Origin of the sequence: Tranquillimonas rosea (assembly GCF_900111315.1) — a bacterium.
Lineage (GTDB): Bacteria > Pseudomonadota > Alphaproteobacteria > Rhodobacterales > Rhodobacteraceae > Tranquillimonas > Tranquillimonas rosea.
Genome location: NZ_FOGU01000016.1, coordinates 1 through 53519, shown reverse-complemented (window position 1 = coordinate 53519; position 53519 = coordinate 1). Strand labels below are relative to the sequence as shown.

The window sequence follows — 53519 nt, the reverse complement described above, 5'->3', positions numbered from 1 at the left end:
CGTGCGCTATCAGGCCGTTCCGGACTTTCTCGACTTCCATTACGGGTCATACCACTGGCCGTCCTTCAACCTTGCGGATGTTGCGATCTTCTGTGGCGCGGCCCTGCTATTCCGGGACAGCTTTCGGTCGGCGAAGATCAAACCCGGACAGAACCACCGCAAAGAGAGCGCTACGGGGAAGTAATCAATGTCCAGCATTCCATCCTCAAAAGGCTTCGACAGCACCCTCTCTCTGTTGAGCAATCCGTATGGGTTCATCGCGGAAACCTGCCACGCGCTCCACACAGACCTGTTCGAAACCCGCATCCTCTTTCAAAAGACGATCTGCATGACAGGCGCCGCAGCAGCGGAGGTCTTCTATTCTGAGGATGGGCTCGTGCGCGCAGGCTCGATGCCGAAGCGTATCCAGAAAACCCTGCTCGGCGAAAAGGGCATCCAGGGGCTCGATGGCGAGGCCCACCGTCATCGGAAGCAGATGTTCATGTCACTCATGGCGTCGGAGCGGATCGAAGCTCTCGAAAACACGACGCGGGACCTGTTGGACCGCTACGCACGGGACTGGGAAGCGGCGGACGAGGTCGTTCTCTACGACCAAGCGCGCGAAATCCTCACCAGAATCGCCTGCGACTGGTCGGGCGTGCCGCTTCCCGAAGCAGAGGTGGAGACGCGGACGGCGCAGATGACGGCGCTTTTCCAGGACGCCGGGGCCGTCGGCTGGAAGCATTGGGGCGCGCGTCTGGCGCGGCATCGCGCAGAGCGTTGGGCGGCCGGGATTATCGAACGGGTGCGCGACGGAAGCCTTCAGACAAGACAGGAAAGCGCAGCCCATGTCGTCGCGACCTGGCGCGACCTGAACGGGGAGCTGCTGACTTCCAAAGTGGCCGCCGTGGAGCTTCTGAACGTCGTACGCCCGATCGTCGCGGTCTCGGCGTTCATCGCCCAGGCTGCGCATGCCCTGCATCGGCATCCGGAGTGGCGGCAAAAGCTGAAGGACGACGAGGGACAGTTCGAACCTTTCGTGCAAGAGGTCCGGCGGTTCTATCCGTTCTTTCCCGCGGTCGCAGCACGGGTGAAGAGGGATTTCGAGTGGCGCGGATATCGCTTCCCCGAAGGGTACAGGGTTCTGCTCGACCTCTACGGCACGAATACCGACGCTCGTTCGTGGGACGCGCCGCAAGAGTTCCGGCCCGAGCGGTTTCAGGATCGGGAAGACAACCCCTACGACTTCATTCCGCAGGGCGGTGGTGATCACCACAAGAACCACCGTTGTCCTGGCGAGTGGATCGCGATCAGCCAGATGAAGGCGTTTTGCAGTTTCTTGGTGAACGCCATCAACTTCGAAGTGCCGGATCAGGTTCTGGATCTGGAAACCGGCGAACTGCCACCCATGCCTAAATCCCGGTTCATCATGCGCAACGTCAGGCGTCGGCAGTAGCTTCGGCCTCGTCCGGATCGACCGACCGCGCATCTTTGGTGGCCTCGAACGCCTCCCACGCAACGTAGGGCACGATCAGAAGCGCCGCGACCGGATCAACCCACCACCAGCCCATCCATTGCGTCAGACCGATCCCCGCCAACACCACGATTGTCTGATACTGGCAGATCATGGTGTCCTTGGCATCGTATTTCAGGGCGGGTGCATCGAGCCGCTTGCCGTAGCGATACTTGCCCCAAGCGAGGAACGGGTTGACCACGAGCGAAGCACACAGGATTGCGATACCCCACCAATTGAAGCCCGGTGCCTCCTGCGAGATGAACGCGGATACCGCCTCGTAGAGGATCGCCGCGACGACGATCCAGAAAGCACAGGCGACCACGTAGAGCGCGACCTTCTTGCGATGCAGGACCGTGCGCTTGTCGCCACCGTCCTTTTCACCCTTCAAGCGCCAGATCAGCGTCGCAGCCGAAGTAGCCTCGACCGTGCTGTCGAGACCCCAGCTCACCAGCGCCGCGCTTCCGGTCAGAAGTCCTACGGTGACGGATACGACGACCTCGATCACGTTGTAGACGAGGCTGGCGATCTCGACGCGGATGCCGCGCTTGAGATTGGTCTGCCGGTTATCTTGGTTTTTTGCCATCTTGGACTCTCGACGCCGTAAATGTTCCGAATGTTGGATTGTGTTCATCCGATCCGCCCAAGGACCGGGAAGGTGTCCAGCAGCCAGTAGGCCAAGGCGCTCAAACGACCGGTCATCATCGCCAAGCCCATCAGGATCATGATGCCGCCCGCAGCCTGATGCAGGCGCCGACCCCAACGACCGATGCCGCGCAGCCTGCCGGCAATACTGTCGGTGAACCCCGCGACGACCAGAAACGGAATCCCAAGGCCGGCCGAGTAGACGGCAAGCAGTGCGACGCCCTCGCCAATCGTCGCGCTCGTCGCGCTGGCGGTCAGGATGGCGCCGAGGATCGGCCCGATGCACGGTGTCCAGCCGAAACCGAAGGCGAGCCCGAGCACGTAGGAGGCGACCGGTTGCCCGCCCGGCAGGTCGAGATGGAAGCGCAGGTCGCGCTCCATGGCCGATAGGCGCGCTGCCCCGATCATGAACAGGCCGAACAAAATCACGATAGCGCCGCCCACGATGTTGAGTTCGTAGCGCCACCGCAGCAAGGTTTGGCCGAGCGCGGTCGCTGAGGCGCCGAGCAGGATGAAGATAGTAGAGAAGCCGAGGACGAAGCAGAGGCTGAGCCAGACGGCCCGCCCCTTCGAAGGCGCTGCGCTGCCGGAGACCGTACGTCCAGCAACGTAGGATACGTAGCCGGGCACGAGCGGCAGCACGCAGGGCGACAGAAAGGAAACAGCACCGGCCAGCAATGCCGCCATTAGTCCCAGAGCCGAAAGGTCAATCATATCCATATTTCCGCGCTGATCGAGACCGCCGCCACGTGTGCGCGCGGAGTGGAACGGCTGGCGCCGCAGGTGCGGTCGTCGTGCTTTTCCATGTCCTATTGTTTCCGTTCGTTAATAAGAGCGCTTATCTGCGCGACGGCTTCGGGGCTGTTCCATTCGGCCGGGCCTGCGAGGCGCCCGTGCTCGCGCCCCATGCGGTCGATCAGAATCGTTGTTGGCAGACCCACCACGGCCAAGGCCAGCATCGCGCGCGTATCCTCCGCGATATAGAGATCGAGGTTGCGAATGCCGGTCTCTCGGTAGAAGCGGCGCACGGGTTCGAGACCGGCCCGATCGATCGACAGCGGCAGAACATGAAAATTCGGTCCGCCGAGGCGCGCTTGCAGCGCGTCGAGCGTCGGCATCTCCTCGCGACAGGGCGGGCACCAGGTCGCCCAAATGTTCACAAGCAAGACACGTCCCTCAAAATCCGCCAGCGTCCGATCCCGCCCATCTCCGTCCACGAAAGGCGGCGACAGGAGATCACGAGGAGTCCCGTGAACAGGAATCGGTGGTCGGGCGGAGGCAGGGCTTGCCGCAAGCGCCAGGACTCCGGCAAGGACGTCACGCCGCCTCACGGGTCGCTCTCCGCCTGCAACCGGCGCACGACCGGCAAAATGTCCTCCTCAAGCGAGGCCTGATCAAAGGGGCCGACATGCTTGTATGCAATCTGCCCCTCGGCATCGATTACGTATGTTTCCGGCACCCCATAGACGCCCCAGTCTATCGCAACGCGGCCTGATTGGTCCGCGCCGATGCGGGTGAAGGGATCGCCGAGCTCGTCGAGGAATGCCAGCGCCGCTTCGGGATCGTCCTTGTAGTTGATCCCGTAGATCGGGACGATGCCCGCTTCGGCCAGCTCGACGAGAAGCGGGTTCTCCGCGCGGCAGGGGACGCACCACGACGCCCAGACATTAACGAGAGAAACCTGGCCCTCCAAGTCGACCGACGACAGCCCGTCCTGCCTCCCTTCGATGGGCGGCAGCGCGAACTCCGGGATCGGCTTTCCGATCAGCGTCGACGGCAACCGGTCGTCGTTGTTCCAGAGGCCCCAGTAGAAAGCCACACCCAGCAGGCCGAACACCGCCAGCGGCAAGAGCGCAAGCAGCCGCCCCCTCCGGTGCCGCTCTTCCTGGTTATCCTTCGAACTCATAGCCTGCCGCCAATACTTGGAAGGAATAAGATATCAGCGGGCGCTGATATATAGCAAGCTGTCGCAGATCACAACGCCGCAACTTCTCTCCGAGCGATGGGGGAGAGCGTTGCCGCGGCTTCGCAGAAGTGAGCCATTCTTGCTGTTTGGCGTCGTAGGAGATCAGCGAAAAGTCGGTATCTGACGAGGCCGTTGTATTCAGATTTCTGAACGGCCGCTTCGTCCGCACTGCCGACGCTCGCGCCAGCCACAGAGAATGGCCGCTTCGGCGTAGGCCGCCCGGTCAGAGGCAACGCTTCTGACGAAAAGGGCAAGACTATGTGATGTCTTCCACGCACAAGCGACCGTCACCCTAATGGGCCGAGACTGACCGGGACGGGCGCCGGCGAACCTGGGCCGCAGGGAGAACGGGACGGGCTGGCTCGGGGAGGACCAACGGGACGACTAGGGCGCGGTCCCGGCCGGGTGTGGCGGTGATCGAGTATCAGGGGCGCGGGCACCATGGTAAACCGGCACGAAAAAAGGCCCCCTGCCGGAGCAAGGGGGCCGAAGTGCCTCTTCACCACGAAGAGACCGGAAGGATGCATCAAGAGAGGGCTCGAAACAATGGCGAGCCTTTCGGAAACGATACCTCGTGCATAACAATATTACACCTTTAGTTATGGGGGCTATCTGCCCCCAAAGCGCTACAGCGCTTTCCCCCGAGGATATTTTCGGACAGATGATAGGGTTGATCGGGCGCAAAGTTGCAGTATTGTTGCGGGTGCGGAACAGGCGGGGACGCCGATGGCCGCGAAAGGTGATAGCACCGGGCCGGGACCGCAAGGTTCCGGCCTTTTGCGTTCGTGGTTCAGCGGTAAGGTCATGCGTCTGCCTGCTCCATGTGCCGCTGCGAAAGGCCAATGAGGCCGCCGACAAGGTTAAGCGATCCCTCTCGATGCTTCGCGATCATGCCGCGTAGATAGCCGCCGGGCGATTTGACGTGCGGTCGGGGGCCGCTCGTCTTGGCGTCGATGATGAGGACCGCGAGGGTGGCCGCGCCGCCTTGCAGTTCGCTTCTTGCTTTGGCCCAGGCGCTCGGACTGATCCCAAGCTCAGGCACCCGCATTTCGGCCGCGATCTCGAAAGCGCGGAGGTCGAAGGGATAGCCTGCCCCTACTCGGCCGTCGATGTAGAGCTGCATTTCTTCAGAGCATAGCCGGTAGAGCTGCTGCGGGGTGAGCTTGGCGAGATATTCGGTGTTGCGCTCGGTCGCTCCCCGCCGATCCTCTCTTTCATTGCATGATGCGCCGCCGGCAGGCGGTGCATCTACTGAATCTGAGTGCGCGGGCTTGCCCGCGCTCCGTATGATCGCGTGAGCGTTACAAGTTACAGGATTAGGATCTTGGCTTGTATCTTGTATATAGGACCGCTCGTTTTCGGCCGGTCGACCGCTCGATTCTGGCACGTTTGATAGAAGATCGTAGGCGCTTGTGCACAGCTTGTCCGCCTCTTTGACATGGGCTTCGAGGTCAGCCAACGAAAGCCGATGAAGCGCGTCTGCGTCTGGCCAACCCTGATAGGCTTCGATGATCGCCTGAACTTCTGCCGTGACACCTAGAGCGTCGATCAGGTCGGACAGCGCTGCCTTGATGTGGCGCTTGTGGACGCTGCGCAGGCCCCGGAGGGTAGTGTGGGTGCGGCGATCGACTTCGAGCTGGTCGCGCATGGCTAGGAAGTCGTGAATGCGGGCAATGGCTCGTGTGAAGTAGACGCCGCATCCGGCGAAGCCGGAGCGGGCACCGTTTGCCATAGTGCGGCGTTCGATGAGTCCTGCGGCCTCAAGCTCCCGCTCATGGGCGCGAATGCGGGACGGATTCACCATACGCTTGTGCGCGATCTCGCATTGACTGGCGTAGCAACACGGCTCTTGAGAGCCGCCCTTGAAGGCGCTCGGCTTGGTCATCGCGATCATGGTGCGGAACGTGCTGAGTGCTGCGTTCCCAACCCCAAGGAGCGGGGCGATGGCATCGACCAGGGCGACGAAACCGTCGCGCTCCATGCCGGTCGGAAGGATCGGTTGTCGAGGCTCTGATGGAGCCACGGAATATAGGTGTGCTGCCTGCATTTGTTCGGTTCTCGCTGCTGTTGGAGCGAGGCGGCGACAGACAAAACGGGGTGGTTCGCACAAGTGCGTTTTTCGCTTGCCTGCGATGTAGGGGAGCTGATAGAACCGAACCTGACAGATAGGTTAGCTGGGTTTGCCGACCCTGGCTCTATAGCCCCCCCGTGATGGTTGCCGCCGTCGCGGGGGCTTTACTTTGTGCGGGTGTTACTGCTCCTTTGTCTGCGACTCTCTGGCCGCACTATTGTGTGATAAGGCATACAGGGTTTCGGTGGGTGTCGCAATTCTAGGGTTGCACGCCCGGCGTGGGTACAAAGCCTAGTAATTCACCTGCTCGAAGCCGTAGTTGCCTTGGTAATCGCGCCAGTCCACGAAGACCGCGCGGACGGAAACGGTCGGGCAGTTGTCCCCCCACAGCTCGTCACCAACGAAGGCGTCAGGAAGATCGCTTGGATCGCCGCCGCCCCATGAGAATGATCCCTGCTGGCCATAAGTGCCCACGCGGACACTCTCGAACCTGCGGCAATACTCGTCTTCGCCTCCGGTTTCACGCTGGCTTAGGCGCTCGACGCTGTAGACACGGATCGAGCGCACGTAGTCGAAAGTCGGCCCACTGATGTCGATGTCAGCGCGCCCGCTGCCGTCCGTGTAGTCTTGAACGAAGTGCAGAGGATCGGCGGGCTTGAAATCATCGCCGCCCAAGTTGCGCAGAACCGCCGGGACCGCTTCCGGAGTGGTGGCGTCGGTTGGGAGAGGCTGCGGATCGGTGCCCGCGTCCGTCACGGGGTTATCCAGCCACGGGCTTTGTGCGGGGGTGCTCTGCAACTGGACGCCGCCTCCCATTGGACAGCGCCAGATTTGGAGGGGCGGCTCGACCGGCCACGGCGTGATCCGCCGGATGAACTCGGCCTTGGCAGCGGCGCATGGCGCGGACGCCGGCCAGCCGTGGGATAGGCAAAGCAGGAGCGCGCAGTCGATAGGGTAAGACTGAGCCTGAGCGGGCGGCGCCGAGACGGCCGCAACGCCCGTGACGGCTGCAAGGGCTGTGGTCCTGAGTGTGGGCAGCATGGATCGTGCCTCCTCTGAGCGGTCAGGAAATACCTGCCACAATATTGTTAGTTTGTCATCCTTAGATGAGCAAGCGGGGCGGATTCGATGAGTCGGATGGCGCGGCGGGTGGCCCATTCAGACAAATGACTATATGGTCCACGCCCGAGGCCAGTATGTGAAGGGCCTGACGAGGGCTCGGCGCGGAGGGGTTCAAATGGGCCACAAGATTGCCATTTATGCGCGGGTCTCGACGCCGGAGCAAAATGGCGAACGCCAGTTGCGCGAACTGCGCGCTTTCGCGGAGCGCGCAGGATACGAGATCGTGGCGGAAGAGTGCGAGACTGCCAGCGGACGGAGGGACCGTCGGCCCGGTCGAGCGCGGCTCCTGGCGATGGCAAAGCGGCGCGAGCTGGATGCAATCGCGGTGGTGGAATTGTCCCGATGGGGGCGTTCGACCTCGGACCTTCTCTCAACACTGAGCGAGCTGGAAGCGAAGAAAGTTTCGCTTCTGACGTTGAACGGCCTTGAGTTGGACGTGTCGTCTCCGATGGGAAAGATGATCTCCACCTTCCTCGCGGGCGTGGCGGAGTTTGAGACGGCACTACTCTCTGAGCGTGTCAAATCGGGGCTGGAAGCCGCGCGGGCCAAAGGAAAAACCTTGGGGCGGCAGGAAGGCGATGCGCCGGTCGTGCGGCGGCACGGTCGGAAAATCCGGGCGTTGGCGGCCGAGGGCCGCAGTCAAAGATGGATTGCCAAGGAGCTACAGATCAGCCGAACCACGGTTGCCAAGGCGATCCACGAAGGCTCCGGCGACAGCTAGTCCCTGACAATCTCGATGAACCGCTGATACTGCTCTGTGACCTCTTGGGCCTCGCGGAAGGCGCGCGCGCGCTCCTGATCCAGACAGCCGATGTAATCCGAGACTTCGGACAGATAGTTCTCGAAGTCCTGGCGCAGCAGGTCGGCATACTCGCGCACCTCGCTCTCCGCTGATGGCAAATATGGTTTTTCTGGTGATAAACAGCTCTGAGAATGAGCTGGGAAGGCCAGAAAAATCAACAAAATTACTGTCGCGTTAAGGGGGTGAAAGTGACCGCACATCATAGGTGAACCCCTTGTGTTGCAATGGTAAATTGGTTGGCATCCGGATTCCCCAGGACCGGGTAGACCCGACGCTGCCTGCAATCTGCACGGTTGCAGACAAAATAACAATATTGTATCGGTGGCGGCGCCTTGTCTGGTGCGCGTCTCCGATGCTCGTGAGCTAGGAGGCCAGGCCGGACGCATGTTCAAAGCAGCGCCTAATGTGGTCGTCGAAGAGACATTCAGAAACTTACTCGAGCGCGGGTATCGAGCGGAGATCGTCTGCTCGGAAAGCGCCTTCAAGCAGCACGCAACCTGGTATGGTCGCTGGTATCTCCGGGCTGTCTCGGACGACAACGGCGAAGAACATTTGCTCGTCACGGCACGAGGAAAAGGCAAAGGGGAAAAGGACCTCGCCCCTCGGTATTTCCGAACGGCTCCGGGTCTCATCTCCTTCCTGCACGATCAGGGGTGCAAGTTCATCGAGATTCCGCTGGAAGCGGGCACTCGGGCGTCTCAACGCCTCCTACGAAAACAAGACGAAGCGTCAGAGTAGCGTTCTCTTTGGTGCGGCTCTCGTAGCCGCCGCGCTCACCACGCCGCCTGCGGACGCGCAGGGAATGGTCATGGTGATGCGGTCGGACGGAAGCCTCGAAGCGCAATCTCCACAGAACGGTTTTTCTCGCACCTACGGCGATGCGCGCCGGTCGGACGGGGATAGCATTTTCCTGTTCGACGAAAACGAGGAAGATGAAGAGGACGGCGAAGCCGAAGCCGCGGTGCAAGTTCCGCGCGCGGTCGTTCCGCCCGCTGCGGTCCTCCAAGCGATTGATACGACGGCAATGCGCTACGGGTCGCACCCGGCGCTACGGCGCGTCGGCATGTCCGTCTCGGATTGGCGCCGCTTTTTCCGCGCAAACATCGAAATCGAGAGTGCCTACGATCCGAACGCTCGAAGCCATGTGGGCGCGATCGGGCTCGGGCAACTCATGCCTGCTACAGCCTCTACCCTCGGAGTGGACCCGCACGATTGGCAGGAAAATCTGGACGGGTCGGCTCGGTATCTTCTGACCCAGCTCGCCCGGTTCCAGGATCCACGGCTCGCCCTCGCTGCCTACAACGCAGGGCCAGCGGCCGTGGTCGAGAACGGGGGAATACCCCCGTATCGCGAGACCCAAAATCACGTCCTGAAGGTCATGGGGGTCTTCGCAAGGCTGCAAGGAGATCTAGGATGAAGTCGAATATCACTCACGTGGCTATGGCGGTCGTATTGACCTTTGCCATAGCCGAACCGGCGCTCGCTCAAGAGCTGGACCTGTCGCCGGTACAAGACCTTCTGCAAGGCATCGTGGACGCCATCACCGGCCCGCTCGGCATGGTGATCGGGACGCTCGCTTTGATCGGGGTTTTCCTGACTTGGCTGTTCGGGATTCTCGACTTCCGGCAGGCGCTTTGGACCGTGATCGCCATCGCCGGCGTCGCCGCGGCGCCGACCATTGTTTCGACCATCTGGAATAACTGAGGTCGAAAAGCGATGACAGAACAGTCCCGTGTTTATCTAGGTCTGACGCAACCACCCAAGCTGCTCGGCTTGCCGATCATGTATGCGATGATCTGGATGTTCGGGTCTGTTCTGATCTTCCTTTGGGTGCAAAGCGTCATCGTCGCGCTGCTGGCCCTCGCCGCCTACCCGGTTCTCTGGAAGGCGGCGGATTGGGACCCGCATTTCATCGACGTGATTGCAACCACTCTCCAAGAAACTCCGCCCACGCGAAACCGTCGCCAGCACGGGGGAGATAGCTATGTCCCTTGAAGACAACGACCTCCTGCCGACGTGGTTTGCCCGCGAACGCAAGATGGCCTCGCTGCTGCCTTACGTGTCGCTGGTCGATGACAAGACGATCCGCACGCGCGGAAACGAGCTGATGCAGTGCATCCGGCTCGACGGCCTGAACAGCACTACCACCGAAGACGAATTGCTCGACAAGACGCGGGCGCTCTTCGCGCATATCGTGGCGCAGTCAGGATCGGATTACAGCTTCTACGTCCATAAGGTTTCGCGGCCTGTCGAACACGGCCTGCCGCCGGTCAACGGGGGTGATTTTGCCGAGGCGGTCGATAACCGTTGGCGAGCGCACCTGGACGGTGGAAAGCTGCGCGACAAGACCCTCACGCTGACGGTGATGCGTCGCCCAACGCTCGGGGCGAACGTGCCGTTGCGCCGCGCGAAGTCGATGGCAACGCTCCGGAGCGAGACGGAAAAGGCCCTGCGGCGACTCTACGAGGTCACGAACTTTCTGCGCTCGACTTTTGGGAACCTCAACGCGCGGCTCCTGTCGGCTGAGGAAGGTGAGCTGCTGGGCTTCCTCGGCGCGCTGAATGTGGGGCGGGAAAGCCCGATCTATCGCGGCTCGTCTTATGGTTATGTGGCGCAAGACGTGGCGAACACGCGCGTCACGTTCAAAGGCCCGAACTTCTACCTGTCCGAAGGCACCATAGGACGGCGCGTAGGGACCACCTTTGCGCTCAAGAGCTATCACAGCACGTCGCAGTGCACGATGTTCGATGATCTGAACCTGCCGGTCGATATGGTCGTCACGCAGTCTTTCAGCACCATCAACTCAAACGTCATGGCGGGGCGCATTAAGCGCCAGATGCGGCTTCGTCGCGCGTCGGACAATGGCGCAATGTCGCTCCTGGAGGAAATGCCGACCGCGCTCGATGATCTCGAAACCGGGCGGCTGAGCTTCGGGCTACACCACATGACGGTGACGGTATTCGCGGAGACCGAAGAAAAGCTCGATAGCATCGGCGCCGAGGTGCGCAACATCGCGACGACAGAAGGCGTCACGATGGTGAATGAGAGCTTTGCAGCTAAGACGCATTACTTCGCGCAGCACCCCGGAAATGGAGCCAAGCGAAGCCGTAAGGCGGCGGTCACGAACCACAACTTCGCGGACTATGCCGCCTTCCATCGCCCTCAGATGGGTAAGACCGGCGAGCGCGTCCCTTGGGGCGTTCCCGTCACTATGTTCCCGACCGTGGATAGGGGCGGCTTCCACTTCAACTTCCATGAGGAAGGGTCGCCCGAGAAAGAACCGACCGGGGGGCATACCCTGATCCTCGGACGCCCTGGCTCGGGCAAATCCGTTCTCGCCGCCTTTCTGATGACGCAGGCGAAGCGCGCGGGCGCGCGGCTGTTCGTCTTCGATTACCGGCGCGGGATGGAAATGGCGGTGCGCGCCAACGGCGGTCGCTACACGTCCATCAACGCGGGCGAGAAGACCGGCCTAAATCCGCTCCGCACAGAGATCGACGCGCGCGGGCAGGCATGGCTTTCCGACTGGCTCTCCGCTTTGGTTCATCGCTCCGACAAGCCGCTGACGCCCACGCAAGTGAACCGCATCCAAGAGGTAGTGCGGCAGAACGCGGAAGCGCGCGAGGATCTTCGCAACTGGACGGACTTGGCCTCTCTGTTCAGCTCGACCGACGACGAAGGCGATCTGCATGAGCGCCTTGTCGAGTGGACCGAAGGCGGACGCTACGGCTGGATTTTCGGGAACAACCAAGAGGACACGTTCTCGCTCGAAGGTGAGACGGTTGGTTTCGATCTGACCGGAATTTTGGACAGCGAAAGCGAGAAAGAGCGCATGGCGGTCCTCTCGTATCTGTTCCGCCGGGTGGAGCGGAAAATCGAGGATCGACGCCGCACGATCATCGTCATTGATGAAGCGTGGAAGGCGCTCGATAACCCCTACTTCGCGGAGCGACTGAGCAACTGGCTCGTCACGGCCCGGAAGCAGAACGCGGTCGTCGTGATGATGACGCAGTATGCCAGCCAGCTCAAAAGGACGAACGTTGGTCAGACCATCGTTGAGGCGGTCCCGACGCAAATCCTTCTCCCCAACATACGGGCACGCCGCAGCGACTATGACCTGCTCGGCCTGCACGACAAGGAACTCGACATGCTGCTCAACTCGGGCAGCAACTCGCGCCTCGGGCTTGTGCGCGACGATCAGGGCTCGGTCCTGGTCGATGCCGACCTGAGCCCGCTGGGCAACCTTCTGACCATCCTGGGCGGGATGGAAAAGGGCGAGGAACTGGTCGGGGAAGACTACCGCGACCGCCCGGATTTCTGGAGGATCGGATGAAGCTCTTGACCGCTGCCCTGCTGATGGCCGTGACCCTTGCCGCGTGCGGCTATCAGCCCTCGACCGCTGAGTGCTTTAACTTCGCCCCGACTGACGGGCCTTGCACCTTCACGCCGGTGAACTCGGAGCACTGGAAGGTTGTCTCCGATGGCGACTAAGCTTCCGGCGCTCATGCTCTGCACAGCATTGACCGCCCTGCCCGGCGTGGCAGGGGCGCAGGGCGTCCCTGTCTTCGATGCACAGAAGAATGCGCAGATACAGGGGATCATCGAGCGCACGGAACTCGATCTGCTGCTCCAACAGGACGTTCTCGATACCGCTGAGCGGCTGGTCGAAATCAAACAGGAACAGCTCGACGCTCTGGCCGACATTCATTCGACGGCGACTATGGGCGACACGGACGTGTCGGGCATGGTCGCGAGCCTCGAAGATGGTAGCTCGGATGAGACGGCTTCGGATGAGCTTTACTCGCCCGTCGATACCAACCCCGGCGCGGAACAGATGTTCGGGGCCGTTGAAGGCGAGGCGGGGAACAGTGAACCGGGTACGGGCGGCGGCGAAGTCGAAGAAAGGTTCGGAGACGCCAGCGGCTCGGTCGAAGGACTGATTATCCGCGTGGCAAAGGAGACGCACGGCAACGCCGGTGTCGGCACGGCCGGGCTGTCCGTGGTCCAATGGCGGGCGCTTCTCCAAGCTCTGATCTGGCAGGAAAGCCGTTTCACCATCGGGGCCAAGTCGCCGGTTGGAGCGTTCGGTCTGACGCAGATCATGCCGGGCACTGCCAGCGATCTCGGCATCAACCCGGAATACTACGAGAGTCCCTATCTCCAAGTCGAAGGCGGCGCGCGCTACCTCGCCTCGATGCTGAATATGTTCGACGGGAACATCATTCATGCGCTCGCAGCCTACAACGCCGGCCCTGGAAACGTGCAGAACTATGGGGGCGTCCCGCCGTTCGAGGAAACCCAGCACTACGTGCAGGTGATCCCCGAACGCTACAACCACTACCTCGAAATCATCGGGGGCGTGGATGCTCTTGGCACCATCGACCCGGTGACGCTCGCCAACTCAACCATGAGCATGACGGCCTACGGCTCCGGGGTCTACGGCGACTACTCCCTGACTTCCGTGCAAGCCGCCGCAGCGCGCGTCAGCGCGATCATAGAGCGGATCGGGGAGACCGAAGACGTTCAGGAAGCCTATGCCCTGAACTCCTATGCGCGCGCTGAGCTGGCGCGGCTCGTCGCGATCCGCACTCGACTCAAGGCGGCGCAGACCCGCGCCCTTTCCGCAGAGCAAGTCGCGATGGCGGCACGAGCGGCCCAGGAGCGGGCCTTCATGGACTTTCAAATGGAGGATTTCGAGTGATGGCTATCTCGAAAACGATAGGACGGTGGGTCCGCGCGGCGGCCCTGACGGGTGCAGTCGCCGTCTCTGGTGGTGGTGGTGCCATGCTGTCGAGCGCGGTTGCGTTCATGGCCGCGCCCCCGGCGTACGCGCAAGGCGTGCCGGTGGTCGATACACAGAACATCGCGCAGGAAATTCGGCAAATTCAGCAGATGCTGGAAGACTACGGCATCCAGTCGGATCAACTCGACCGCCTGCTTGAGCAAGTCGAACTTCTCCAAAGTCAAATCGACCAGCTCGAAGAGACCTATGACGCCTTGAGCGGCCCGACGAACGTGGCTGCGATGGTGATGGAGAACGGCGACCTTAACGGCCTTCTTGATCAGGAATTTGAGGACGTGATCGACTTGGCCCAAGGCGTCGCCAACGGCGACTTCTCTGACCTCCTGGGCGGTTCGGCGCCGCAGATGCAGACGCAGATGGAGCGCGTCTTGGCCGAAGCTGGCTTCGGTGAAGATACGCTGTCGGAAATGGCGTCCAGCGGCAACCGAGGCGCGGAGAACGTCGCCACGCGCGCCTCCACAGGGGCGGTCATGTCGGCGGCCGCGCAGAACAGCCACCGCGAGGCGGCGCAGTCGCTTGAGCGGGTAGATGAGCTGGTCGGGATGATCCCCGACATGGAGACGCTCAAGTCGAGCGTCGATCACAACACGCGCGTCACGGCGGAGCTGGCGATCGCCATGACGCGCATGTGGGAACTCGAAGCAATTCAGACGGTAGGGTCCGGTCAAAGCGGTGTTGTCGATGCGGCCACCATCGCTGAGGAACAGCGGTTCATGGACTTCACCCTGCCGGACCTCGAATGAGCGAGGCAGGCGTGGCTAAACAAGACGAGATCATTGAAGAAGAGCTTGTTTACGGCGCTCGTCGCCGTGAACGGCTCTGGCAGAAGGTTGCGCTCGTGAGCGCGGTCTTCGGCATCGCGGGGTGCCTGGCGGCTGCGGCTGTCTCGGTTCTCGATGTGGAGCCGCCGCCGGTTGTGGTCCCGGTGGATAGTGAGACAGGCATGGCGGTTCCGAACGCGGCGGTTGAAGCCGTCTCGCTGACGGAGCGCCCGGCGATCATTCAGGCCGAAGTCTACCGCTATGTGAACGCGCGGGAGACCTACAACCAGCTCGACAACGATGTGCGAATTGAGCGTGTCCTGGCCATGTCCGATGGGAATGCGGAATCCTCCCTGCGGCAGCTCTGGACCAGCGGCCACGCCGATTATCCGCCCAACAACTACGGCGAGGATGCGCGGCTCGATGTGCAAATCGACTCGATCAACCTCATTACGAACAACCGGGCACAAGTGCGGTTTCGGAAGCGGCTGACGTCCAATGAAGGGACGCAGACAGGGAGCTTCACGGCAACGCTGCTCTATGAGTTTCGGCCCGCACAAATGCGGCAGATAGACGATGTGTGGCGCAATCCCTTCGGCTTCACGGTGACTGAATACGCGGTCGTGTCCGATAGGCAGGAGTGACGCCATGAAAAGACGAGGCATCTGGACACTGGCTCTCGGAGTCGCCCTCGCGGCCACGGCCGCGCAGGCGGAATATTCCCCGCGACCTGGGCACTACGACAGCCGCGTTCGCACAGCCACCTATCGCGACGGCGAGGTCTACCGGATCAACGTCTCGATGACCCACGTAACGAGCATCGAGTTCGGACAGGGCGAGACGATCCGCTCGATCATCGCCGGCGATACGGAAGGCTTCATGCTGGACGGGGTGCCCGGAGGCCGCGCCTTTGCGATCAAGCCCGGGGCGCAAGGTATCTCGACCAACATCACGGTCTACACCAATCGCCGCAGCTACTATTTCAGCGTCACCGAGACCTCGAACCCGACGCACTACGTGGTGCGGTTCGACTATCCGCAGGACCGGCGCGCTGAGCCGCGCGATGCCGTCGCGCGGAGTGCGCCGAACACCAATTACGGCGTGAGCGGTCAGTCAGAAATCACACCGACCGCGATCTGGGACGATGGGACGTTCACCTACTTCCGTTTCGCCAGAAATGCGCCTGTGCCTTCGATCTTCAAATGGTCGAACGGCAATGAGCGGTCGGTGAACAGCATGGCGACCGAAGATGACGTGATCCGCGTCTCCGGCGTCAACAACAGGTGGGTGCTGCGCCTTGGCGACCAAGAAATCTGCGTGGAAGCCCTGCCGACGCAAGGGGGCCAGCAATGAGCGATGAGAACACCAACGGCGAGGGAAACCCGAGCCTCGAAGAGCGTCTGCAAGCCCTTGAAAGCAGTGAGAGCGGCGGGGGCTCCGGGACACGCCGCCAGCGCCCGAACGTGTCGCCTTTGGTGGCTATCGGCGGCGTGGCGGCGATCAGCCTAATGGGCGGCTTGGTGTATCTCTCTATGCAGCCCGAAGAAGAAGAGCGGATGCAGACGGGCGCTCCGGCTGAGTTTCAGCCCGAAGGTGACGGGTTCGGGACGATCACACCGACGCGCGTTCCTGAACCTGAGCCGGAACCTGAACCGGAGCCTGAGCCACAACCGGCAGCGGCCCCGAACTCCGAGCTGCTGGATCGGATCGACAGGCTCCAAGCGGAGATTGAAAATCTTCGCGACGCTCCGGCCGAAGAGCAGGACACGTCGGAGCAAGACGCTCGAATTGATGACCTGCTTACGCAGGTCGAAGACTTGCAAGAGGCGAACGAAGAGGCTCAGAGCGAGTTTCAGCGCCAGCTCCAACAACGTGACCGGGAGCTGCGTCAGCTTCAAGCAGACCTCGATCTCGCGCGGTTGCAGCCCAACCCGACGCCCGCCACGACTCCGGCCGAGACCGGGCCGAGCGAAGAGGAACAGCGCCGCCTTGCGGAACTGGAACGGCGGCGGCAGGAGGCGCGGGAGTTTCAAGCCGCGCGCAACGAGAGCGGCATCATCGCATTTGGCGGCGGTGGGTCCGACAACGGCGCTGGCGATGAGGCTGAACAGCTACTCGATGCGGGGACCGATTTCGTCCGCAACGGCGGCGCGACGGCCGAGGTCACTCAGGCGGAAGTGATAGCAAATCCGTCGAACACGGTGCCGCAAGGAACGCTGATACAGGCGTCGCTCGAAACGGCCGTCGATAGCTCGACACCCGGCCAGGTGCGCGCGCTCACGTCGGAGAACGTCTATTCCTATGACGGGTCGCGCGTCCTGATCCCACGTGGCTCGCGGCTTATTGGGCGTTACCAGTCGGGCGTCGAGATTGCGCAGAAGCGCATCACCATCGCTTGGGACCGGATCATTCTGCCGACACAGCAGACCGTCGAAATCAGCGCCTTCGGTGGCGATGAGCTGGGGCGCTCAGGTGTGGGCGGGTTCGTGGACTCCCGGTTCGACGAACGGTTCGGTTCAGCGGCTCTTATCTCGTTGATCTCGGCTGGGGCCAGCTATGGCGCCGGTCAGCTTGAAAGCGAGGATGCCGCCGACGCGGCGGATCAGGTTGGTGGCGATCTGGAAAGCGCCTCGAACAGTGCCCTCGATGACTACCTGTCCCTCGGCCCGGTGATCCACGTCGACCAAGGCGAGACGGTCACGGTCATGGTGGACCGGGACCTGGAGATTTTCTGATGGGTTCCGGGTATCTCGAAAGCTCGCTCGACCGCATCCCCGAAGCCTCGCGAAATGACGTGATCGAGATATGCGTGAACCCTGACGGGCGTGTGTGGGGTGAGTTTCAGGGGGACCACTTCATGCACCCCCTCGAAACGGTGCTAACCGAGACGCAGGCGAAAGACCTCGCGAACCAAGTGGCATCCGCCACGCAAACGACGATGAGCAAGTCCAAGCCGGTCGTTTCGGTGAGCATCGAATATCGGAAGCGACCGATCCGCGCGCAGGTCATGGTCTCGCCGGTGGTCGGGCGCGGCGCGTCGATCTCTCTGCGGTTCTTCACGAACGTTCCGCTCGATAAGATTGAGCTGAACTTCCTCTACGGCGAGGAACGCAGCCTCGAACAAGTCCGGCAGGAGCGCACACGCGAGCTGCGCTCCATTGTGGCAAGCGGCGATATCACCGCCTGCCTGCGCTTCTGCGTGGATCACAAGCTCAACATGATTGTTGCCGGGGGCACGTCCACGGGCAAGACGGTCGCGGTGCGAAAGATCCTTTCCTACGTGCCGCCGGAAGAGCGGATCGTCACCATCGAAGAAGCGGCGGAGCTGCTACCAGCGCAGCCGAATGCAGTCACACTGATCTCGAACCGCGAGGTGGAGCATCAGACGGCGGACGCTCTACTGACTTCAACACTGCGGATGCGGCCTGACAGGATCGTGCTGGGCGAAGTGCGCGGACAGGAAGCCATGACCTTCCTCGAAGCGATCAATACCGGACATGGCGGCTCGATGACGACGCTGCACGCTGAGACGCCGCAACTGGCGATGCAAAGACTCGCCATTGCTGCCCTGAAAACAAACGTCCCGATGACCTACGCCGATATGGTGCGTTACATTGAAAACTCAATCGACGTGGTAATCCAGACAGGCCGTCTCGAAGGCGACCGGGGCATCACCGAATTTTTCCTGCCGGGCGCGGAAGAAAAGGAGGGCCAAAGCCATGATGAAGTTCGAGCATGAGGTCGATACTATCGACACGCGGAAGAAGGCGAAGGAAATGCCAGCCATTCTCGCGCAGCGAAGTGAAGAGGGCTGGGAGCTGGTGTCGGTCGTAACGTCCGGCCCGACTGATCTGCACCTCTTCTTTAAGCGGCCGATGGCGGCTGGCCCAAAGGCGGTGGCATGATGGGAAGCCGATGCACCGCCCTCGCCTTGACCGTCCTCTTGGCCGGGCCTGTGACCGCTCAAGACTCGTTCATGCTGCCCGACCTGGACGAAGAGCAGGAAAATCCGGACTGCCCGAACGCGCCAGCGCGCCCGGAGTGGGTTACGAACCCCTCCAATGAGGGGCTGACCCGTTCGGAGTTGGCGACGGAACTGTATCAGCAGCAAGGCTATCGCAACGTGGTCGAAGCCGGAGAGTGCACCTGCGAGCTGCGTTTCCCGTCATGGGACAGGGTGACGGAAGCGATGGAAACCGAATTTGCCGGAATCTCGCGCTTCGAGTTTCTGGAAGTCATCCCCGATATTCGGAAGGCGACGAAGACCTACAGGAACGAAGGGCGGCCGATCTGTAGAGACGCCGGGCTCTGGTAGAGCAGGAGAACGAAAATGGGCGTCGTAACGTTCTTTGTCGAGACGACTGACGGATTTCTCAATGATGCGGCCGAGACGCAATTTGGAATGGTTGCGGCGACGGTCGGCACGATTGGGACCGTGGCCTGCACATTGGTCGTGATCCTCGTCTTCCTGAACCTACTCTTCGGGTTTCGGGACATGGACGGTCGGATGGCGTTTTGGCTCGTGGTCAAGATGGTGCTGATCTCGATCTTTGCGCAGAGCTGGACGCAGTTCGATCAATTCTCGTCTGCCCTTCTCAACGGCATCGACTCCATCGCGGGATCGCTCGTCGCCTCGGTCGGTGGCGGCGGTGAAATCGGCCCGTCGGGCACTTTTGCGGAGGAGTTCGACGGCCTGATTGAGAACATGACAGAATATCTGGACGCGATTGCAGACAGCATGAATTGGATGCAGGGCGCGATTACGAACGGCATCGGCCTCGTTCTTCTCAGCTTACTCGGCGGGATCGCCGCCTTCATCGTGGTCTTCTCGCGCGTCGTCCTGACGCTCATGCTGGCCCTTGCGCCGATCATGATCTTCCTGACCCTCTTCGACGCGACGAAAGACTACTTTCTCCGCTGGGTCAGTTCGACGGCCTCTTTTGCACTCTACCCGGTGGTCATCGCAGGCATCTTCGCGACAATCATCGGTGTGGGCGGTTCGCTCATGGCAACCCTTGGCGATCCGGGCTCGGCCGAGAACATCGGGGCGCTGATCCCCTTCTTCATGCTGGTTCTCATGTCGAAAGCCTTCATCCTGGCAACGCCATTCCTCGTGCGCTCGATCTCCGGCAACGTGGTCATGCCGGCGATGCAAGCGGTCAGCCCGGAAGGCATTCGCTCGTTCACGGCGGGGGCCGCGAACACAAGCGGCTCGCAAGCTCGCGCGCAGCGCGGGATGCGAAGTGGAACGGAGCTGGCCGGGTCGGCATCGCGGTCGGCCGCCTTGGGCGCTGGCGCACGGGTCCAGAGGATGATGCAGCGCAACAAAAGACTGTCCGAGACATAGAAAAAAGGCCCGCCGAAGCCCAACCCTTTGCATTTCGTGTGCAACTCGTGGCCAAGCATCTTGTGGGCCTGACGCTATGTCCGACAAAGTTTCCCGAAGAAATCTTCGGGGGGCCTCCGCGCCGGAGGTCGGCTTGGCGGACGGAACTGCCTTTCGCTGCAAATGCTCAGTCCCCTCTACTTATACTGCGCTGAGCGGGAGGTGGACTTCTTCGTCGAAGGAATGCCGTGCCACAGCCCGCCATCTCGAAAACTTTCTTGCATTGGCAGCGCCGCCGTTCCTCTGCGGATGGACTGGATTGGGTGCGGCCTCTCAACCAATGCGGCCAAGGGACGGAAAGGTCGCCAGCAGCCAATAGGCAAAGCGCGAAAGCTGACCGGTCATGATCGCAAGCCCCATCAGAACCATTACCCCGCCTGCGCCCCTGTAGAGCCACCGTCCTGCTTGTCCGATCCGTTTGACGCGCGCTGCTATGGCGTCCGTGAACAGGGCCGCCAGAAGGAAGGGCACGCCGAGCCCGATCGAATAGATCGCCAGCAGCCAGACGCCGTTCGAGAGGCTGCCCGCACTCGCGCTTACTGTTAGGATCGCCCCGAGGATCGGACCGATGCAGGGCGTCCAGCCGAAGGCGAAAGCAAGACCAAGGACATAGGCTCCTATCGGGCGCCCGCCGGGCACATCGAGATGGAACCGGGTGTCGCGCGCGAGACCACCGATGCGGAGAACCCCGAGCATGACCAGGCCGAACAGGACGATGATTGCCCCGCCGACAAAATTGAGTTCCGTCCTCCATGTCAGGAGCAGCGATCCAAGCGCACTGGCCCCGGCGCCCAGGGCCACAAAGACCGTCGAGAAGCCGAGGACGAAACAGGCGCTCAGGCCAAGGGCGCGGCTTCGGGCCAGCATACCGACATGTTGCGCGGTCCTGAGGCCGGGTTGACCGGCGATAAAGGAGACGTAGCCCGGCACCAGCGGCAGGACGCAGGGCGACAGGAACGAGATGGCGCCAGCAAGAAAGGCTGCGAAGACGCCGATCCCCGAAATTTCCAACATCTATGCCTCCTTGCGAAATGGCTTGGCGGCCCACCAGAAGCCGAGGAGCGGGATGATCAGCCATTGCAGTACAGGCGAAAGACCGGTGCCCACCAACGGCAGGGTCGGCATGCGCGCGGTGTAGTCCCAGGCCTCGCGCACCTCCACGTTCAGCCACTCGCTGAAGATCGTGTAGCCTATGCCCGCCAGCACGGTGACGATGGCGACCCATCGCGCCGCAAGACGATCCGCCGGCCATTCCCGTCCGAACAACAGAAGCGCTCCGACCAGGGTGCTGAGAGCGATCAGGATATCCCCCCCGGTGCAGTGCAGCCCCGCGAACAGGATCTCGCCCGCCGTTCCCTCATGCCAGATCGTGTAGAGCGGCATGTGACCGAACTCCCATGCCAGATGGGCCGGGATCACGACCGCGAAATACCGCCGCAGTGCGTCGAGAGACAGCATCGGTCGCTCTGCGCCGGAGCTGCGTGTCTGGCTCATCGGAAGACGTTCGTCAGCGTATGCCACCAGCCTTCCTCCTCGTGCCTGTGCTGCGCGTTGTTGATCAGCCCGCTCAGGTAGAGCACGAGATTGGCGTTCTGGAACTCCATGCCGTGGAACTTGGCCGCGAGGCGCCCGCCGCGGTCGATCACGAAGGTCACCGGCGCGTGCATCATCGCGTCGCTCTCGGCCGACATGGTGAACTCGACGCCGTAATCGCTGGCCAGAGCCCGGGTCGTATCCTCGGGCTGGTCCGGACGTGTGGTCAGAAAGGTCCAGTTTGCCGTGTCGAGGTCGTGCCAGCCGGCGTAGTCGCGCAGAATGTTCGGGGTATCGTTCGCCGGGTCTGTGGTGATCGAGACGAACTCGACCATGTCTCCCATCGGCGAGGCGTTGATCGACTCCTGGATCGTCGCGATCTTGTCGGCATGGAGCGGGCAGACGTCCGGGCAACTCGCATAGATGAAATGCAGCACCACGACCTTGTCCTGGAGCTCGGACAGGCCGACCGGTCGTCCCTCGGCATCCTGAAGCTTGAAGCCGGGCGCCTGTTCGCCCTCGATCGGCTGGAAGTATTTCTCCATTTCCAGCATGCGCTCGTCGAGATTTTCGCCGGGATGATTGGCGAGGGCGGGCCATGCAGCCATCGCCAGGGCACCGGCAAGGACAAGGCGGCGGCTCGTCTGTTTCAGCATGGTTTCTTCCACTTCTTGTGGGCGCACAGGCACCGTCATTTGATGTGGTCCTCGATGAAGGCGATCATCTCGGGGGTGTCCCATTCCGCCGGGCCCATCAGGCGCCCCACTTCCTTGCCATCGGCGTTGATGAGCAGGGTGGCAGGCAGCCCGAAGGTCTTGAGGGCTGTCGCGGTCAACCCGGTCGAGTCCACGTAGATGTCGAGATTCTCGACGGCGATCTCGTCGAAGAACCGTCGCACTACGGGGATGCCCGCCCGGTCGATCGACACGGCGACGACCTCGAACTCCGGTCCGCCGAGCGCGCCTTCGAGCGCGTCGAGCGTCGGCATCTCCTCGACGCAGGGCGGGCACCAGGTGGCCCAGACATTGAGCAGGACCGTGCGGCCCCGGAAGTCTTCGAGATAGAGCCGGTTGCCCTCGTCCGTGACGAAGCGGAAGTTCGGCACCTCCTGCGGGGTCTCATGGAGGGTGAAGCCCTGCGGCCCGCCGGCCAGCGCCGCTGTTGCAGAGAAGAGGGCGGCGGCAGCCGCCAGAAGCAGATGTTTCATTCTATTGATTCCTCTGCCGCTGTTGCAGTTCCCGGGCCAGCGGCAGCATCGTGTTGTCGATGTCGGATTGCGTGAGGGGCCCCACGTGCCGGTAGGCGATGGTCCCGTTGGCCGCGATGACGTAAGTTTCGGGGATGCCGTAGACGCCCCATTCGATCCCGACGCGTCCATCAAGATCCGCCCCGATACGGGTATAGGGATCGCCGAGGTCGCCAAGCCAGGCGGCCGCTTGGTCAGGCGGGTCCTTGTAGTTGATGCCATAGATCGGCACCTCGCCCCTTTTGCTCATGGCCATGAAGATCGGGTGTTCCTGCCGGCAGGGCACGCACCAGGAGGCGAAGACATTGACCAGAGAGACGTGACCCGCGAGGTCGGACGTCGAGAGCCCCGTCTCGCGCCCCTGGACCGGCGGCAGATCGAACTCCGGCACTGACTTGTTAAGGAGGGCCGAGGGCAGCTCCTCGGAGCTGTTGAAGAGGCCCCAGGCGAAGACCGCGAACAGCAGGGTCGCCAGGAGCGGCACGACCACCAGCAAGGAGAGACGCGGTTTCCGTGAGATTTTCGGAACATTGGTCATCGGCGCATCTTCTCGCCGGCTTCGGCGCTCTGACGTCGTGCGGCTCCGCGTGTGCGGAGCCGCACGCAGCAGGTGGTCAGCAGAACGAGCAGCGCCAGAACCATTAAGAGACAGCCGGCCCAGAGCAGCCCAAGTCGCAGAAGCGAGTCCCACTGCCGGACACCGTCGGACAGCTCGGTCAACATGGCCAAGATCTCATCAGCTACGGAGATACTTGATCAGGGCCACGATCCCGAGCACCAGCACAGCCAGGACCAGGGCCCAGATCACGCCCATTCCGAGCATCATGCCCGGGCCCATCATTCCGCCGTTCATCATCATGCAATTCATCCTTGTTCAAGTTTCCTTAAAGAGCCGGCAGCTCCAGCATGACTGCCGGAGCTGCCCGCATGGTCATTTCACGGCGTAGACGGACGGCGCTTCGCCGTCCGCGATGCCGTAGATCGTGAACGGCTCCTGTTTCTGGCCGCCCATGCCGGGGGCGCCGAGCGGCATGCCCGGCAGGGTAACGCCTGTGAGTTCCGGCTTCTCTTCAAGGAGTCTGTCGACCACCTCGATCGGAACGTGGCCACTGACGACATAGTCGCCGAGGAAGGCGGTGTGGCAGCCCATGAGGTCTTCCGGGATGCCGGCCTCGGTGCTGATCTTCGACAGCTCGTGGGTCGGCTTCACCTCGACCTCGAAACCGTTGTCGCGGAGGTAGTCGGCGTAATTCTCGCAGCAGCCGCATTGCGGGTTCTTGTAGAGAACCACCTCTTCGCCAGCGGCGACGGGGGTCGCGCCGAGGCTGAGGGCAAAGGTGGCGGCGGCGGCAAGGGCAGCGAGGCCGCCCAGTCCAACTAGGGCCTTTTTCATCTTCTTCGTCCTTTCCTGGACAGGAATGTTTCAGTGATATTCGCTGTGCCGGGCCGTGCTGTCGCCCACGCGGACGACAGCCATCATTCCGGCGGCCTGGTGTTCGAGGATGTGGCAATGGAACATCCAGTCGCCGGCGTTATCGGCCACGAACGCGATCTCGACCCTTTCTTCCGGCGCGACGAGCACAGTGTCCTGCCATTCCCGATACCGGGTCGGTACGCCGTTTCGGGCAATGACCCGGAAGGAATGCCCGTGCAGATGGATCGGGTGATGCCAGGCGGTTCGGTTGTCCATTACGAAGATGTGGCTCGTGCCGATCGGCATCGAGATGAGCGGGTCCATCACATGGCCATCGGCCGCCTTGCCGTTGATGAACCACATCGCCCCGTTGCGCATCTGCTGCATCATGGAGCCCGCCTCGTCGCCCATCATCATCTGCCCCATCATGCCGCCATTGAAGACCACTTCGTGGCGCGTGGCGGCGGCGAGGTCCGGCTCGCGGAGCGGGTTCGCCGGTAGCTCGAGCGACCAGTCCGGAACGGTCTTCCGGAGAGGTGTTCCGTCGTAGCGGATGTCGACGAGATCATACTCGAGGCCCTGGTAGGCGATGTCGCGCAACGTCGTGTGACTTCCGGTGCGGCCGGCCATGTCGACCACCAGATCGATGCGCATGGCCGGGCCAATGACGACGATGCCCTCCCCCGGGGCGTGCGGCGTGACCGGCTGTCCGTCGAGCGCGACGATGACCGGCTCCAGATCGCCGAAGTCCAGCGCGAAGATCCGCGCGTTGGCCGCGTTGATGAGCCGCAAGCGGACGCGCTCGCCGCGACGCACCTCGACAGGGTCCGGAAGGGTGCCATTGATCGTCACCGTGTTGCCGACGCGCCCGTTGTGCGCCGCATCATGGCGGTTTCCGAAATCGTCGGAGATTTCGCCCGCCTCGGTCATACGCCAGTCGTCGAGCATCCAGGTCAGGTCCCGATCGACCCGGATCGGATCGTGCTCTTCGATGATGAGGGGCCCGTAGAGGCCGCGTCCTACCTGCTCGGAGGAACGCTGGTGGGGATGATACCAGAACGTGCCGGCGTCGACGGCGTCGAACTCGTAGAGGAACTCGCCGCCAACCGGGATCGGCGCCTGGGTCAGATGCGGGACACCGTCCATGGCGTTCGGCGTGCGGATGCCGTGCCAATGCATGGTCGTTCCCTCAGCGAGGCCGTTTTCCGCCCGCACGCGGATGCGCTCGCCCTGGCGCACCCGGATCTCGGGGCCCGGCACGCCACCGTTGTAGGCCCAGACTGCACTTGAGTTTTTAGGCCCACCGGACAGATAAACTCGCGACGGAGCAGCTCGTAGACGCATGGGCTCCGAAGCCGGTTGGGAGATGCCGGGCATCGGCATCGTTGCGGCTGCAAACGCGGCGCCGCCGAGGCGCAGCAGGCCGCGCCGGGTAAGAAGGACAGAAGAGGACATGGAGTCTGCCTTTATCTGAAGAGGGAGCATCGCGCAGAATACACGCGGACGCACTGCACCGATCAGCCAAGAACGGTCTGACCGATGACGGAAACTTCAGAGAGACAGTTTGGGGGGTGACGGCTCGGGGGGAGCGCTGCCGCCCGACAACAACGGCCGGTCGACTACGAAAAGCAGCCCGCGTGCCTGTTCACTTTCGACAAGAACCATTGGGCTAGTTGCCAAGGCCATCAGACCACCCGCCGCGCAAGGCGCAAGACAGGTGAGCTGACACTCCGTAACCGGAGCGTCGACACAGTCGTCGCAGTCGGACATCGCCTGCATCGTCTCCGAGGGCACTGCCGCAGCCGCGCCGCCTGGTCCAAGCGGCCCCAGAAGACTGACCGTCAGCGACAGCACAAGAAGGAGAATCAGTGAACGCATCATTGAAGGCGAAAATGGGGCTTCCGGTGCTGGAAGGTAAATCGACGACAGATCACTTCTCCGTGGGCCATCATGGCGCGGCGAGTAAGGATCATCGGTGTCTACTTTCAGGTCGTTGCGGATGCATGATCGGGGCGGGTCTTCCCGCTGTTCAGACTGAAACGCCCCGTAGGTTCAAGCGTGCCGGTGGGCCGGAAGAAGAGTAGCCGGAGCGCGTTCATCGTGACCAGCACCGTGGCGCCGGTATCCGCGAGGATCGCGATCCAGAGGCCGGTGATCCCGAGCACGGTGGTCACCAGGAATACCGCCTTGAGCCCGAGCGCTATCGCGATGTTCTGGCGGATGTTCGACATGGTGGCCCGGGCGAGGCGGACCTTTGCGGCCACATCGGTCACGCGGTTGCGCAGGATCGCCGCGTCGGCCGTCTCCAGTGCGACGTCGGTGCCCGAGCCCATGGCGACGCCGACATGGGCGGCGGCGAGCGCGGGCGCATCGTTTATCCCATCGCCGATCATCATCACCCGGGCGTCCGTCGTCAGGTCGCGTATCGCCGTGACCTTGTCTTCCGGCATGAGTTCGGAGCGATGCTCGATTCCGAGACCGTCGGCGATGGCCTGCGCCGTGCGCGGGTTGTCCCCGGTCAGCATGATCGAAGAGATGCCGAGCGCACGGAGCTGCGCGACAGCGTCCGCCGCATCGGCACGCGGTTCGTCTCGCAGCGCGATGAGGCCTTGGGGCACATCATCGCGCAAGACGATGACCACCGTCTTGCCGTCGGCTTCCAGCGCCGACACGCGAGTCCGGAGGTCGTCCTTGAGCGCATCGCGCTCGTCCGCCAGCCGCGGCGAGCCCACGCAGACGGTCGCGCCCTCGATGGACGCCTCCGCACCTTTGCCGGGGAGCGCGCGGCCGCCGGTCGCCGCCGCCGCGTCGACGCCTCGCCGCTCGGCCTCGGCGCAGATCGCCTGGCCGAGCGGGTGGCTCGCGCCGCTCTCGACGCCGGCGGCGAGCGCCAAGAGGTCTTCTTCGCGTCCGCTCAGCACTGCGACATCCGTTACGCGAGGCTTGCCGTGCGTGAGCGTTCCGGTCTTGTCAAAGGCGACACGGGTGGTGCGGGCGGTCGCCTCGATCACCGCGCCGCCCTTCATCAGCAGGCCGTTGCGCGCACCGGTGGAAAGCGCCGAGGTGATGGATGCGGGCACCGAGATGACCAGCGCACAGGGACAGCCGATCAGCAGCAGCGCCAGCGCGCGGTAGACCCATTCGCCCCATGCGAGGCCGAAGGCCAGAGGCGGGACGACTGCCACCAGGAGCGCGGCCCCCACGACGGCGGGCATGTAGATGCGGCTGAACCGGTCGATGAACCGCTCGGTCGGTGCGCGGGCGCTCTCGGCCTCTTCCACGAGACGGACGATGCGGGCGATGGTGTTGTCCTCGGCCGTCTTCGTGACCCGCACGCGCAGGAGCGCTTCGGCATTGATCGACCCCGCGAAGACCTCTGCGCCCGGCTCCTTGAGGCTCGGGACACTCTCGCCGGTCACCGGGCTCTCGTCGACGCCCGACGTGCCACTCATCACCTCGCCGTCGCAGGGAACGCGGTCGCCGGGGCGGACCTGCACGACCTGGCCGACCTCGAGTTTCTCCGCCGGGACCTCACGTGTCTTGCCCCCCACTTCGAGCCGCGCCGTCTTGGGCACGAGCTTCGAGAGCGCCCGGATGCTGTCACGCGCCTTGCCGGCCGACACGCCTTCCAGGAGTTCACCAACGGCGAAGAGGAAGACGACGAGCGCCGCCTCCTCCGGCTCGCCGATCACCAGCGCGCCGCCGGCGGCGATGGTCATCAGCATCTCGATGGTGAAGGGCATGCCCGCCCGCGTCATGGCAAAGGCACGCTGCGCCACGGGCACGATCCCAACGAGCGTTGCCAGGACAAACGCCCATTGGGCGATCTCTGCCGGGAAGACGAGGTGGGACGCCCAGGCCGCGGCAAGCAGTGCGCCGGTGCCGAGCACCAGACGGCCCTTGGAGGATTCCATCCAAGAACTCGGCGCGTCGTCGGCCGGCTCGTCCATGTCCCCCGTCTCGCTGTCTGTCTCCGAGCTCTCCGTAGCATCTGGAAACGCGCCATCCGGAAGGACGAAACCGCCCTTGGGCTTTTCCGGTCGCGCGCCTTTGGGCGCGATGCCGAAGCCGACGCCGCGCACGGCCTCCTCGATCCTCTCGGGCGGTGTCTGCGTCTCATCGAGCGTTAGTCGCAGCCGCTCGGCCATGAGAGCCACATCGACATCCTCGACGCCAGGCAGGCGCTCGACCGCACCGCGTACCTTGGCGGCGCATGATCCGCAATCCATGCCCGTCACGCGCCACTCGCGGTGTCCTGGGCTTACGTCTGCCATGATGGCTCTCCGTGGTGAGTCCTCGATCGGAACTCGATATACGACCTACAGCCGCTGTAGGTTCAAGGGCAGATACCAATTTCACCAAACTCGAACGATTTCCGAGCTTCAGCTGGAGCGGCGGTCTCATCTATTCGATCGCCGCACTCGCCGAGATTGCCGGTTGCTTCGCAGTCTGGGCGTCCTTCCTCAGCCTCTGGCTATTACCGGGACTTGCAAGCCTTGCTGCGTTCGGCTGGCTGCTCGCGCAGGTCGACACCGATTTTGCCGGTCGGGCCTATACTGCCATGACAGCGTCTATCTCGCCGCCTCACTTGTCTGGATGTGGGGAGCTAAAGGTCAGCAGCCGGACGGCTGGGATTTTGCCGGAGCAGGGCTGTGCCTGATCGGCGCCGCAGTGATCCTTCAGCGGAAGTCACCGAACCGGACATTTGGTGTAGCTCAGGCGGCGACGGTCCTTACTGACCGTTCGCTGCACTCATTTCGGCAACTCTAATGTTCGGTTCCGTCGACCGGCGCCGGCGACGCGTCAGTGCGAATGCCCGACATCTTCGCTAGCCGTGCCGTGCCCATAGAGATCGGCATCCTCATGGGCACAATCTTCGTGCTCGAACTCGAGGCTCGAATGAGCAATGCCGAACCGGTCCCGTAGCGTGTCCTTGATGCGTTGCTTGGTTGACTCGATGCTCGCCCAGCCTTTCCCCGTCAGCACGACATGGCAATCGAGTGCGACTTCGTGCTCCTGCATCTGCCACAGATGGACGTGGTGGACGTCGGCCACCCCCTCTGCGCCGCGCATAGCGTCTATGACACTCTCGCAATCGAGGTCAGGCGGGCTGCCCAGCATCAGCGTTCGGATCGGGCCGCCTATCTCGGTGAAGGCTAGATATAGAATGTAGAGAGCGATCCCGATCGTGATCGCCGGGTCCACCCAACGCATGTCGTAGAGGATGATGAGCGATCCGCCGACGATCACAGCGACCGACGCGAGCGCATCGGAGAGGTTGTGCAGGAACAAGGCGCGAATGTTCACGCTGCCCTTTTGCATGGAATAGGTCAGCAGCGCGGTAAGGGTGTCCACGACCAGTGCGACACCGCCCAGGATCACGACCGTCCAGCCTTGGACCTCTGATGGGTTGATCATCCGCATGCCGCCCTCGTAGATCAGGTAGAAACCTATCAGAATAAGCGTGGTGTAGTTGATCAGCGCGGCGACGATCTCGATCCGGCCGTAGCCAAAGGTCATGCGCTCATCCGCCGGTCGCCGCGCGATTTTGCGCGCGGCGAAGGCGATCACAAGCGACGCCATGTCCGAGAAATTGTGTAGCGCGTCAGCGATCAGCGCCAGGCTGCCCGAAAGGACCCCGCCGACGATCTGCGCGACGGTCAGAAGTCCGTTCGCCCAGATCGCGACAGACACGCGGCGGTCGCCGGATTTTGGGTCGATATGAGCATGGCTATGATCGTGCGGCACGGAAAGCTCCTCGAATCGGTCGAGGAGCAATTTAGTTGCTATAGTGGCTGTAGCTTCAATGCCTTTAACTACTTCCGACCGAGACATTGGGCCTTCGGCTATCCGATGCTGCCAAGGACCGGGAAGGTTTCGAGCAACCAAAAGGCAAGACGGTTGATCTGGCCGGTCATCACGCCGAGCCCCATCAGCACCATCAGCCCGCCCGCAATGCGATAGAGCCACCGGCCTGTCGCGCCGATCCGTTTGAGTTTGCCCGCGATTTCATTGGTAAAGAGCGCGATCAGCAGGAACGGCACGCCCAGACCCACGGAATAGATGGCCAGAAGCGCCACGCCATCCGCGCCCGATGCCGTGCTCACCGCGAGGATCGAGCCGAGCACTGGCCCGATGCAGGGCGTCCAACCAAAGGCAAAGGCGAGACCCAGAAGATAAGCCCCCACCGCGTTGCCGCCTTTCGTTGCGACATCGGGCCTTGTGTCGCGCATCATCGCGGGGACCCGGATCGCCCCCATCATCACCAGCCCGAAAAGTACGATTAGAGCGCCCCCCGCAAGACCCAGTTCGTATTTCCAGCGGAGCAGCATTCCGCCCAAAAGGTTTGCCCCGGCCCCGAGCGCCACGAAGACCGTGGAAAACCCGAGCACGAACCAGAGGCTCAGGATCACACTGCGCACCCGGTCGCCGATGGCTGTCGCCGTTCCCGATGCCAGAGCAGGTTGCCCCGCGATATAGGAGACATATCCTGGAGCCAGTGGCAGAACGCAGGGTGACAGAAACGAGACCGTCCCGCCCAAAAAGGCTGCGATGATTCCCACACCGGAGATTTCGAACATTCAGTTGCCGCCTTTCCTGCACCTCAGTCGAACGGGCTTTTAAGGGCTACGACGGGTTTAGCTTCAAGAGAATTTCCTAGACTTGGCGCGGCGCCGCCAAGATGATCGCTGCCCCGACAAGGCAGATCGCGGTGCCAATCACATCCCACCTGTCTGGCCGCTGTCCCTCGACCAGCCACATCCAGAGAACCGAGGCCGCGATATAGACGCCCCCGTAGGCCGCAAAAGCGCGCCCCGCCGCGGTGGCCTCGACTTGGGCGAGTAACCACCCGAAGAGCGCAAGCGCAAGAAGACCCGGGGCCAACCAGAGCGGCGAGGTCCCGAGGCGCCACCATGCCCAGATCGCGAAGCAACCGGCGATCTCGGCCAACGCGGCCAGAGGATAGGCGATCGCCGCGCCCATGCCTCACGCCCCGATCCCGTCGTGGTCGGTCAAGCATGCGGCGTGATCGCGCAGAACCTCGAGCACGCGGCAATCGGCCGTCCGCCCGCCGCTGCATTCATGCACCATCCGATTCAGCTCCGTGCGCAGCGCCTCGAGCCGAGCGATCCGCCGCTCCACCTGCTTCAATTGCCGCCGCGCGATCGCATCGGCCTCATGGCAGGGCCGGTTGGGATGGTCGCCGAGGTCCAGGAGTTCTCGAATGGCATCGAGCGAAAAGCCAAGCTGGCGCGAATGGCGGATGAAGGACAGCCGGTCGAGCTCGGCATCGCCATAGCGCCGCTGCCCGCCTTCGGTCCGGCCCGGCTCGGGCATAAGTTCGATCTGCTCGTAGTAGCGGATGGTCTGCACCTTGGTGCCGGTCTTCTTCGCCAAGTTGCCGATCGTGAGCATCTACGCCTCCATCAAACGTACAGTCGTGGTAGATTCGATCGGCCGCTTTGGCAACGACGCCATGGCTTTCACATGCATGTGACAAAGTGCGGCAGCCGCGGTGAAAGGAGTTGAACCTCTAGTGGCTAGAGGATGTATCCGCGCCGTTATCAAAAACGGCAGGCAGGCGGTTTACGTGACGCTGACATTCCTTCGAAAAGTACTTTGGGCCTCGGTGGGCGTTGCAGCGCTGGCATTGGTCTGGCTTCTTCTCTGGGCGGATTATCGTGCCGATCGTGCACGCACCGAGACGGAACCCGTTTTCCGAGCGAATTTCGAGCTGACCGATCACAGCGGGATGGTCCGCACCCAGGAGGATTTTGCGGGCCAGTGGATGCTGATCTTCTTCGGCTTCGCCAATTGCCCGGACATCTGCCCGACCACCCTTTCCGAGGTTGCCGCGGTCATGGACGGTCTAGGGGAGAACGCGGAGCAGGTTCAGCCGCTCTTCATCTCGATCGACCCGGAGCGCGACACGCCGGAGAACCTTGCCGACTATGTGCCGGTTTTTAATGCTGGCATTCTCGGCCTGACCGGAACGCCCGACCAGATCGAACGAACGGCCGAGAACTTCCCCATCTTCTACGAGAAAATCGAGGAGGCCTCGGCGCCAGACGGCTACACGATGAGCCACACGTCACACCTGTTCCTGTTCGGCCCGGATGCGGACCTCGTCACAACCTGGAGCTATGGGACGCCAGCCGAGGAGATCCTCGCCGATCTGCGTAAACGGATCACCAGATGAAGCCGAGAGTTTCCGCCGATACAGCACTCGCCGCTGCATGGATCGTGGCGCTGGCTGCATCGCTCGCCGTCCTGTTCATCGGCGAGGTGCTGGGTCAGATGCCGTGCCTTCTGTGTTGGTACCAGCGCGCGTTCATGTTCCCGCTGGCCGTCGTTCTGGGTCTCGGGCTGTGGTGGCAGGACCGCCGGATCGGGCGTTACGGCATGGCTCTCGGCCTTGGCGGAGCAGCGATCGCGCTCTGGCACTCGGGTCTCTACGTCGGTCTCGTTCCCGAACCGATCCAGCCATGCACAGCGACCGGTCCTTCCTGTACCGACGACAACCAGTTGGTTCTCGGCATCCCGATCCCGTTTCTGTCGCTCATCGCCTTCGTGCTGGTCGCCGGGCTGTCGGCATTTTCCTTGAAGGAACCACATTCATGAACCGAAAATCACTCGTCCTGTCAGTCCTGGTGCTTGCCCTCGCCGGCTTCGCGCTCGCTGCCTGGTTCGCCACCCGTCCCGCGCCAGTAGCGCAGACCGCGTCGGTTCCGGCGGAACAGGCGGAGGCCCTACTGCGCCCCTATTCGCCGGTTCTGGGACCGGAAGAGGCGCCGGTCACCATCGTCGAGTTCTTCGATCCGGCCTGCGAGGCCTGCCGTGCCTTCTATCCCGTGGTGAAGGACATCATGGCTGAGCATGGCGATGCCGTCCGTCTCGCGATCCGCTACACCCCGTTCCATGGGGAAGCCTCGGAAGAGGCCATTCGCGTCCTGGAAGCCGCCCGGATGCAGGGTGTCTATGAGCCCGTTTTGGAGGCCATCCTGCGCGAGCAACCACGCTGGGCGTCGCATGGCGCGCCGGAACCGGGGCTGATCCTCGAGGTCGCCGCCACGGCGGGTCTAGATGCTGAAGCCGCAGAGACGCAGATGATGGCTCCTGACGTCATCGGCATACTCAACCAGGACCGAGCAGACGTCGAGACCGTCGGCGTGAGCGGGACGCCGACCTTCTTCGTCAACGGCAAGCCGCTCGATCCATTCGGAGAGGCGCAACTCCGGGCGCTGGTCGCGTCGGAAGTGGAGGCCGCCGGAATCTGATCCGACGGGCGCGCAATCGAGAATCGAGAAGGAGCTGCAATGAAATACACCATCCACGCCACGTGCTCAGTCCTGATGCTGCCGTTCATGCTTGCGACGTCGGCAATGGCCGGCTCCGCCGATGTCGTCGTCGAAAACGCCTGGGCGCGGGCCTCGATCGGCACCTCCCGCCCCGGCGCAGCTTATATGGAAGTCCACAATGCGGGCGACGAGCCGGTCATGCTGACCGGCCTCCTGACGGACCTCGCCATGAGGCCCGAGGTTCACCGGACCGCGACCGATGAGCAGGGCGTGAGCTCGATGTCTCCGGCGGGCGATATCGTCATCGCACCTGGCGAGACCATCGCGCTTGAACCCGGCGGGCTGCACGCCATGCTGATGCAGCTTCAGCGCCCAATGGAAGAGGGCGAGAGCTTTTCGATGACGCTCACATTCTCCGATGGCGGCGAGACGACGGTCGAGGTGCCGATCCTCGGGATCGCAGCGCGCGGGCCGGAGGATTGATGCAGAGCAGATCGGTTCTCGGCTACGGTGCCGCGGCGCTCGGTGCGCTCGCGCTCACTCTATTCGTTGGCTGGTGGCAGGTCGACGGCCCCGGAGCGCCTGTACCGGACGACGGACGGCCGTTGCCGCTCACCGTGATGGAGTTCGAACTCACCGATCACGAAGGACGTTCGGTCGAGCCGGATACGCTGGTTGGGTCGCCCTCAATGGTCTTCTTCGGCTTCACTTACTGTCCAGATGTATGCCCGACGACGCTTGCAGACATTTCCGGCTGGCTGGACGCCTTGGAAGGGGATGCTGAACAACTGAACGTTGTCTTCATCACCGTCGATCCGGAGCGGGACAATGTCGATGCGATGGCGGAGTACGTCGGCTATTTCCATCCGGCGATCCGTGGCTGGACCGGCCCGGAGCAGCAGATTGCTCTGGCGGTCGAGGGCTTCCGCGCGACCTACGAAAAGGTCCCGACTGAAAGCGGCGACTACACCATGAACCACACGGCGAGCGTCTTCCTGTTCGACGCCCAGGGACGCTTCGTGACCACTATCGACTACCACGAACCGAGAGAATTCGCGTTGCCGAAGATCCGTCGTGCAATGAACGAAAAAGACGCAGAGGGGGCAACATGAGGTTGAGATATTGGGCGGCCGGATTGGCGATGGCGGGCGGCGTCTCGGTAACGGCTCTTGCATTGTCCAGTGCGGCGGTAAACGAGCCGGTGCCACCGGGTATGGCTGAGGCTGGCCGCTGGCGTCCCGAGCCTTTAACATCGCCTGTGGAGGCGAACCTGGTGGCGCCCCACGTTGTGTCCGCGGTTTCAGCTTCGCCTACCAGTGCTCCATCTCCGGCTCTTTCAGCTGCACCGACGACCAGTGATCCCTTGCCTGTGATCAAGTCGCCCCCCGCCGTATGGTCTCGTGAAATCGCCTCTGGGGATACGCTCGACGGTCTACTCGCCGAAGCCGGCCTCACCGGGCCGGACCGCGCGGAGACGTCGCTGGCGCTCTCCGCAGAATACGATCTGCGGCGCCTGCGTCCTGGCCACGTTCTGACAGTCGAGATGTCTGCCAATGGCAGTCCACGCCGCGTGGCGCTCGATGTGGACGAGGGCGTGCGGGTCGAAGCGACGTTCGGCGATACGCTCTCGACCCGCGTCGTGTCTCCCGAGCCCGAGATCGTGGTGTTGGCCGGAACGACCAGGATAGAGAGTTCGATCTTCGCCGCGCTAGAAGACTCCGGGATACCGCCGCGTTTCGCAGTCGATCTGGCGCAGATGTTGGGAGGTACGGTGGATTTCCGCCGTGACCTCGGCGGGGGAGAGACCCTTCGCCTTCTGTGGCGCGAGGCGCGTGTCGAAGGCGATACCATAGGACAACCCAAGATCGCCTTCGCTTCGCTCGATTTGGGGGACGCACTCTACGAGGTTGTCTGGCCCGAGGACGGCACGGGTCGCGCCACGATGTACCTCAACGGCGAAGTGGTTCGCGTCTTCGCTGAGCCCGTGAAGGGGGCTCGACTTAGCTCCGTCTTTGGTCGGCGAAAGCACCCCATCTACGGCAATGTGCGCATGCATACCGGCGTCGATTTCGCGGCGCCGCGCGGAACGTCAGTGCGCGCGACGGCGCCGGGGCGCATCGCCTTTATCGGGCGTAGGGGCGGCTACGGGCGCGTCGTCGAGATCGCTCACGGGACGGAAACCATGACACGCTATGCACATCTGAGCGCCGTTCCCGATAGCCTCGCTGAAGGTCAGCGGATCGCGGCGGGCGACACGATCGGCCGGGTTGGTGCGACTGGAACGGCGACGGGGCCGAATTTGCACTACGAGGTGCGCGTGGACGGCCGCCCGACCGATCCACTTTCTGACAAGCGCCTGTCGGAAGCCATCGAGGGCGAAGCGCAGGGCGACGCAGGCCTGGACCGGCTAACTGAGGCGCGTGCGCGCTTGGAGGACGCGCTCGCCAGCGATCTTGCATCCAACACTACGGAAAGGCTCTGACCCATGAGAAAGCTGCTCACCGCGGTGACAACCGCCATCGCCCTTCTTCCTGCCGCCGAGGTTTTGGCAAAAGCGACTCCAATTGACGTGCGCAAGACCAACGGCTGTGGCTGCTGCATCGCCTGGATGGAGCATCTGAAAGAGAACGGCTTCGCGCCGACCGGGCAGGACATGTTCGGAGGCGCGCTCGTGCGCTTCAAGCTCGACAACGCCGTGCCGCAACCGTTGGTATCCTGCCACACGGCGCTCGTCGACGGCTACGTGATCGAGGGACACGTGCCGGGGAGCGACATTCGCCGCCTTCTGGAGGAACGTCCCGAAGCCGTCGGCCTGGCCGTACCGGAGATGCCTCTCGGTTCCCCCGGCATGGATTTCGGCCAGCGACGCGAAGCCTACGACGTCTTTCTTATCCGCGATGACGGCTCGACTGAGGTCTTCGCAAGCTACAATGGAAACTGATCAATGCCGCAAGCGCACACCACCGGCAAGGTAACCCTTCTGTTCGCGGGCCTGCTTGTGCTCGGAGCCTGCACCGTTCCGGTGGTCCAGACTGCCGAACCGGAGGCAGCGATCTCGGAGGACGTGATGGCTCAATTGAGCGCCATGGCCGCCCCATATCAGAATGTGCAAACCGTAGTACTTCGGCCAGAGGACGGCTGTTACTGGTACCGCCATGTCGGGCCGGTCGAGACAACGATGCTGCCGCTCCGAACGCCGGAAGGGGGCCCGATCTGCACTGCGCGTACGGCGCAGGCTACGAGCTGACGGCATGTGCTTAACACCCTCATGGCACGCGACCTTAAATGGCCGTTGGTGCCTTCAGCCCCCGTGGACTGGGAGGTGCGTGGGAGACAGTGGCAGCCTAGCGCAACCGCCTTTCGCGAAAAGCGGTGCGTGTGGGCGCGCGAGGCGATCAGCTATGCGCCGTCACGGGGCCGTCGTTTTCAGCCGGATAGAGGACGGCTGTCACGCCGGTTTCGACCTGCTCGTAGAGGTCGTTGATGTGGGGCATCACCATGCGCACGCACCCCGAGCTCGCGCGGGAGCCGATCGAGCGCGGGTGGGGTGTGCCGTGGATCCGAAGGTAGGTGTCGCGCTCACCGACATAGAGATAGAGCGCGCGCGACCCGAGCGCGTTCTCGGGGCCAGGTTCCATCCCGTCCTCATACTGCGCGTAGGCTTCCGGCTCTCGGCGGATCATGTTCTGCGTCGGCGTCCAGTGCGGCCACCTCACCTTCCGGCGGATCGTGTAGGTGCCCGGCTCGTAGAGCCCACCCTCACCGATGGCCACGCCGTACCGCATCGCCGTACCGCCGGGCTCGATATGGTAGAGATAGCGTGCGGTGGCATCGACATGGATGTCGCCGGGCACGAGACCGGGCCGCGCCTCGACTCGCTGCGGCAGCAGTCGCGGGTGCAGACCCCAGGGGTTCGTCGTGGCCGGGTCGTAGTTCGCCGGCGTCACCTGCGCGTCCCAGGCGGCCTTCTGCGCCTCCGTCGGCCAAGTGCTTGCAAGAAGGGGGCCAGCGACCGGTGCGGAGAACATCGCGGCGGTCGTTGTGATGAAATGGCGTCTGCTCAGCATTGCGAAAGGTCGCTCCCGGGAGTCTTTGGTTGTTCAGAGCTTCCTGGGAAGCCGTTGGTGAGAATAGACAAGATGCCACTGAATGTCTTGTTCGGTCACATGGGTGTGACATCGCAGCAGGTCACAGCCGAGCATCGCTTCACGGACTGTTCCGCCGCGCAGGGATTGCGGGGCCGCGGGATGCGCGACTTGCCACCTCATTCGATTTCAGTGTTTTTTCAGGAGCGACCATGATCGAGCTGTCCCCGATCGCGCTCGGCTTGCTCGGCAGCCTCGCCGCCGGTCTAATGACCGCTGTCGGGGCGGTCCCGGTGCTTTTCGGCCAAATCCCGTCGCGTGCCACGCGGGACATGGCGCTCGGCTTTGCAGCTGGAGTGATGCTGGCGGCGTCGTTCTTCTCACTGATCATTCCTGCGCTCGATGCGGCCGAGCCGATGTTCGAGAGTGGCGCCATGCCGGCGCTGATCGTCTGCACCTCGATCCTGCTCGGCATGGGGGCGGTTGCGCTGATGAACGAGCGCTTGCCGCACGAGCACTTCAGGACGGGGCGAGAGGGACCAGAAGCCGCGTCGCTCAGGCGCGTCTGGCTTTTCATCATCGCGATCACAATCCACAATTTCCCTGAAGGCCTTGCCGTCGGCGTGGGCTTCGGTGCGGACGGTCTATCCGGCGGCCTGCCGCTCGCGATCGGCATCGGGCTGCAGAACGCGCCCGAGGGTCTGGCGGTTGCCGTGTCGCTCCTCGGCGAGGGTTACCCGAAGTTCCGTGCATGGGGCATCGCCGCCCTGACTGGTCTCGTCGAGCCGATCGGCGGGCTTCTCGGCGCCGGAATCATCACGTTGTCACAACCGCTCCTGCCTTGGGGTCTCGCCTTCGCCGCGGGTGCGATGCTCTACGTCATCAGCCACGAGATCATTCCCGAAACGCATCGCAGCGGGCATCAGAACCGTGCGACGCTTGGCTTGGCCGTCGGTCTGGTCCTGATGCTGTTCCTAGACGTCTGGCTGGGATGAGAGCAATGAAGCGTCCCACCTTTGCCTCAGCTGTTGCAGGCTGCATCGCTGTTGCGGCATTCGTAACCGATCAGGCAACGAAGGCGCTGGCCAGCGCCAATGCCGAAGCCCTTGCCGGCGGTCTCGGCGTCTTCCCCGGCTTCAACCTCGTCCTTCATCGCAACTCCGGTGTCAGCTTCGGCATGCTCAGCGACGTGTCCCCCTTCATGCTGGTGGCGCTCGCCTTGGTCATCGCCGCGTGGCTTGCGGTCCTCGCATTCCGGGCTGAACGGTCAAGTGATGCCGTGGGATACGGGCTCATCCTCGGCGGCGCGCTTGGCAACGTGGCGGATAGGGTGCGGTTCGGCGGCGTGACAGACTTTCTCGACTTCTACATCGGTGAGACGCACTGGCCCGCCTTCAACCTCGCCGATACCGCGATCTTCTGCGGCGTGGTGGTGCTTCTGTTCTGGCCCCGTCGCCACGACCGGCGGAAGAACGCGGCCCCTTGATCGGACGTCTCATGCGGGTTGGTTCAAAACACATCATCCGTCATGCGGTTCTGTCACATGGCGTCGGGGCTTTCATGGCGGGTGCTGCAGCGGTTTTGACGCTGCCTCCCTTTTCGATCCTCGCACTCGTTCCCGCCGCCTACGGCGCATTGTTTTTGCTAGTGCGGGACCGCATCCCCTTGGTAGCCGGCGCGATGGGATGGCTTTTCGGCCTGGGCTATTTCGGCTTCGGGCTGTCATGGATCGCCGAAAGCTTCCAGATAGAAGCCGAACGTTTCGGCGCGCTCGCGATCCCCGCCGTTGCCGGGCTCAGCGCGCTCCTTGCGCTCTTTCCGGCCCTAGCTATGACCCTGTTCGTCCTCCTTCGTCGACGTCGGCTTGTTGGCGGTGTGGTCGCGGCATTCCTGTTTGCGGCGTGCTGGGCCGGTGCGGAATGGCTACGCGGGCACGTCTTGACGGGCTTTCCGTGGAACCTTGCAGCCTATGCGCTGGCGGATTTCGATGCGCTCCGCCAACCCGCCGCGTGGCTTGGCAGCTATGGTCTGAGCTTCCTCGTTATCCTCGCCAGCGTGCTTCCGGCACACGCGATCCTCGCGAGAGGTGCATCCCGCTGGCTGACGCTCCTGTTCTTCGCGCTCGTCGTCGGTGGCCTCTGGGTCTCGGGTCAGGCTCGCATTTCCCGGCCGATGCCGGAATCCACCGGCATCTCGCTGCGCATCGTGCAGGGCAACGTGCCGCAGCGAACCAAGTGGGCGCCAGGAAGCGCCCCTGCCACGCTTTCGCGATACCTCCGGCTTTCCGCGCAAGGCGAACCCGTCGACGCCCTGCTATGGCCGGAGACGGCCTATCCGGGCTTTCTGGACGAGAACGAGGATGCGAAACGCCGCATAGCAAAAGCTCTTCGAGGCGGAAGGGTTCTGCTCACCGGCGCCCCCGACCGGACCGCGCGGGGGGCGGAGCCGCGCTACTTCAACACGATCCAGGCTTACGACGGGTCTGGCACAATCCTCACAGGCTACGCCAAGCATCACCTCGTGCCCTTTGGCGAATATGTTCCATTCGGGGACTGGTTGCCGATGGACCGGCTGACCGAGGGGCTTGGTGACTTCGCGCCCGGACCCGGGACTCAAACGCTCGCGGTCCCGGGTTTGCCGCTCCTGGCTGCCGCGATTTGCTACGAGATCATCTTTCCTGGCCATGTCGTGGACGACGCGATCCGGCCGGACTGGATCTTCAACGCCACCAACGATGCCTGGTTCGGGACGTCCATCGGCCCCGAGCAGCACCTCGCTTCGGCGCGGATGCGCGCCGTCGAGGAAGGGCTGCCCGTGATCCGCGCCGCGAATACAGGCATCTCGGCGGTGATCGACGCGAACGGGACCGTCATCCGGGCGCTCGGGCTGGAAAAGACGGGGATCATCGATGCCAGCTTGCCTGCGGCTTTGCCTGCCACGCTCTACGCCCGCGCGGGTGACTGGGTGCTTCCGCCTCTCGGCATCGCCGTGTGGCTGCTTGCGCTCGGACTGGATCGGTCTGCATCACGGCGAAACGGTTTTCACCGTCTCATCTCAAGGAGGTCCGAATGATCATGATCGCAGCATTCGTCGGTGGTGCCGGATGGGGCGCCCGACTGGCAAAGAAACGTGGTGGAAACCGGCTGGACATCGCACACTACGCCACGGGTTTCGCCCTGGCCTTCGGGCTGCTCGCGCTCATCGGGACGGTCTTTCTCGAACGTATCGCCGCATGAGCGCGCAATGCCAGACCGATGCCGCCATCATTTGTCGCGGGCGGCTTGCCTTGCAAGGCGCGGCCCGTCGTGGTGCCACACCATCGACTAAAGCAAGCAACAGAAGGGCGACTTTCGACAATGCCTGAGACCGAGCCCGACAACATGCCAATGCCGCGTGCAGCGGTCCGTCCGTCAGCTATGGCGCGTCGATGGTCATCGTTCCAAGCTCGATCGCCTGCCACCAATCGGTAAGGCAAAATTCAGGCCTATGTCCGAGGCGCTCCGCCGCAGTGACCCGAGCCGTGCCGGTGCGCCGATGGTGTCGCGCAGGGACGACAAGGCTCCGGTGATGCGTAGATGACGAACATGCTCTCCTTCGATCCCCTCGGGGCGCAGCTTTCTCCGGTATCGCTTCTCGTGATCGCCGCGCTGGCTGGGCTCTACATGCGAGGTCTCGCGCGGCCGAGGCGCCTTCGCCCGCAACCTGCTCCCTGGCAAGCCGGGCTCTTCTTCGCCGGTCTCGGGTGCCTGCTGCTGGCCTTCAATGCGCCGCTTTCGCCACTCGGTCACTCGCTCTTTTCCGTCCATCAGATCAATCACCTTCTTGTGCGCCTTCTCGGGCCTCTGCTGATCGTCGTCGCGCAGCCATGGGGCGTCTGGACTGCGGGAGTGCCGCGGAATTTGCGACAGCAGATCGCCGCTCTGTCGCGCCAACCGCTCGTGCGCGCCTTGCGAAGCCCATGGAGCGCAGCCGCTCTGCTCGTCGCTGCCCTCTACGTCTGGCAAGTGCCGGTTGTATTCGGTCTTGCGCAGCGAGTCCCGTCCGTCGAGTTGGCGGCGCATCTCGGCATGGCCGCGGCGGGGCTCTGGTTCTTCACGTTGCTGCTCGATCCGCGCGATCCGCCCGAGGGGATGCGACGTGGCGCGCGACTGCTCTGCGGGATCGTCGTCATCGTCTCGAATATCCTGCTGGGGTCGCTGATGACACTGAAAGAAGTCGTGCTCTACGGCGCGACAGACCCGGGCGCCGGCTTCACACCGCTGACAGATGAGACCATCGGGGGCTACACGATCTGGGTGCCGTCCTCGATGGTCATGATCGTCGCCATCGTTCTGGTGTTCAACGGCTGGAACCGGGCCGAGGAACGCCGCTGGAACGCGCGTCATACGTTGATGCAGCAGTCGAACTCGGCCGCTCTCGAATTTCCCGAAACTGCCCAAGAACTTCGGCTCAAGGTTACGCGGCCCAACCGTGACCTAGGCCGTACGCTGGCAGTGGCGGCGCTTTCGATGTTCGTCGTCGTCATGGTGACGGCGATCACCGTGGCGTCACTTGGGTGAAGGCATGAAGGCTTGCCGTGTCTCGCGAGCCAACCGTCACTTGCCCCCCCGGATGATGGAATGCGGGCGTGTCCGCTCCACACTCGCCGACCTCAGTGGCCATGCGCGAGCGCGTACTCGGCCATTCGATCGCCCACTCTTTTGCCATCTTTCGGTGTCGGGGCCTCCGACGTCGCGCGTAGCAGCCGCAAGGCATTGGCGACGACCAGCAGCGAAACGCCCACATCGGCCGCGATCGCGCCACACATCAAGGCGATCCGAAGACTTCACTGCGCTAATCACGAACGACCGCATTTGTGAGTGTGGCGCGGCGTGGAAAGATGCCGCAGCACAGCATGCATGCTTCCGCCAACGCACACAGCGAGAACTTGGCACTTCCGCAACGGGCTCGGAGCGGACATTGCGCTCCGAGCCCTTAGCCCCATTTGCACCACGAAATGCAAAGGGCTGGACTTCGGCGGGCCTTTTTTGGTGCAAGGCGTGGCCGCGATTACTCGGCCGCGCGTAAATTCTCGCCGTCATTTTCACGGTTGAGCAACGCATGAAGACTGCTAACGCCTTGCTCTAAGGTGTCGCGGTCGGCTTCGCTCTCGCCCTGGCCGCCCAAGGGTAGCTCCGTCTGCGTGGAAAGATCGAAGGCCATCTGCTGATCGCTGACAGAACGGGAGCGCCGCCGCCTGCCGGGGCGGATCGTCCGACCTTCCGGCGATTCAGTCTCCGTGGCCTTTTTGATCGTCATGCTCTCTTCGGACGTGGCGGAATCCGGTTGGGAGCTGGAAGGTTCCGCTGGCACCTCTTCTTCGGGCTCGGGGCCCGGCAACTCTGGGGCAGCGTGCCCTTGGTCGCTCTCGTCCGATTGAAGGCTGCTGTTCTCTTGGTCGCTACTAGCCTCGGGCTCCACGGCCTCGTCGGGCGTTTCGGATGGAGACGGGTTGGGCTGGTTGGCTTCGGCCGGACCAACGGAGACGACGCCCTCTTTAGGGAGTGGATAGTCGCCGCTCTGCGCCTCGTAGAGACCCTTGAAGAAGGAGTCCTTGAAATACTGGATGCGCTTGGCGCGCACCGGCATTTGGGCGTCTATGACCATGACAATATCATCGAGCGACATACGCCGCACCTGGTCCTCGGTCAGAAGCGGTGCTTCCTCGGTGCGCTCGGACGTGCTGCGCCCCTCGAAGGGGTTTCGGCCAACGGCGCGTGATCGGGTGACAACACGCTTGGTCGTCTTGCCGACGGCGCTGCTCAATTCCTCGACGGTCTTCTCGTCGGAAGGCGTGAGGTAGAGCTTCACGCCGGCGTTGCCTTGTAGGGACCGCCGCGTGTTCTCGCCGTAGATTTCATCGAGCGCCGGGATCGTCTGCGTCACGATAGCGAGGTGGCCGCGATACGAACGCAGGGTCTCAATGCTATCGACCACGATAGGCATCTTCCCGAGGCGGTTGAACTCGTCCAGCATAATCATCACCGGCCACGGTTCGTCCTTGCCTGGCTGACGGTCCTGTAGCGAGGCGATCAGGTCGGAAAAGAAGAGGCGGATCAGGGAAGCCAGCGGCTTCACCATCAACGGGGCCACCACGAGATACACCGTAAACGGCTGCTTGCGGATCGTGCGAAAGTCGAAATCAGAATCCGCAGTGGCATGGTCGATCGCCGGGTTGCTCCATTGGTCGAGACCGGAGGTCATCAGGAGCGAGACGTAGGACGTGAGCGTATCGTTGTTGGTCGAAGCCATGCGCTCGAAGATTAACCGGGCCGCAGGGTTTTGAACCTCAAGGCGGCGCGCGTTGTATTCCTTCTGCTTGTCACCGCCAGACGCGGTGATCCGGTATATCTCGCCAAGGGTCGGTCTCTTGCGCTCGAAGGCAAGGAGTCCGGCCGCGACGAACAGGTCGATGCCGCCCTTCAAGAGCCCCTGCATACGGTCGTTGTCGCTTTGCAGGAAAAGCGAGGCCAACAGTTGCAGCTCCATTTGCTGCTGGTTGGGGTTTTCCAGCTCGTAGATGCGCTTAAGCGGGTTGTAGCGGTGCGTTCGGTTGTTCTGCCAGTCGGTCGGCGCGAAGCGGTAGACCTTATCGCCCTCCCCTGCCCTATGACGTGCGGTCGCGTCGAAAATCTCCCCCTTCACGTCCAGGACCACGGCGCTGCCCTTGAAGGTCAGCATGTTCGGAATGGTGAAGCCGGTCGTCTTCCCTCGGCCCGTCGGAGCGACGATCAAGGCGTGCGGAAAGACCTTCGACGTGATGAGGTTCGCGCGGCTTCCTGGCTTCCCCATCTTGCCAAGGATGAAGCCGGTCCCGACAGAGCCGAAGAAGCCGTTGCGCTTCATCTCGCGCGCGGTTTGCCAGTGGGTTTCACCGAATTTTGTCAGGGCCTCCCCTGCTAGAACGACGCTCAAAAGAAGACCGGCGGCTCCGAAGCCGCCGATGATGAGGTTGACGATGGTGAAGTCTTCCGGGCGACTCGACGCCATGCTCGTGTAGTCTCGGGCGAGCATGAGAAAATCCACGTCGGCCGAGACGCCCGAATAGCGGAACGTCAGGAAGGCGGTCGCGATCACATAGCCGATGGCCGCACCCACCAGTGTCAGGCTGAGAACGGCTCCGGCGAATTTGCCCTTACCCATGGGTCTGCCCTTTCTCCGTGTCCGTCGCGGAGTGACGAAGCCGCGCGGCATCGACTTCTTCGTTCGCGATCTCGTTGTTGATCTCCTGAATGACCTCGCCCTCGGCGGTGGCCGCGTCGGTTTGCAGGTAAGCTTTCGCCGCATAGAGGCGGTCGAGCCGGTCATCAGAGACGTCGGCCAGCGCCTCGTCGCTGCCGTTGCGAAGATCCTCGATCTGACCCTCGTCGAGCCGGGATTCGATCTCGGCGCGGTAAGCGTCCCGCTCGTTGTCGCTGGCGAACGGATCGCTGGCGCTGTCCTGGCGCATCGCGGCGAGGACAGAGGCCGTGGTCGAAGCGGCATCCCCCTGCTCGACTAGCTCGTCGTCCACGTCACTGAGGCCGGAATCCCTGAGCACATCGGCATCATGAAGGGCTTCGCCAAGCTGGACATGAACGGCGTCGAGCCGGTCCACGGCCCTTTCCTGATCCTCGGTACGAGACAGGTCCAAACCGTCATGCTCTGCGATCTGCCGTATGTCTTCGGTGAGCCACTGGCGCTCAAGAGCTTCGCTGTTGGCCCCCGCTTCAACGCGGGCCACGACGGCATCCGCCGAAATGCCAGTCCCCTCAAGTGCGCTCTCGATTTGTGCCCGTGTGTCTGCGTCCTCGAGACGGCCTAGAGCCTCCCGGTTGATGTTGCTTTCGGCGTAAATGCCGGTCTCGGTCGGCGCGTTCTTATAGGTCTCGGAGCGCGATACGCTGGCGTAGATGTCGGACAGCTCGCGCTCGAAGGAAGCGCGGCGGTCAGGTGCCAACGTCTGAGCTTTTGCCTCCGCCTGTGTCGCGAGGTCGGAAAATTCACTCCGAAGCTCATCGAAGGTTTGTGTCTCGGCCATGTAATTTTCTCCATCAGGCTCTAGGGGCTCGCCACGTCCAAGCAATGCGGCGGCGCGGTTCAGGGCGTTCGCAACGTCCTCTCGGTTCTCGGCCGTCGCTTCGACTGCGAGGGACCGATAAAGCTCCGCCGTGCTGGCAATGTCGGCCAAGGCCCCTTCAAGATCAGAACCGACGCGCTCACGCGCTTGCGGCTCCCTGCCCTCTTCCTTGGCGCGATAGACTTCGCTCTTGTTGGGGCTGTAGGTCGCAACGCCGCGATCCACGCGGCGGCTAGCTTCCAACCTGACCCCATGGCGCTCTCCCGCTTGGACCATAGCCTCGCGGAAGGCGTCGTAGTTGAAGTGATGATCGCGCCCGAGATAAAACAGCTCCCCTTCGACAGACCGGCGGTTGAGGATGACGTGGGCATGAGGGTGAGCACGATCCTCGTGGATAGCTACAATATAGTCAAATTGTTGCCCCTCTTGCATGAAAAATTGTTCGCAGACCTCACCGGCCATATCGCGAACGTCTTCCCCCTTAGTGCCAATGGGAAAAGCCATAATCATATGCGTGGTATGGCCGAGCTTAGGGCTGAATCGCTCGTTCCAGTTGCCGGAGAAACGATCTGCAATATCGTTAATCTGTTCCTCGGTAAGAGGCCCGCCTCCATCATGGACCCCCCGGCTGTCGATGATGTGCGATGCCTTGGTGCCGACGTAGCTTAACTGGCCCGAGAGCTGAGAGCGCGTGCGGCACCCGCCTTCTTTCACCGGCTTGAAGATCGCGGGCGAGTGGCCCCGAGCGGCGCGCGCGAGCTGCTTTTGACGGCGGGCCTGGGCACCTGCCCCGCCCCTGATCTTGCTCCACCCGTCGCGAAACAGCTTGCCGGATACAGCCGAAACGGCATCACTGCGAGCCATAACCGAACGCCCTTAGAGCACCTGAAACGCGAAGCGCTAGGCCATTGCGGCGCTGTAGGATCATCCCTTGAAGCTGATCGCCAAAGGTCATGACCATGCCGGCGAGGCTCCGAATTTGCGCCACGTCGTCTTGATGGATCGGCGGCTTCAAGCCTTTCAGCTTTGCCTCATTCAGTCGCTTGGCGATCTGGCTGATGTTGTTCCCGATGCGGTTCAGGGCGACACGATGGCTGTGCAGCTCGTCTTTCAGCTCGCCGTCGGTGACGAAAAGACCGTCTGCTGCGTGCATCAATGCTCGCAACCCATCGTTTCGGCTCTCGATGCCGTAGCGTTTCAAGACTTGATCGAACGCTGCCAACTCGTCTTCCGTCACCCGAGCGCCGATTGTGCGGGTCCTGGTCTGGTTCTCCGTCTTCGCGTCTCGGACAGATCGAACGGTGTAGTGGATCGTTCGCGTCGAAACGCCGTGCCGCACCGCAAGTGCCTTTGCGGACACGCCTTTTTCGTATTCGCGAGCGATAGAAAATCGCTCTTGGGGGAGAAGTCGGCGTGTGCGAGTCATGTGAAGTTAACGCCTCTATTTCTTGCTATCTTCTCCCCCCATTAGAGCCTCACGCCCCACCGATCAACGGAAGCGCAAGCTTCCACTGAACGACTTGGGGCGTCTTCCGCTTGAGCGGGCGATCGGCCCGCGAATGTCGAGCCCATCGGGCGAGACCAAGCCACCGAAATCACAGATAAGGTGGCCGCGCTAAAAACGCCCTCAGAGCGCGCCACGGGGTGTTCCGGCGGGGGTTGTCCGCGCGCAGCCCGGAACGCCACTCAGCGGCCCACACAGGCGATCTCAAGGTCATTGCCGTCACTCGCCCTCCCCTGCCCTCTGCGCGTCACGGCCAGAATCTACCTCGAAGGCGCCGCACAGACGGCAGGCCGAGAACAGCAGGCCACAAACCGCAGACCACACACCGCACACCGCGAATCCCAGACCGCAAACTGCTGACCGCGCACCGCAGTATACGATATCGCACACCGCACACCGCACACCGCATTAAGCACACCGCGCACCGCGCACCGCGCACCGCGTACCGCGCACCGCGTACCGCGCACCGCGCACCGCGCACCGCGCACCGAAAACCGACCACAATACGCCGCAGATTGCATACCGCACGCCACATACGACGCACCGCATACCACCAGCCGCATACCGCAAGCTGCAATATTGACACCGCAGACCGCAATCGGCAGATTGCAAACCGAGCGTCGCACAAAGCGGGCCGCACACCGCAAACCTCAAACCACAAATGGCAGGCCGCAGGCCGCAACGAGCAGATGAGAGGACGAATTCTGATGAAAGTCATCACGGCGCTTTCGAGAAAAGGCGGCAGCGGAAAGACGACGCTCATGCGGGCGGTGGCCGACGCAGCCGTGTCCAACGGGCACGAAACACTGGTCATCGACGCCGACCCTCAAAAGGCGCTGTTCCGCTGGCACCAAGACCTGGGCCGCGAAACGCCGGGGCTGACAGTGAAAGAACTTGATGATCCGAATGCGCTCGAAGCGATGCTCGATGAGGCCGAGCAAAGCTTCGACTACGCGTTCATCGATACGCTTGGAGCAGGGGGCATGTGGGCCGACCTTCTGGTCGAACAAAGCAATTTCCTGATCTGCCCCATGATGCCAAGTGAAACCGATCTGAGGATGACGCGCGACACCTACGATTACTATCTACGCGCGTGTGAGGCCGCAGATGACGCGTCACTGATGCCGCCGTTTTCGGTCGTGCTGACCCGGATGCCCTCGAAGCCGCCGAAATCCATGGTCCTTGCGGCGCAGGCCGCATTAGAAGCCTTCCCGGTCATTGACGAAATGTTCCTCGACCGGGCTCAGCACGGCGACGTAGACCGCGAAGGACCGATGCACGAACTGGCAGAGAAGCGCCGGAATGACCCGAACGCACTCATGCGGGGCCACGCACGGTACTACCTTGATGCACTGCGCGAAGCGCGCACGATCCTTGAGCAGATTGAGGCGTCCCGATGAGCAGCGAATATCGTCGCAAGAAACCCCAAATCCGCCGTCCGAATGTAGACCGTTCTCAAGGGTTCGGCGGGCACTACGAAGCGCAGCCGAAACCCGCCTCGGAACCCACGAAGAGCGAACCGAAAGCCGCGCCGGAGGCGCAGGCTTCGCAAGAGCCCAAGACAACCGAGGTGCCAAAGGCAGAGACCCCGCAAGCCGCCGCGACGGCCAGTGACGAGAAGCCCGCTCAGGAACCACAAGCGAAGGCACCAACACCGCAACCGCGTCAAAAACCCGCAGCGGAGAGTCCGTCGCCAGCGGCACCGTCCAACGTCTCAAGGACGCGCACGAGGCGGCAAGCAAAAAACAAGGAGCCTGCGCCGATGAAGAAAGTCGCGTTGACCGCCTACCCGAAGGAAGATCACCGCGCGGCGCTCGAAGCTGTTCAGTCCGAAGCAGTCTCGATCATGGACATGGTGAAACTGGCCGGTCGTCGCGCCCTGGCGCAGTTTGAACCGAAAGCGGAGTTCGAGGCCGCGCCCAATGTGGAACGGATGGGCTCAACGCACCGCTACACGACAACGAAGCAGGTTAGTCAGCCGGTGCTCGAAAAGCTCCATGAGTCGATGAACCCGCTGGGCCTAAAATCGGACAACGAGATGCTGCGCGGGCAGTTTGAGCCGCTGTTCTGGTCAGAGCTGGACGCGATCATCGCAGACGTGAAGAAGCGCAAAACGAAGTAGGGTAGGGGGCTTTCAGCCCCCGCGCCTACGGCGCTCCCCCAAGGATATTTTGAGAAAGATGATGGAGTAGGCCGGGGGGCTAGCGGTTCAGGAACCGCGCAGCGCTTAGACCGGCACTGATGATGTAAGGGGGCAGGGTGAGCGAGTAGTGCCCGCAGTTCATCCGCTTGACCCGCGACCGGGCGCCGGAGCGATCCAGCTCGGAAACCAGACTCTCCGATAGAGAGGGCAGGACTACCTTGTCCCGCTCTGCCAGCACCATTTGCAGCTCAAGACCGGGCCGGGCCAGCTTGTCTGCGTAACTCTCAAGGCTGAGCGGCGCCCAAGCGCGGCGCAGCTCGGCAAGCTCGATCTCGCCTTCAAGGCTCGCGCGAATGTGGCGCGTGGCGCTGCCGGTCCAGACCATATCGGCAAGGCTTCCGGCGGTGAGAAACAGGGTAGTTTTCGCGACCGCGGGCTCGTGCGCGGCGATTAGGCCAGCCACCCAAGACCCCAAGCTGATCCCGAGGACCGAGACCTTTGCATATCCGCGCCGCTGCAAGATGGCGGTGAGCTGCCGCCCATCTAGCACTGCCTGGCGCATCGCGTGGATCGTGCGGCCGAGGTTGGGGCTAAGCATGTAGTCGGCGTGCGAAGAGCCGGGGCGGCTGCGTTCAAGGTGATAGGGCATGGCGATCTCAACAACGGTGAAACCGCGCCATGCGAAGAAGCGGGCGAGCTGGGCGTTGCGCGAAGTGGCGTTCCAGTGATGGAAGACAATCAGGGCATGATCGGATGAACCGGCTTCTGTCACCTTGGCTCGAACCGTGTTGTTCTCGGGTGTCTCGGTGAAAAGGCTCGATGGAAAGCTGAGCCAACCGTCTTCCCAGCTCGCGGCGGGGGGCGCGTCATCCAGCCCGTAGAAAGAGGCCGAGTCCGCGACGGCCTCGGCCGCCAGCGCGCCAAACTCGGCTGTGGTGGTGGCGCCCTCGGATGCGGGAAATGCGAGGTCAGCGCGGAGGTCCAGCCCCGCCACCTCCTTCACATCATCGCTGCGCCGAGTGCGGCGCTCATCCCAGCGGTCCAGCCACCTATGAAACATGCTGACGGGCCTCCTGCCTCCTGTAACGAATGCCGAAGCCGGGATCGAAGAAACCGTAGACGGAGACGACTATGGCGAGCGCCAGCATGAGCGAGAAGCCAGTGACCACGCCCACCAGCAAGTAGACGAAAGCGAGAAACAGCACGGCAATCGTCGTTCTCGCCAACGGCACGTGGAAGGGCGTGGTAAGGCCGACGCGGATGGCGCCGTAGAGATACATTGCGCCGACTATGAGCGCGACCAGGAGGCTCGTGAAGTGGGTCGGCATACTGTAGTCGCCCCAATCGACCGGGTCTCCGAAGCGGGTTGTGATCGAAGCGGCGTCCAAGAAGATCCAATGCCAGACGCTCGGCGCAGCGGTGACGACATAAAGGCTCTCTAGTTTCATGCACATGGCGACGAGGAACCCGGCCACCGTGGCCCGGAAGATCCCACGCATGATCCTCGATCCGGCCGCCTGGGCCTCGTGCGTTGGTGCGATGTTCGGTTGCCGATCCAAGGTCTTGCCGATCTGCGCGTAGTCTTCGGCCACCGTCGAAAGTAGGATCAGGCCCGCGATGAACAGGTAGAAACACAGGCACATATAGAAATATGCGGCCCCGGTGAACGCGACTTGCTCAATGATCCCGATCTCGTCGGGGCGGGCGAGGGCGAGCGAGCCCCAGTCTATCGCGTAGTCACCGCCACCGTTGAGCACCGGCAGCAGGCGGACGCTGACCCACTGGAAGACGCCCGCGAACCCGGTGCAGAGCAGAAAGACGGCCCAATAGGTGTAGGACGATGCCTCGACCCGCTGCATCCAGTCGTCGGGGCGGGCGTGTTCGGGAATATGTGACAGCAGCGCGCAGCGGCCCCCATTCTTCCAGCTCGTAACCTGATCGACCACGAATGCGAAGAAGAGAGGCATGAAGACGATGAAGAGGAAGGTCCAGTTCGGAGCCCAAAGGAAGCCGACCTGCTTGGTGATGCCGTCCTCGCGAACGTATGTGATGTCGTGGATCGCCAGGAAGTAGGAGACGAATTGAAGCGCGACGGCTCCAGCGAAGACGGAGGCGGGCAGGTTTAGGGGCGATCCTCGACTGAAAATCCCTTCCGAGACGCGCGCAAGGCTGAAGCCGTGTCGGGGATCTTCGCCTCGCGCCGGTGTCGGGGCATCCTCCGGCGAGCGATCATCCTTCTCTGTCTCGCGGGGGGCGTCCTTCTTACGACGCGCGCGCCGCCGGGCGGTCAGCCGGGTCTGCGACTTGCTCAACGCGACTTGCCATGCACTCGCACCCTCCGGGTCGTTGCAACCTAGCACCCTGGCAAGCCACCGAATGTTGGCGGTGCTAATCCCCTTCTCGTTGTCCTCGAACCAGAGCTGAACCGTCCGCAGCTCGATCCCAGCGTGGTTGGCATCGAGCTGCGAAATGGCCTGAGTCAGCAGCTCGGGTGTCCACGGCCCCTGCGGGCAGCCGTCGTTATCGACGGGGCGCCCGATGCCCTCGGCCGCGACACGGGCGAAAAGCGTCTTGAAATCGTCATCGCCGCCATCCGGGGGGACAAAATATTTGCCGTTCTTAATCAAGGGTCTATGCGGCTATATTTCGTTCTGGTTCGATCGCTTCGTAGTAGGACGTGATCTAGTGGGTGGTCAAAAGGCATCCAAGGTGCAGGCAAGGTAGTGGCGATCCCACGCTCATTACCGCCAGCGCGGCCGGTCACGGTTGCGCCAGGGAGGCCACCGGCGGAAGGAGGGCAGTAAGACCCCGCCGCCTCACCACGACGGAGGCCGCAAAATGGCGAAGACAAAAAAGACACACGGAGAGGTTGTCGGGAAAATTATGACCCGCGAGGCTCGCGAGCATGTTGGCTACCTCTACGAGTGGAACACGGGTGAACGTCAGCACGCTTGGTTCAATGAACCTGTGACTGATTTCGTGTTCGAGGAATTGGAGACCTTCGATGCTAGGCGTCTTGAAAAGGTGTAGCGCGCTCGGGCTGGCAACTTGGCTCGGACTGCTTGGCGCAGCTCCGGCGAGCGCCTGGCAGCATGACTTCGAACGTGGCGTCGATCTCTACCGCGTTGCCTCCGGCGGCGCGGTCCTCTCCTTGGTGTGCGACCCGAACAAGGTCTACGGCGATCAACCGGAAAGCGCCCTCATGGTGCAGCTCGGGGCCGATGACGATTTCAGCGGGCCAGTGCAGATCGCATTTCCCGATGAGACGGTGATCAACGTGCAAGCGGAGCGCGGGCGCATCGCCAAGCGGGTTGTTGCAGCCGAGACTTGGGGGGCGCTGCTCGATGGCCTGCGCGGGCATGACACGCTCGAACTGACGATGAAGGGCAGCGCCCGAAGGATCGAGACGGGCGAGGGCCAGAACTTCACCTGCAACTGATCGCGGCCGCGAAAGCGGCCATCGGCGCGATAGCGCCGGGACGGGGCGGGGCGGGGCGGGGCGCGAGACCTGCCCCGCCCCGTTCATTTCAAGGGCGGCTCCTTCCTCAATCCCGCCTAGCCTGACGCGGGCATGAAAAAGCGCGGCCCCGGAGGGCCGCGCCGGCTGCATCAAGCGGCGGGAGGGACCGCCTATGCGGCCACCTGCGCGGCGGGTGCTTCGCGGCTCGCCTTTTCGGTAATGTAGTCCACGGCCTTCTGAGCCTCGGACGCAGCTCGGAAGATCGCGCGCTTGTCGTCCTTCATGGCTTGCAGCCAGCCTTCGACATACGCGGCGGACTGGTCGAACTCGGGTTCAACACCGATCTGCACGCCCAACATGCAAGCGCCGATCTCCGCGACCAATTCCTCGAAGGCGTAGGCTTTCCGGTCATTGAACCGCTTGAAGCGTTCCAACCGCTTGTCGGCCCCGGTCCAGTGGGTCAGCTCGTGGGCGAGCGTCCCGTAGTAGCCTTGCGCGGCGTGGAACGTGCCAATCGGCGGCATGTGGATCACGTCTCGGCGGAGGTCGTAGTAGGCGCGCGGCTGGTCGCTCGTCTCGATGGTCGCACCGGAGCGGGCAAAGAAAGCCTCGAGCTCGGGGGCGGCCTCGGTGCCACGGTCGCGCGGCGGTTCGGGCCGGATATAGAACTCATCGGCCAAGCCCTCGAT

62 protein-coding genes and 1 pseudogene (1 of these 63 running past the window's edge) are annotated in these 53519 nt (G+C 62.9%); 35 read left to right on the top strand and 28 right to left on the bottom strand.

Features of this window, described 5'->3' with window-relative positions; translation table 11 throughout:
• Nucleotides 1-184: the end of a signal peptidase II gene (gene lspA, locus BMZ25_RS18770; RefSeq protein WP_043847342.1), read on the top strand. The gene continues 317 nt to the left of window position 1, outside the view; the window shows 184 of its 501 coding nt (coding positions 318-501); its start codon lies beyond the left edge, outside the window; the stop codon is at nt 182-184.
• A 3-nt stretch (nt 185-187) separates the two neighbouring features.
• Complete coding sequence (locus BMZ25_RS18765) at nt 188-1435, top strand: cytochrome P450 (protein WP_043847341.1); 1248 nt, start codon at nt 188-190, stop codon at nt 1433-1435.
• Here BMZ25_RS18765 and BMZ25_RS18760 read toward each other — a convergent pair.
• The 6 genes from BMZ25_RS18760 to BMZ25_RS18735 form a co-directional block, all read right to left on the bottom strand.
• The gene (locus BMZ25_RS18760; RefSeq protein WP_081749901.1) at nt 1419-2078 is read right to left on the bottom strand and encodes a cation diffusion facilitator family transporter; all 660 of its coding nucleotides are present in this window, start codon (nt 2076-2078) and stop codon (nt 1419-1421) included. The genes BMZ25_RS18765 and BMZ25_RS18760 overlap by 17 nt on opposite strands.
• A 44-nt stretch (nt 2079-2122) precedes the next feature.
• Entirely contained in the window at nt 2123-2851 is a 729-nt protein-coding gene (locus BMZ25_RS18755; protein ID WP_043847339.1) for a cytochrome c biogenesis CcdA family protein, read from the bottom strand.
• Between the two features lie 95 nt (nt 2852-2946).
• Nucleotides 2947-3354: a TlpA family protein disulfide reductase gene (locus tag BMZ25_RS18750; RefSeq protein ID WP_262504532.1), complete on the bottom strand. Its 408-nt coding sequence runs from the start codon at nt 3352-3354 to the stop codon at nt 2947-2949.
• Between the two features lie 110 nt (nt 3355-3464).
• Nucleotides 3465-4043, bottom strand: coding sequence for a DsbE family thiol:disulfide interchange protein (locus BMZ25_RS18745; protein WP_051487970.1), 579 nt, complete (start codon nt 4041-4043; stop codon nt 3465-3467).
• Between the two features lie 862 nt (nt 4044-4905).
• The gene (gene repC, locus BMZ25_RS18740; protein ID WP_177190540.1) at nt 4906-6084 is read right to left on the bottom strand and encodes a replication initiation protein RepC; all 1179 of its coding nucleotides are present in this window, start codon (nt 6082-6084) and stop codon (nt 4906-4908) included.
• Nucleotides 6085-6465: 381 nt separating this feature from the next.
• The gene (locus BMZ25_RS18735) at nt 6466-7215 is read right to left on the bottom strand and encodes a hypothetical protein (protein WP_092696181.1); all 750 of its coding nucleotides are present in this window, start codon (nt 7213-7215) and stop codon (nt 6466-6468) included.
• A 196-nt stretch (nt 7216-7411) separates the two neighbouring features.
• Between BMZ25_RS18735 and BMZ25_RS18730 the strand changes: the two genes are divergently transcribed.
• Nucleotides 7412-8017, top strand: coding sequence for a recombinase family protein (locus tag BMZ25_RS18730; RefSeq protein WP_092696195.1), 606 nt, complete (start codon nt 7412-7414; stop codon nt 8015-8017).
• On the opposite strand, the gene BMZ25_RS18725 is transcribed toward BMZ25_RS18730, so the two are convergent.
• Nucleotides 8014-8175: a hypothetical protein gene (locus BMZ25_RS18725; RefSeq protein WP_235859941.1), complete on the bottom strand. Its 162-nt coding sequence runs from the start codon at nt 8173-8175 to the stop codon at nt 8014-8016. The two genes, BMZ25_RS18730 and BMZ25_RS18725, sit on opposite strands and share 4 nt — an antisense overlap.
• A 307-nt stretch (nt 8176-8482) precedes the next feature.
• On the opposite strand from BMZ25_RS18725, the gene BMZ25_RS18720 reads away from it, so the two are divergent.
• The 15 genes from BMZ25_RS18720 (at nt 8483) to BMZ25_RS18655 (ending at nt 20009) form a co-directional block, all read left to right on the top strand.
• The gene (locus BMZ25_RS18720; protein WP_092696180.1) at nt 8483-8836 is read left to right on the top strand and encodes a hypothetical protein; all 354 of its coding nucleotides are present in this window, start codon (nt 8483-8485) and stop codon (nt 8834-8836) included.
• Nucleotides 8837-8900: 64 nt separating this feature from the next.
• Complete coding sequence (locus BMZ25_RS18715; protein WP_092696179.1) at nt 8901-9515, top strand: lytic transglycosylase domain-containing protein; 615 nt, start codon at nt 8901-8903, stop codon at nt 9513-9515.
• Nucleotides 9512-9802: a TrbC/VirB2 family protein gene (locus BMZ25_RS18710; RefSeq protein ID WP_092696178.1), complete on the top strand. Its 291-nt coding sequence runs from the start codon at nt 9512-9514 to the stop codon at nt 9800-9802. The genes BMZ25_RS18715 and BMZ25_RS18710 overlap by 4 nt, the downstream gene beginning before the upstream one ends.
• Before the next feature lie 12 nt (nt 9803-9814).
• Nucleotides 9815-10093 carry a VirB3 family type IV secretion system protein gene (locus BMZ25_RS18705; protein WP_092696177.1) on the top strand — a complete coding sequence of 93 codons (279 nt, stop codon included), beginning with the start codon at nt 9815-9817 and terminating at the stop codon, nt 10091-10093.
• Nucleotides 10083-12431 carry a VirB4 family type IV secretion/conjugal transfer ATPase gene (locus BMZ25_RS18700; RefSeq protein ID WP_092696176.1) on the top strand — a complete coding sequence of 783 codons (2349 nt, stop codon included), beginning with the start codon at nt 10083-10085 and terminating at the stop codon, nt 12429-12431. Before BMZ25_RS18705 ends, BMZ25_RS18700 begins: the two co-directional genes overlap by 11 nt.
• On the top strand, nt 12428-12589 hold the full coding sequence (locus BMZ25_RS20995; RefSeq protein WP_177190539.1) for a hypothetical protein: 162 nt from the start codon (nt 12428-12430) through the stop codon (nt 12587-12589). The genes BMZ25_RS18700 and BMZ25_RS20995 overlap by 4 nt, the downstream gene beginning before the upstream one ends.
• Nucleotides 12579-13799 carry a lytic transglycosylase domain-containing protein gene (locus tag BMZ25_RS18695; RefSeq protein WP_092696175.1) on the top strand — a complete coding sequence of 407 codons (1221 nt, stop codon included), beginning with the start codon at nt 12579-12581 and terminating at the stop codon, nt 13797-13799. The genes BMZ25_RS20995 and BMZ25_RS18695 overlap by 11 nt, the downstream gene beginning before the upstream one ends.
• An 83-nt stretch (nt 13800-13882) precedes the next feature.
• Nucleotides 13883-14644 (top strand): type IV secretion system protein, encoded by a 762-nt coding sequence (locus BMZ25_RS18690; RefSeq protein ID WP_092696193.1) that lies wholly within the window; start codon nt 13883-13885, stop codon nt 14642-14644.
• On the top strand, nt 14641-15306 hold the full coding sequence (locus tag BMZ25_RS18685; protein ID WP_092696174.1) for a VirB8 family type IV secretion system protein: 666 nt from the start codon (nt 14641-14643) through the stop codon (nt 15304-15306). Before BMZ25_RS18690 ends, BMZ25_RS18685 begins: the two co-directional genes overlap by 4 nt.
• 4 nt (nt 15307-15310) lie before the next feature.
• A complete protein-coding gene (locus BMZ25_RS18680) occupies nt 15311-16015 on the top strand; it encodes a TrbG/VirB9 family P-type conjugative transfer protein (protein WP_092696173.1) in 705 nt (234 codons plus the stop codon).
• On the top strand, nt 16012-17397 hold the full coding sequence (locus BMZ25_RS18675) for a TraB/TrbI/VirB10 family type IV secretion system protein (protein ID WP_177190538.1): 1386 nt from the start codon (nt 16012-16014) through the stop codon (nt 17395-17397). The genes BMZ25_RS18680 and BMZ25_RS18675 overlap by 4 nt, the downstream gene beginning before the upstream one ends.
• Nucleotides 17397-18401 (top strand): ATPase, T2SS/T4P/T4SS family, encoded by a 1005-nt coding sequence (locus BMZ25_RS18670; protein ID WP_092696172.1) that lies wholly within the window; start codon nt 17397-17399, stop codon nt 18399-18401. Before BMZ25_RS18675 ends, BMZ25_RS18670 begins: the two co-directional genes overlap by 1 nt.
• Nucleotides 18382-18567, top strand: coding sequence for a DUF4177 domain-containing protein (locus BMZ25_RS18665; RefSeq protein WP_092696171.1), 186 nt, complete (start codon nt 18382-18384; stop codon nt 18565-18567). The genes BMZ25_RS18670 and BMZ25_RS18665 overlap by 20 nt, the downstream gene beginning before the upstream one ends.
• A gap of 71 nt (nt 18568-18638) precedes the next feature.
• Nucleotides 18639-18977, top strand: coding sequence for a hypothetical protein (locus BMZ25_RS18660; RefSeq protein WP_143071570.1), 339 nt, complete (start codon nt 18639-18641; stop codon nt 18975-18977).
• Nucleotides 18978-18992: 15 nt separating this feature from the next.
• Nucleotides 18993-20009 (top strand): TrbL/VirB6 family protein, encoded by a 1017-nt coding sequence (locus BMZ25_RS18655; RefSeq protein WP_092696169.1) that lies wholly within the window; start codon nt 18993-18995, stop codon nt 20007-20009.
• A 312-nt stretch (nt 20010-20321) separates the two neighbouring features.
• On the opposite strand, the gene BMZ25_RS18650 is transcribed toward BMZ25_RS18655, so the two are convergent.
• From BMZ25_RS18650 to BMZ25_RS18610, 9 genes are all read right to left on the bottom strand, one after another.
• Nucleotides 20322-21062 (bottom strand): cytochrome c biogenesis CcdA family protein, encoded by a 741-nt coding sequence (locus BMZ25_RS18650; RefSeq protein ID WP_177190537.1) that lies wholly within the window; start codon nt 21060-21062, stop codon nt 20322-20324.
• Nucleotides 21063-21569 carry a hypothetical protein gene (locus tag BMZ25_RS18645; protein WP_328586874.1) on the bottom strand — a complete coding sequence of 169 codons (507 nt, stop codon included), beginning with the start codon at nt 21567-21569 and terminating at the stop codon, nt 21063-21065. It lies immediately after the preceding gene.
• A complete protein-coding gene (locus BMZ25_RS18640; protein ID WP_092696167.1) occupies nt 21539-22237 on the bottom strand; it encodes an SCO family protein in 699 nt (232 codons plus the stop codon). Before BMZ25_RS18640 ends, BMZ25_RS18645 begins: the two co-directional genes overlap by 31 nt.
• Before the next feature lie 35 nt (nt 22238-22272).
• On the bottom strand, nt 22273-22788 hold the full coding sequence (locus BMZ25_RS18635; RefSeq protein ID WP_092696166.1) for a TlpA family protein disulfide reductase: 516 nt from the start codon (nt 22786-22788) through the stop codon (nt 22273-22275).
• 1 nt (nt 22789) lies between these two features.
• A complete protein-coding gene (locus BMZ25_RS18630) occupies nt 22790-23365 on the bottom strand; it encodes a DsbE family thiol:disulfide interchange protein (RefSeq protein ID WP_092696165.1) in 576 nt (191 codons plus the stop codon).
• 198 nt (nt 23366-23563) lie between these two features.
• Nucleotides 23564-23686 (bottom strand): hypothetical protein, encoded by a 123-nt coding sequence (locus tag BMZ25_RS21335; RefSeq protein ID WP_262504529.1) that lies wholly within the window; start codon nt 23684-23686, stop codon nt 23564-23566.
• A gap of 72 nt (nt 23687-23758) precedes the next feature.
• Nucleotides 23759-24220, bottom strand: coding sequence for a DUF411 domain-containing protein (locus tag BMZ25_RS18620; RefSeq protein ID WP_092696163.1), 462 nt, complete (start codon nt 24218-24220; stop codon nt 23759-23761).
• Between the two features lie 30 nt (nt 24221-24250).
• On the bottom strand, nt 24251-25696 hold the full coding sequence (locus tag BMZ25_RS18615) for a multicopper oxidase family protein (protein WP_092696162.1): 1446 nt from the start codon (nt 25694-25696) through the stop codon (nt 24251-24253).
• Nucleotides 25697-26226: 530 nt separating this feature from the next.
• Complete coding sequence (locus tag BMZ25_RS18610; protein WP_092696161.1) at nt 26227-28515, bottom strand: heavy metal translocating P-type ATPase; 2289 nt, start codon at nt 28513-28515, stop codon at nt 26227-26229.
• Between the two features lie 137 nt (nt 28516-28652).
• On the opposite strand from BMZ25_RS18610, the pseudogene BMZ25_RS18605 reads away from it, so the two are divergent.
• Nucleotides 28653-28921, top strand: a pseudogene (locus BMZ25_RS18605) (YnfA family protein); the annotation flags it as partial.
• 123 nt (nt 28922-29044) lie between these two features.
• On the opposite strand, the gene BMZ25_RS18600 reads toward BMZ25_RS18605, so the two are convergent.
• The 4 genes from BMZ25_RS18600 to BMZ25_RS18585 form a co-directional block, all read right to left on the bottom strand.
• Nucleotides 29045-29989 carry a cation diffusion facilitator family transporter gene (locus BMZ25_RS18600; protein WP_092696190.1) on the bottom strand — a complete coding sequence of 315 codons (945 nt, stop codon included), beginning with the start codon at nt 29987-29989 and terminating at the stop codon, nt 29045-29047.
• Nucleotides 29990-30087: 98 nt separating this feature from the next.
• Nucleotides 30088-30822, bottom strand: a complete 735-nt coding sequence (locus BMZ25_RS18595; RefSeq protein ID WP_092696160.1) for a cytochrome c biogenesis CcdA family protein — start codon at nt 30820-30822, stop codon at nt 30088-30090.
• Between the two features lie 76 nt (nt 30823-30898).
• Entirely contained in the window at nt 30899-31225 is a 327-nt protein-coding gene (locus BMZ25_RS18590) for a YnfA family protein (protein WP_092696159.1), read from the bottom strand.
• Between the two features lie 3 nt (nt 31226-31228).
• Nucleotides 31229-31657, bottom strand: a complete 429-nt coding sequence (locus BMZ25_RS18585) for a MerR family transcriptional regulator (protein ID WP_092696158.1) — start codon at nt 31655-31657, stop codon at nt 31229-31231.
• Between the two features lie 175 nt (nt 31658-31832).
• Here BMZ25_RS18585 and BMZ25_RS18580 point away from each other — a divergent pair, with 175 nt between their 5' ends.
• The 7 genes from BMZ25_RS18580 (at nt 31833) to BMZ25_RS18550 (ending at nt 36481) form a co-directional block, all read left to right on the top strand.
• Nucleotides 31833-32441, top strand: coding sequence for an SCO family protein (locus tag BMZ25_RS18580; RefSeq protein WP_092696157.1), 609 nt, complete (start codon nt 31833-31835; stop codon nt 32439-32441).
• Nucleotides 32438-32863 (top strand): disulfide bond formation protein B, encoded by a 426-nt coding sequence (locus BMZ25_RS18575; RefSeq protein ID WP_092696156.1) that lies wholly within the window; start codon nt 32438-32440, stop codon nt 32861-32863. Before BMZ25_RS18580 ends, BMZ25_RS18575 begins: the two co-directional genes overlap by 4 nt.
• Nucleotides 32860-33519, top strand: coding sequence for a DsbA family protein (locus tag BMZ25_RS18570; RefSeq protein ID WP_092696155.1), 660 nt, complete (start codon nt 32860-32862; stop codon nt 33517-33519). Before BMZ25_RS18575 ends, BMZ25_RS18570 begins: the two co-directional genes overlap by 4 nt.
• A gap of 75 nt (nt 33520-33594) precedes the next feature.
• Nucleotides 33595-34023, top strand: coding sequence for a copper chaperone PCu(A)C (locus tag BMZ25_RS18565; protein ID WP_235859942.1), 429 nt, complete (start codon nt 33595-33597; stop codon nt 34021-34023).
• Nucleotides 34023-34652 (top strand): SCO family protein, encoded by a 630-nt coding sequence (locus BMZ25_RS18560; protein WP_092696153.1) that lies wholly within the window; start codon nt 34023-34025, stop codon nt 34650-34652. Before BMZ25_RS18565 ends, BMZ25_RS18560 begins: the two co-directional genes overlap by 1 nt.
• Nucleotides 34649-36022: a M23 family metallopeptidase gene (locus tag BMZ25_RS18555; RefSeq protein WP_092696152.1), complete on the top strand. Its 1374-nt coding sequence runs from the start codon at nt 34649-34651 to the stop codon at nt 36020-36022. The genes BMZ25_RS18560 and BMZ25_RS18555 overlap by 4 nt, the downstream gene beginning before the upstream one ends.
• Nucleotides 36023-36025: 3 nt before the next feature.
• Nucleotides 36026-36481: a DUF411 domain-containing protein gene (locus BMZ25_RS18550; protein ID WP_092696151.1), complete on the top strand. Its 456-nt coding sequence runs from the start codon at nt 36026-36028 to the stop codon at nt 36479-36481.
• Between the two features lie 454 nt (nt 36482-36935).
• Here BMZ25_RS18550 and BMZ25_RS18540 read toward each other — a convergent pair whose 3' ends face one another.
• Entirely contained in the window at nt 36936-37607 is a 672-nt protein-coding gene (locus BMZ25_RS18540; RefSeq protein WP_092696149.1) for a L,D-transpeptidase, read from the bottom strand.
• 230 nt (nt 37608-37837) lie between these two features.
• Between BMZ25_RS18540 and BMZ25_RS18535 the strand changes: the two genes are divergently transcribed.
• From BMZ25_RS18535 to BMZ25_RS18515, 5 genes are all read left to right on the top strand, one after another.
• Nucleotides 37838-38620 carry a ZIP family metal transporter gene (locus BMZ25_RS18535; RefSeq protein ID WP_092696148.1) on the top strand — a complete coding sequence of 261 codons (783 nt, stop codon included), beginning with the start codon at nt 37838-37840 and terminating at the stop codon, nt 38618-38620.
• 5 nt (nt 38621-38625) lie between these two features.
• On the top strand, nt 38626-39111 hold the full coding sequence (gene lspA, locus BMZ25_RS18530; protein ID WP_092696147.1) for a signal peptidase II: 486 nt from the start codon (nt 38626-38628) through the stop codon (nt 39109-39111).
• Between the two features lie 11 nt (nt 39112-39122).
• Complete coding sequence (gene lnt / locus BMZ25_RS18525) at nt 39123-40697, top strand: apolipoprotein N-acyltransferase (protein ID WP_092696146.1); 1575 nt, start codon at nt 39123-39125, stop codon at nt 40695-40697.
• Nucleotides 40694-40861, top strand: a complete 168-nt coding sequence (locus BMZ25_RS20990; RefSeq protein WP_092696145.1) for a hypothetical protein — start codon at nt 40694-40696, stop codon at nt 40859-40861. The genes lnt and BMZ25_RS20990 overlap by 4 nt, the downstream gene beginning before the upstream one ends.
• Before the next feature lie 339 nt (nt 40862-41200).
• Complete coding sequence (locus tag BMZ25_RS18515) at nt 41201-42184, top strand: cytochrome c oxidase assembly protein (protein ID WP_092696144.1); 984 nt, start codon at nt 41201-41203, stop codon at nt 42182-42184.
• Between the two features lie 92 nt (nt 42185-42276).
• On the opposite strand, the gene BMZ25_RS20985 is transcribed toward BMZ25_RS18515, so the two are convergent.
• From BMZ25_RS20985 to BMZ25_RS20980, 4 genes are all read right to left on the bottom strand, one after another.
• Nucleotides 42277-42432 (bottom strand): hypothetical protein, encoded by a 156-nt coding sequence (locus BMZ25_RS20985; RefSeq protein ID WP_177190535.1) that lies wholly within the window; start codon nt 42430-42432, stop codon nt 42277-42279.
• A gap of 242 nt (nt 42433-42674) precedes the next feature.
• The gene (locus tag BMZ25_RS18510; protein WP_092696143.1) at nt 42675-44807 is read right to left on the bottom strand and encodes a type IV secretory system conjugative DNA transfer family protein; all 2133 of its coding nucleotides are present in this window, start codon (nt 44805-44807) and stop codon (nt 42675-42677) included.
• Nucleotides 44800-46587 carry a relaxase/mobilization nuclease domain-containing protein gene (locus tag BMZ25_RS18505; RefSeq protein WP_092696142.1) on the bottom strand — a complete coding sequence of 596 codons (1788 nt, stop codon included), beginning with the start codon at nt 46585-46587 and terminating at the stop codon, nt 44800-44802. The genes BMZ25_RS18510 and BMZ25_RS18505 overlap by 8 nt, the downstream gene beginning before the upstream one ends.
• Nucleotides 46574-46945, bottom strand: a complete 372-nt coding sequence (locus tag BMZ25_RS20980) for a plasmid mobilization relaxosome protein MobC (RefSeq protein ID WP_177190534.1) — start codon at nt 46943-46945, stop codon at nt 46574-46576. The genes BMZ25_RS18505 and BMZ25_RS20980 overlap by 14 nt, the downstream gene beginning before the upstream one ends.
• A 989-nt stretch (nt 46946-47934) precedes the next feature.
• Between BMZ25_RS20980 and BMZ25_RS20575 the strand changes: the two genes are divergently transcribed.
• Nucleotides 47935-48627: an AAA family ATPase gene (locus BMZ25_RS20575; RefSeq protein WP_177190533.1), complete on the top strand. Its 693-nt coding sequence runs from the start codon at nt 47935-47937 to the stop codon at nt 48625-48627.
• Complete coding sequence (locus BMZ25_RS20570) at nt 48624-49349, top strand: hypothetical protein (RefSeq protein ID WP_143071566.1); 726 nt, start codon at nt 48624-48626, stop codon at nt 49347-49349. The genes BMZ25_RS20575 and BMZ25_RS20570 overlap by 4 nt, the downstream gene beginning before the upstream one ends.
• A 79-nt stretch (nt 49350-49428) precedes the next feature.
• Here BMZ25_RS20570 and BMZ25_RS18485 read toward each other — a convergent pair whose 3' ends face one another.
• Together BMZ25_RS18485 and BMZ25_RS18480 are read right to left on the bottom strand one after the other, a co-directional pair.
• A complete protein-coding gene (locus BMZ25_RS18485) occupies nt 49429-50430 on the bottom strand; it encodes an alpha/beta hydrolase family protein (protein ID WP_092696138.1) in 1002 nt (333 codons plus the stop codon).
• Nucleotides 50420-51997 (bottom strand): RcgA family putative transporter, encoded by a 1578-nt coding sequence (locus tag BMZ25_RS18480; protein ID WP_092696137.1) that lies wholly within the window; start codon nt 51995-51997, stop codon nt 50420-50422. Before BMZ25_RS18480 ends, BMZ25_RS18485 begins: the two co-directional genes overlap by 11 nt.
• A gap of 211 nt (nt 51998-52208) precedes the next feature.
• On the opposite strand from BMZ25_RS18480, the gene BMZ25_RS18475 reads away from it, so the two are divergent.
• Nucleotides 52209-52400, top strand: coding sequence for a hypothetical protein (locus BMZ25_RS18475; protein ID WP_092696136.1), 192 nt, complete (start codon nt 52209-52211; stop codon nt 52398-52400).
• Nucleotides 52375-52809 carry a hypothetical protein gene (locus tag BMZ25_RS20565; protein WP_143071565.1) on the top strand — a complete coding sequence of 145 codons (435 nt, stop codon included), beginning with the start codon at nt 52375-52377 and terminating at the stop codon, nt 52807-52809. The genes BMZ25_RS18475 and BMZ25_RS20565 overlap by 26 nt, the downstream gene beginning before the upstream one ends.
• Before the next feature lie 191 nt (nt 52810-53000).
• Here the strand turns inward: BMZ25_RS20565 and BMZ25_RS18465 are convergent.
• Nucleotides 53001-53519: zincin-like metallopeptidase domain-containing protein (locus BMZ25_RS18465; RefSeq protein ID WP_268874233.1), on the bottom strand; the 519-nt coding region annotated here is incomplete at its 5' end.

Bases quoted from the DNA above. Each gene is read 5' to 3' on its own strand.
- BMZ25_RS18555 (WP_092696152.1), top strand. From the start codon at position 34,649: ATGAGGTTGAGATATTGGGCGGCCGGATTGGCGATGGCGGGCGGCGTC.
- BMZ25_RS18510 (WP_092696143.1), bottom strand. From the start codon at position 44,807: ATGGGTAAGGGCAAATTCGCCGGAGCCGTTCTCAGCCTGACACTGGTG.
- BMZ25_RS18705 (WP_092696177.1), top strand. From the start codon at position 9,815: ATGACAGAACAGTCCCGTGTTTATCTAGGTCTGACGCAACCACCCAAG.
- BMZ25_RS18675 (WP_177190538.1), top strand. From the start codon at position 16,012: ATGAGCGATGAGAACACCAACGGCGAGGGAAACCCGAGCCTCGAAGAG.
- BMZ25_RS20575 (WP_177190533.1), top strand. From the start codon at position 47,935: ATGAAAGTCATCACGGCGCTTTCGAGAAAAGGCGGCAGCGGAAAGACG.
- BMZ25_RS18570 (WP_092696155.1), top strand. From the start codon at position 32,860: ATGAACCGAAAATCACTCGTCCTGTCAGTCCTGGTGCTTGCCCTCGCC.
- BMZ25_RS18710 (WP_092696178.1), top strand. From the start codon at position 9,512: ATGAAGTCGAATATCACTCACGTGGCTATGGCGGTCGTATTGACCTTT.
- BMZ25_RS18735 (WP_092696181.1), bottom strand. From the start codon at position 7,215: ATGCTGCCCACACTCAGGACCACAGCCCTTGCAGCCGTCACGGGCGTT.
- BMZ25_RS18700 (WP_092696176.1), top strand. From the start codon at position 10,083: ATGTCCCTTGAAGACAACGACCTCCTGCCGACGTGGTTTGCCCGCGAA.
- lnt (WP_092696146.1), top strand. From the start codon at position 39,123: ATGCGGGTTGGTTCAAAACACATCATCCGTCATGCGGTTCTGTCACAT.
- BMZ25_RS18615 (WP_092696162.1), bottom strand. From the start codon at position 25,696: ATGTCCTCTTCTGTCCTTCTTACCCGGCGCGGCCTGCTGCGCCTCGGC.
- lspA (WP_092696147.1), top strand. From the start codon at position 38,626: ATGAAGCGTCCCACCTTTGCCTCAGCTGTTGCAGGCTGCATCGCTGTT.
- BMZ25_RS18655 (WP_092696169.1), top strand. From the start codon at position 18,993: ATGGGCGTCGTAACGTTCTTTGTCGAGACGACTGACGGATTTCTCAAT.
- BMZ25_RS18670 (WP_092696172.1), top strand. From the start codon at position 17,397: ATGGGTTCCGGGTATCTCGAAAGCTCGCTCGACCGCATCCCCGAAGCC.
- BMZ25_RS18550 (WP_092696151.1), top strand. From the start codon at position 36,026: ATGAGAAAGCTGCTCACCGCGGTGACAACCGCCATCGCCCTTCTTCCT.
- BMZ25_RS18720 (WP_092696180.1), top strand. From the start codon at position 8,483: ATGTTCAAAGCAGCGCCTAATGTGGTCGTCGAAGAGACATTCAGAAAC.
- BMZ25_RS18665 (WP_092696171.1), top strand. From the start codon at position 18,382: ATGATGAAGTTCGAGCATGAGGTCGATACTATCGACACGCGGAAGAAG.
- BMZ25_RS20985 (WP_177190535.1), bottom strand. From the start codon at position 42,432: ATGTGTGGCGCGATCGCGGCCGATGTGGGCGTTTCGCTGCTGGTCGTC.
- BMZ25_RS18760 (WP_081749901.1), bottom strand. From the start codon at position 2,078: ATGGCAAAAAACCAAGATAACCGGCAGACCAATCTCAAGCGCGGCATC.
- BMZ25_RS18590 (WP_092696159.1), bottom strand. From the start codon at position 31,225: ATGGGCGCGGCGATCGCCTATCCTCTGGCCGCGTTGGCCGAGATCGCC.
- BMZ25_RS20565 (WP_143071565.1), top strand. From the start codon at position 52,375: ATGCTAGGCGTCTTGAAAAGGTGTAGCGCGCTCGGGCTGGCAACTTGG.
- BMZ25_RS18565 (WP_235859942.1), top strand. From the start codon at position 33,595: ATGCTGCCGTTCATGCTTGCGACGTCGGCAATGGCCGGCTCCGCCGAT.
- BMZ25_RS18690 (WP_092696193.1), top strand. From the start codon at position 13,883: ATGCTGTCGAGCGCGGTTGCGTTCATGGCCGCGCCCCCGGCGTACGCG.
- BMZ25_RS18515 (WP_092696144.1), top strand. From the start codon at position 41,201: ATGACGAACATGCTCTCCTTCGATCCCCTCGGGGCGCAGCTTTCTCCG.
- BMZ25_RS18650 (WP_177190537.1), bottom strand. From the start codon at position 21,062: ATGTTGGAAATTTCGGGGATCGGCGTCTTCGCAGCCTTTCTTGCTGGC.
- BMZ25_RS18485 (WP_092696138.1), bottom strand. From the start codon at position 50,430: ATGTTTCATAGGTGGCTGGACCGCTGGGATGAGCGCCGCACTCGGCGC.
- BMZ25_RS18755 (WP_043847339.1), bottom strand. From the start codon at position 2,851: ATGATTGACCTTTCGGCTCTGGGACTAATGGCGGCATTGCTGGCCGGT.
- BMZ25_RS18505 (WP_092696142.1), bottom strand. From the start codon at position 46,587: ATGGCTCGCAGTGATGCCGTTTCGGCTGTATCCGGCAAGCTGTTTCGC.
- BMZ25_RS18595 (WP_092696160.1), bottom strand. From the start codon at position 30,822: ATGTTCGAAATCTCCGGTGTGGGAATCATCGCAGCCTTTTTGGGCGGG.
- BMZ25_RS20570 (WP_143071566.1), top strand. From the start codon at position 48,624: ATGAGCAGCGAATATCGTCGCAAGAAACCCCAAATCCGCCGTCCGAAT.
- BMZ25_RS18685 (WP_092696174.1), top strand. From the start codon at position 14,641: ATGAGCGAGGCAGGCGTGGCTAAACAAGACGAGATCATTGAAGAAGAG.
- BMZ25_RS18560 (WP_092696153.1), top strand. From the start codon at position 34,023: ATGCAGAGCAGATCGGTTCTCGGCTACGGTGCCGCGGCGCTCGGTGCG.
- BMZ25_RS18695 (WP_092696175.1), top strand. From the start codon at position 12,579: ATGGCGACTAAGCTTCCGGCGCTCATGCTCTGCACAGCATTGACCGCC.
- BMZ25_RS18610 (WP_092696161.1), bottom strand. From the start codon at position 28,515: ATGGCAGACGTAAGCCCAGGACACCGCGAGTGGCGCGTGACGGGCATG.
- BMZ25_RS18765 (WP_043847341.1), top strand. From the start codon at position 188: ATGTCCAGCATTCCATCCTCAAAAGGCTTCGACAGCACCCTCTCTCTG.
- BMZ25_RS18635 (WP_092696166.1), bottom strand. From the start codon at position 22,788: ATGAAACATCTGCTTCTGGCGGCTGCCGCCGCCCTCTTCTCTGCAACA.
- BMZ25_RS18745 (WP_051487970.1), bottom strand. From the start codon at position 4,043: ATGAGTTCGAAGGATAACCAGGAAGAGCGGCACCGGAGGGGGCGGCTG.
- BMZ25_RS20995 (WP_177190539.1), top strand. From the start codon at position 12,428: ATGAAGCTCTTGACCGCTGCCCTGCTGATGGCCGTGACCCTTGCCGCG.
- BMZ25_RS18620 (WP_092696163.1), bottom strand. From the start codon at position 24,220: ATGAAAAAGGCCCTAGTTGGACTGGGCGGCCTCGCTGCCCTTGCCGCC.
- BMZ25_RS21335 (WP_262504529.1), bottom strand. From the start codon at position 23,686: ATGATGATGAACGGCGGAATGATGGGCCCGGGCATGATGCTCGGAATG.
- BMZ25_RS18535 (WP_092696148.1), top strand. From the start codon at position 37,838: ATGATCGAGCTGTCCCCGATCGCGCTCGGCTTGCTCGGCAGCCTCGCC.
- BMZ25_RS18715 (WP_092696179.1), top strand. From the start codon at position 8,901: ATGGTCATGGTGATGCGGTCGGACGGAAGCCTCGAAGCGCAATCTCCA.
- BMZ25_RS18730 (WP_092696195.1), top strand. From the start codon at position 7,412: ATGGGCCACAAGATTGCCATTTATGCGCGGGTCTCGACGCCGGAGCAA.
- BMZ25_RS20990 (WP_092696145.1), top strand. From the start codon at position 40,694: ATGATCATGATCGCAGCATTCGTCGGTGGTGCCGGATGGGGCGCCCGA.
- BMZ25_RS18585 (WP_092696158.1), bottom strand. From the start codon at position 31,657: ATGCTCACGATCGGCAACTTGGCGAAGAAGACCGGCACCAAGGTGCAG.
- BMZ25_RS18575 (WP_092696156.1), top strand. From the start codon at position 32,438: ATGAAGCCGAGAGTTTCCGCCGATACAGCACTCGCCGCTGCATGGATC.
- repC (WP_177190540.1), bottom strand. From the start codon at position 6,084: ATGGAGCGCGACGGTTTCGTCGCCCTGGTCGATGCCATCGCCCCGCTC.
- BMZ25_RS18630 (WP_092696165.1), bottom strand. From the start codon at position 23,365: ATGACCAATGTTCCGAAAATCTCACGGAAACCGCGTCTCTCCTTGCTG.
- BMZ25_RS18660 (WP_143071570.1), top strand. From the start codon at position 18,639: ATGCTGCCCGACCTGGACGAAGAGCAGGAAAATCCGGACTGCCCGAAC.
- BMZ25_RS18540 (WP_092696149.1), bottom strand. From the start codon at position 37,607: ATGCTGAGCAGACGCCATTTCATCACAACGACCGCCGCGATGTTCTCC.
- BMZ25_RS18475 (WP_092696136.1), top strand. From the start codon at position 52,209: ATGGCGAAGACAAAAAAGACACACGGAGAGGTTGTCGGGAAAATTATG.
- BMZ25_RS18680 (WP_092696173.1), top strand. From the start codon at position 15,311: ATGAAAAGACGAGGCATCTGGACACTGGCTCTCGGAGTCGCCCTCGCG.
- BMZ25_RS18640 (WP_092696167.1), bottom strand. From the start codon at position 22,237: ATGCTGAAACAGACGAGCCGCCGCCTTGTCCTTGCCGGTGCCCTGGCG.